The 57671-nt window shown below is 42.7% G+C and carries 46 protein-coding genes, 1 tRNA gene and 2 pseudogenes (1 of these 49 running past the window's edge); 19 read left to right on the plus strand and 30 right to left on the minus strand.

The genetic code is table 11. The features are described from left to right. Positions 1–199 precede the first annotated feature (199 nt). Positions 200–1126 (plus strand): hypothetical protein, encoded by a 927-nt coding sequence (locus JMY08_RS03780; protein WP_201590766.1) that lies wholly within the window; start codon positions 200–202, stop codon positions 1124–1126. 149 nt (positions 1127–1275) lie between these two features. Here the strand turns inward: JMY08_RS03780 and JMY08_RS03785 are convergent, their stop codons facing one another. Together JMY08_RS03785 and uvrB are read right to left on the minus strand one after the other, a co-directional pair. Next, complete coding sequence (locus tag JMY08_RS03785) at positions 1276–2328, minus strand: pyridoxal phosphate-dependent aminotransferase (RefSeq protein WP_201590780.1); 1053 nt, start codon at positions 2326–2328, stop codon at positions 1276–1278. Positions 2329–2576: 248 nt separating this feature from the next. After that, on the minus strand, positions 2577–4688 hold the full coding sequence (gene uvrB / locus JMY08_RS03790; protein WP_194618974.1) for an excinuclease ABC subunit UvrB: 2112 nt from the start codon (positions 4686–4688) through the stop codon (positions 2577–2579). 388 nt (positions 4689–5076) lie between these two features. On the opposite strand from uvrB, the gene dps reads away from it, so the two are divergent. Next, entirely contained in the window at positions 5077–5559 is a 483-nt protein-coding gene (gene dps / locus JMY08_RS03795) for a DNA starvation/stationary phase protection protein Dps (protein ID WP_010200004.1), read from the plus strand. A 106-nt stretch (positions 5560–5665) separates the two neighbouring features. On the opposite strand, the gene JMY08_RS03800 is transcribed toward dps, so the two are convergent. The 3 genes from JMY08_RS03800 to JMY08_RS03810 form a co-directional block, all read right to left on the minus strand. Next, positions 5666–6220: a DUF2059 domain-containing protein gene (locus tag JMY08_RS03800; RefSeq protein WP_201590783.1), complete on the minus strand. Its 555-nt coding sequence runs from the start codon at positions 6218–6220 to the stop codon at positions 5666–5668. A 366-nt stretch (positions 6221–6586) separates the two neighbouring features. Next, entirely contained in the window at positions 6587–7720 is a 1134-nt protein-coding gene (locus tag JMY08_RS03805) for a cation diffusion facilitator family transporter (protein WP_201590786.1), read from the minus strand. 65 nt (positions 7721–7785) lie between these two features. Next, the gene (locus tag JMY08_RS03810; RefSeq protein WP_201590789.1) at positions 7786–8340 is read right to left on the minus strand and encodes an acyl-CoA thioesterase; all 555 of its coding nucleotides are present in this window, start codon (positions 8338–8340) and stop codon (positions 7786–7788) included. A 487-nt stretch (positions 8341–8827) separates the two neighbouring features. Here JMY08_RS03810 and ampC point away from each other — a divergent pair, with 487 nt between their 5' ends. From ampC to JMY08_RS03830, 4 genes and pseudogenes are all read left to right on the plus strand, one after another. Continuing rightward, on the plus strand, positions 8828–10003 hold the full coding sequence (gene ampC / locus JMY08_RS03815; RefSeq protein WP_201590792.1) for a class C beta-lactamase: 1176 nt from the start codon (positions 8828–8830) through the stop codon (positions 10001–10003). A gap of 654 nt (positions 10004–10657) precedes the next feature. Further along, on the plus strand, positions 10658–11386 hold the full coding sequence (locus JMY08_RS03820) for a class I SAM-dependent methyltransferase (protein WP_010200012.1): 729 nt from the start codon (positions 10658–10660) through the stop codon (positions 11384–11386). A gap of 61 nt (positions 11387–11447) precedes the next feature. Continuing rightward, a pseudogene (locus JMY08_RS03825) lies at positions 11448–11819 on the plus strand (transposase); the annotation flags it as partial. A gap of 37 nt (positions 11820–11856) precedes the next feature. Next, positions 11857–12096 (plus strand): annotated as a pseudogene (locus JMY08_RS03830) (serine hydrolase); the annotation flags it as partial. Between the two features lie 84 nt (positions 12097–12180). On the opposite strand, the gene JMY08_RS03835 reads toward JMY08_RS03830, so the two are convergent. The 7 genes from JMY08_RS03835 to JMY08_RS03865 form a co-directional block, all read right to left on the minus strand. Next, a complete protein-coding gene (locus JMY08_RS03835) occupies positions 12181–13047 on the minus strand; it encodes a hypothetical protein (protein WP_201590795.1) in 867 nt (288 codons plus the stop codon). A gap of 72 nt (positions 13048–13119) precedes the next feature. Then, entirely contained in the window at positions 13120–13905 is a 786-nt protein-coding gene (gene truC / locus JMY08_RS03840) for a tRNA pseudouridine(65) synthase TruC (RefSeq protein ID WP_227679582.1), read from the minus strand. A gap of 146 nt (positions 13906–14051) precedes the next feature. Next, a complete protein-coding gene (locus JMY08_RS03845) occupies positions 14052–14462 on the minus strand; it encodes a DUF2177 family protein (protein WP_201590798.1) in 411 nt (136 codons plus the stop codon). A gap of 76 nt (positions 14463–14538) precedes the next feature. Then, positions 14539–15933: an SAM-dependent methyltransferase gene (locus JMY08_RS03850; protein ID WP_201590801.1), complete on the minus strand. Its 1395-nt coding sequence runs from the start codon at positions 15931–15933 to the stop codon at positions 14539–14541. 132 nt (positions 15934–16065) lie between these two features. Next, a complete protein-coding gene (locus JMY08_RS03855) occupies positions 16066–17124 on the minus strand; it encodes a DUF1365 domain-containing protein (protein WP_227679583.1) in 1059 nt (352 codons plus the stop codon). Between the two features lie 16 nt (positions 17125–17140). Further along, on the minus strand, positions 17141–18889 hold the full coding sequence (locus tag JMY08_RS03860; protein ID WP_201590820.1) for an NAD(P)/FAD-dependent oxidoreductase: 1749 nt from the start codon (positions 18887–18889) through the stop codon (positions 17141–17143). 67 nt (positions 18890–18956) lie between these two features. Next, positions 18957–19694: an SDR family NAD(P)-dependent oxidoreductase gene (locus JMY08_RS03865; protein ID WP_201590844.1), complete on the minus strand. Its 738-nt coding sequence runs from the start codon at positions 19692–19694 to the stop codon at positions 18957–18959. Positions 19695–20213: 519 nt separating this feature from the next. Between JMY08_RS03865 and JMY08_RS03870 the strand changes: the two genes are divergently transcribed. Together JMY08_RS03870 and JMY08_RS03875 are read left to right on the plus strand one after the other, a co-directional pair. Continuing rightward, positions 20214–21416 carry a pyridoxal phosphate-dependent aminotransferase gene (locus JMY08_RS03870; protein ID WP_201590847.1) on the plus strand — a complete coding sequence of 401 codons (1203 nt, stop codon included), beginning with the start codon at positions 20214–20216 and terminating at the stop codon, positions 21414–21416. Positions 21417–21705: 289 nt separating this feature from the next. Then, positions 21706–21781, plus strand: a tRNA-Asn gene (locus JMY08_RS03875). A 382-nt stretch (positions 21782–22163) separates the two neighbouring features. Here JMY08_RS03875 and icmH read toward each other — a convergent pair. The 4 genes from icmH to JMY08_RS13960 form a co-directional block, all read right to left on the minus strand. Continuing rightward, positions 22164–22976 (minus strand): type IVB secretion system protein IcmH/DotU, encoded by an 813-nt coding sequence (icmH, locus tag JMY08_RS03880; protein WP_201590865.1) that lies wholly within the window; start codon positions 22974–22976, stop codon positions 22164–22166. Positions 22977–23121: 145 nt separating this feature from the next. After that, positions 23122–24468: a type VI secretion system baseplate subunit TssK gene (tssK, locus tag JMY08_RS03885; protein WP_201590883.1), complete on the minus strand. Its 1347-nt coding sequence runs from the start codon at positions 24466–24468 to the stop codon at positions 23122–23124. 9 nt (positions 24469–24477) lie between these two features. Beyond that, positions 24478–25176, minus strand: coding sequence for a hypothetical protein (locus JMY08_RS03890; RefSeq protein ID WP_201590890.1), 699 nt, complete (start codon positions 25174–25176; stop codon positions 24478–24480). A 43-nt stretch (positions 25177–25219) separates the two neighbouring features. Then, on the minus strand, positions 25220–26176 hold the full coding sequence (locus tag JMY08_RS13960) for a M15 family metallopeptidase (RefSeq protein WP_227679584.1): 957 nt from the start codon (positions 26174–26176) through the stop codon (positions 25220–25222). Positions 26177–26718: 542 nt separating this feature from the next. On the opposite strand from JMY08_RS13960, the gene JMY08_RS03900 reads away from it, so the two are divergent. The 9 genes from JMY08_RS03900 to JMY08_RS03940 all read left to right on the plus strand — a co-directional run bounded on the left by JMY08_RS03900 (position 26719) and on the right by JMY08_RS03940 (position 40476). Beyond that, the gene (locus tag JMY08_RS03900) at positions 26719–28236 is read left to right on the plus strand and encodes a hypothetical protein (RefSeq protein WP_201590893.1); all 1518 of its coding nucleotides are present in this window, start codon (positions 26719–26721) and stop codon (positions 28234–28236) included. A gap of 106 nt (positions 28237–28342) precedes the next feature. Then, entirely contained in the window at positions 28343–32431 is a 4089-nt protein-coding gene (tssM, locus tag JMY08_RS03905) for a type VI secretion system membrane subunit TssM (protein ID WP_201590907.1), read from the plus strand. Beyond that, entirely contained in the window at positions 32428–33417 is a 990-nt protein-coding gene (tagF, locus tag JMY08_RS03910) for a type VI secretion system-associated protein TagF (protein WP_189580732.1), read from the plus strand. Before tssM ends, tagF begins: the two co-directional genes overlap by 4 nt. Before the next feature lie 65 nt (positions 33418–33482). After that, positions 33483–34316: an OmpA family protein gene (locus JMY08_RS03915; protein WP_201590911.1), complete on the plus strand. Its 834-nt coding sequence runs from the start codon at positions 33483–33485 to the stop codon at positions 34314–34316. A 78-nt stretch (positions 34317–34394) separates the two neighbouring features. After that, positions 34395–37088: a DUF2345 domain-containing protein gene (locus JMY08_RS03920; protein WP_201590914.1), complete on the plus strand. Its 2694-nt coding sequence runs from the start codon at positions 34395–34397 to the stop codon at positions 37086–37088. After that, on the plus strand, positions 37088–38464 hold the full coding sequence (locus JMY08_RS03925) for a hypothetical protein (protein WP_201590917.1): 1377 nt from the start codon (positions 37088–37090) through the stop codon (positions 38462–38464). The genes JMY08_RS03920 and JMY08_RS03925 overlap by 1 nt, the downstream gene beginning before the upstream one ends. Positions 38465–38473: 9 nt before the next feature. Beyond that, positions 38474–39172 (plus strand): hypothetical protein, encoded by a 699-nt coding sequence (locus JMY08_RS03930; RefSeq protein ID WP_201590920.1) that lies wholly within the window; start codon positions 38474–38476, stop codon positions 39170–39172. Positions 39173–39224: 52 nt separating this feature from the next. Continuing rightward, positions 39225–39509 (plus strand): hypothetical protein, encoded by a 285-nt coding sequence (locus JMY08_RS03935; protein WP_201590923.1) that lies wholly within the window; start codon positions 39225–39227, stop codon positions 39507–39509. A 64-nt stretch (positions 39510–39573) separates the two neighbouring features. Beyond that, positions 39574–40476: a hypothetical protein gene (locus JMY08_RS03940; protein ID WP_201590926.1), complete on the plus strand. Its 903-nt coding sequence runs from the start codon at positions 39574–39576 to the stop codon at positions 40474–40476. A 194-nt stretch (positions 40477–40670) separates the two neighbouring features. Here the strand turns inward: JMY08_RS03940 and JMY08_RS03945 are convergent, their stop codons facing one another. From JMY08_RS03945 to JMY08_RS03960, 4 genes are all read right to left on the minus strand, one after another. Then, positions 40671–41105, minus strand: coding sequence for an HIT domain-containing protein (locus JMY08_RS03945; RefSeq protein ID WP_189580711.1), 435 nt, complete (start codon positions 41103–41105; stop codon positions 40671–40673). A gap of 283 nt (positions 41106–41388) precedes the next feature. Next, on the minus strand, positions 41389–45144 hold the full coding sequence (gene mfd / locus JMY08_RS03950) for a transcription-repair coupling factor (protein ID WP_201590929.1): 3756 nt from the start codon (positions 45142–45144) through the stop codon (positions 41389–41391). A 238-nt stretch (positions 45145–45382) separates the two neighbouring features. Further along, positions 45383–45898: a ribonuclease E activity regulator RraA gene (gene rraA / locus JMY08_RS03955; protein ID WP_227679590.1), complete on the minus strand. Its 516-nt coding sequence runs from the start codon at positions 45896–45898 to the stop codon at positions 45383–45385. Positions 45899–45986: 88 nt separating this feature from the next. After that, positions 45987–46688, minus strand: a complete 702-nt coding sequence (locus tag JMY08_RS03960; RefSeq protein ID WP_201590932.1) for an NAD-dependent epimerase/dehydratase family protein — start codon at positions 46686–46688, stop codon at positions 45987–45989. Positions 46689–47155: 467 nt separating this feature from the next. On the opposite strand from JMY08_RS03960, the gene rpsT reads away from it, so the two are divergent. Together rpsT and JMY08_RS03970 are read left to right on the plus strand one after the other, a co-directional pair. Further along, positions 47156–47422, plus strand: a complete 267-nt coding sequence (gene rpsT / locus JMY08_RS03965) for a 30S ribosomal protein S20 (protein WP_010200097.1) — start codon at positions 47156–47158, stop codon at positions 47420–47422. 122 nt (positions 47423–47544) lie between these two features. After that, positions 47545–48687: an FAD binding domain-containing protein gene (locus JMY08_RS03970; RefSeq protein ID WP_194619628.1), complete on the plus strand. Its 1143-nt coding sequence runs from the start codon at positions 47545–47547 to the stop codon at positions 48685–48687. A gap of 81 nt (positions 48688–48768) precedes the next feature. On the opposite strand, the gene JMY08_RS03975 is transcribed toward JMY08_RS03970, so the two are convergent. The 10 genes from JMY08_RS03975 to JMY08_RS04020 form a co-directional block, all read right to left on the minus strand. Next, positions 48769–49605: a histidine phosphatase family protein gene (locus JMY08_RS03975; RefSeq protein WP_194619014.1), complete on the minus strand. Its 837-nt coding sequence runs from the start codon at positions 49603–49605 to the stop codon at positions 48769–48771. Positions 49606–49786: 181 nt separating this feature from the next. After that, complete coding sequence (locus JMY08_RS03980) at positions 49787–50584, minus strand: metallophosphoesterase (RefSeq protein WP_227669858.1); 798 nt, start codon at positions 50582–50584, stop codon at positions 49787–49789. Positions 50585–50808: 224 nt separating this feature from the next. Then, the gene (pyrF, locus tag JMY08_RS03985; protein ID WP_194619016.1) at positions 50809–51507 is read right to left on the minus strand and encodes an orotidine-5'-phosphate decarboxylase; all 699 of its coding nucleotides are present in this window, start codon (positions 51505–51507) and stop codon (positions 50809–50811) included. A 72-nt stretch (positions 51508–51579) separates the two neighbouring features. After that, positions 51580–51984: a lipopolysaccharide assembly protein LapA domain-containing protein gene (locus tag JMY08_RS03990; RefSeq protein ID WP_194619017.1), complete on the minus strand. Its 405-nt coding sequence runs from the start codon at positions 51982–51984 to the stop codon at positions 51580–51582. Between the two features lie 101 nt (positions 51985–52085). After that, positions 52086–52391, minus strand: a complete 306-nt coding sequence (locus tag JMY08_RS03995) for an integration host factor subunit beta (protein WP_010200120.1) — start codon at positions 52389–52391, stop codon at positions 52086–52088. A 335-nt stretch (positions 52392–52726) separates the two neighbouring features. Continuing rightward, positions 52727–54415 carry a 30S ribosomal protein S1 gene (rpsA, locus tag JMY08_RS04000; protein ID WP_189580689.1) on the minus strand — a complete coding sequence of 563 codons (1689 nt, stop codon included), beginning with the start codon at positions 54413–54415 and terminating at the stop codon, positions 52727–52729. Between the two features lie 288 nt (positions 54416–54703). After that, complete coding sequence (cmk, locus tag JMY08_RS04005) at positions 54704–55456, minus strand: (d)CMP kinase (protein ID WP_194619018.1); 753 nt, start codon at positions 55454–55456, stop codon at positions 54704–54706. Positions 55457–55949: 493 nt separating this feature from the next. Continuing rightward, on the minus strand, positions 55950–56528 hold the full coding sequence (gene tadA / locus JMY08_RS04010) for a tRNA adenosine(34) deaminase TadA (protein WP_227679585.1): 579 nt from the start codon (positions 56526–56528) through the stop codon (positions 55950–55952). Between the two features lie 15 nt (positions 56529–56543). Further along, on the minus strand, positions 56544–57281 hold the full coding sequence (locus tag JMY08_RS04015) for a uracil-DNA glycosylase (RefSeq protein WP_201590935.1): 738 nt from the start codon (positions 57279–57281) through the stop codon (positions 56544–56546). 303 nt (positions 57282–57584) lie between these two features. Continuing rightward, positions 57585–57671, minus strand: the 3' end of a protein-coding gene (locus tag JMY08_RS04020; protein WP_201590938.1) for an AAA family ATPase. The gene runs 2484 nt beyond the window's last position; the window shows 87 of its 2571 coding nt (coding positions 2485–2571); its start codon lies beyond the right edge, outside the window; it ends in the stop codon at positions 57585–57587.

Raw genomic sequence — 57671 nt, forward strand, 5'->3', positions numbered from 1 at the left:
ATCTAAAAATTATAAAGTGAATAATTCAGGAAACATTTTAGGAATCTAAACTATTAAACCTCTTTCGAATATTAGCACAGCTCAATAAGGCAGCTATAGTTAAGTCTTTATGAAATATATTTTTAAACTACTTGCAGTGCATTGATATACTGAATCAACAAAAATTCTTACTAAATTAAAGATAAAAGAAAAACAGTCTATGAACTTATCAAAGAATATTTATAAGACTGTAAGTGCATTATTAATCACTCTGTGTTTACCTGCATGTCAGGAGGATACAGAAGTTTACCAAACCTTATGCGTTGACTCAGATACTACAATTAAGAACGATATACCTGGAAAGGGTATCTTGTGGTCATTAGCTAGGGATGATATCAAACATTTGATTCCAATGCTCACCAAAGAGTCACCTCGAAACATTTACGTCATGGATACTATTACAACCTGCGAAATGACATTTGAAGATATTGAAGTAGATAAAAGCATTTGTAATGTTACCTTAAATGCTGGAGCTTACGGTTATGCAGAATGTAATAATGGCTCTAAATTCAGCTTTGGATGTTACGAAAAGGATTGTGATCAAGACTTCCTATTTCCTTTCAAAAATGAAGGAGGAGTTGATTTAGAGCCTCGTAATTTAGATTTGCGTGAACCTATTAGTGGTAAAACTCATGTTGAAAACTATAAAAAATATCTTGATACAATGAATAAGAAATCAGTCAAAAATAAACTAGCTGTAAAAGTTTATTTTGAGAATTCAAACTTAGATAAATCAAGCTATGTTATTCGATATGTAGATAAAGCATCGCCACTCAAAAACAGCATCCAAGAATATTTGAACGGCTTAACGCCAGAAGAACAAAAACTAGGATTTGAGTCAAGTAATTTTGGCAACAATAGCTCCATAGTCAAAATTGAGGACAATATCGCTAAAATTCACTTTACTGCTGATAACTTGGCCACAGATTTGCGCTCGCCCCAACAGGTTATAGACTTTAGCCATTCTATATATATGATCGCAGATCAGTTTGAAACTGTTAACGAAACAGAGATGTGTGTTAATGATACCTATAACTACCAAATGGCTTTTTTAGCTAATGAAGAGCCGATTGACTGTCCCTTCTAATTTCAGAGCTTATTTTTCTTGAACCGCCCCGAATATATCGGAGACAGATTCACTTGAGTCAGGCTGCAATGCCTGACAAAGTCAAATTCTTATAATACCGTCTTTCAAACTCAGCTAGTTTGAAACTTACCAATCTTTCAATACAGGCGCTAAACCCAACCTTTTTCACGAAATGTTTTTAGCACTTTGATAAATACTTCCATCTCATCAGGCGTGCCAAGCGTCAAGCGATTGAAGCCTGTGACAGGTGGAAACTCGCGACCAACCTTAATGCCATTGTCTCGCATTCTATCGATATAAGTTTTTAAATCACCTTTTATTTCATGAAAAATAAAGTTGGTCTGTGAGGGTAAATAGCGCAGCCCCAGATCGTCTAATACTGTTTCGATCATTTGACGTGACTGATTGGTATTACGCAAACTTAGCGCTAAAAACGCTGCATCATTTAACGTTGCAATAGCAGCAACCGCACCTGACAAATTGGTATTGTCCATAGACATAAATGCTTCGACAGTCTCAATAGCTTGCGGGTTAGAAATCGCGTAGCCCACTCGCATACCGGCTAAGGCACATAACTTTGAGAAAGTATGGATAACAACAAGATTGTCTGATAACCCTTGTTTTAACCACTCAATCCCACTCTCAAAGCTTGGATCTGACACGTACTCCAAGTAAGCTTGATCTAATAAAAAGTAATGGTTATCTGGTGCATTACTTACCCATGTTTTGAGGGCTGCCGTTGAGGTGATCGTCCCTGTTGGGTTATTAGGATTGCAAAGATAAAGCAAGCTAATACCGTCAAACTCATAGGCAGCTTTTTGTAGGTTTTTCAGATCTAAGTCATAATTGTTGGTTGTTAATGGTATTTTGACTACGTCTGCACCAATCGATTTTGCATACATCTCTGCACAATCAAACGTTGGCACCGGAATAACCATCTGGAATGCTTTACCTTCTTTTAAGGCTTTGTGTTGTAGCATTTGTATGACCGCTCGCATATTTTCAGTCGAGCCATTGCCTAATGAGATTTGGTTTTCTGCCACACCATGGATGGTGGCAATTTTGCTAATGAGCGCAGCGCGTGGATTGTCTGGATAACGAAAGCCCTCACCTAAAGACTCTATAATGGCTTGTTTGGCAGAGTCTGACATGCCTAGTGAGTTTTCATTCGCATTTAATTCTAAGAATTTGTTATTTTGCATGATGGATTATGTGCCTCAACGTCCGTTGTTATAAGTTCATATTGCTCATTGATATCATATTAAGGGGCATTTGGTATAAACACAAGTTTTGTTACAACCAAATTTTAGTTATTAATAGCAATAGATAAAAACCATCTTTTTGCAGCTCTAAAAACCATAAAAAAAGGTGAGCTGCCCTCCTTGCAACTCACCTTTTTTTCCAACATACGTATTCAACACACATCATTCAATCACGTTCAAGTTGAACACTAGATCAAATGCGCTTTTAACTCGAGCACTTTATCACGCGTTTTCGCGGCATCTTCAAACTTCAAGTCACGAGACATCTGTTTCATAAGCTTTTCAAGACGATTGATTTCTTTGGCCAGCAAATCAGGACTGCGTAAGATACTAATATCCACATCAGGCAGATTGCTCTTGATAGGAATCACTTGATTGTCATTGGCATTCTGATCGTCACCCGTATCGATTTTATCGGTGATACTGCGACGTGCCCCTTTTGGTGTGATGTTGTGCTCAAGGTTAAATGCCACTTGTTTTTCACGGCGACGGTCGGTCTCGTCTATCGCCTTTTGCATACTGTTGGTAATGCGATCAGCATAAAGAATAGCCTTACCATTGATATGACGCGCAGCACGACCAATGGTCTGAATAAGTGCACGCTCAGAACGCAAAAAGCCTTCTTTATCGGCATCAAATATCGCGACCAATGACACTTCTGGCATATCTAAACCTTCACGCAATAGATTAATGCCGACCAACACATCATGCACGCCAGTCCGCAACTCATGAATGATCTGCATACGCTCGACGGTATCGATGTCCGAATGCAAATACGCGACTTTGACATCATATTCTTTTAGATAACTGGTCAAATCCTCTGACATACGTTTGGTCAATGTGGTAATCAGTACGCGCTCATCTTTTTCTCGGCGCTTGGTAATCTCTGATAACACATCATCGACTTGCGTCAATACAGGACGAATCTCAATCTCGGGATCAATCAAACCCGTTGGACGAACGACTTGCTCAACGACTTGCTCACTATGCTCAAGCTCATATAATGCAGGCGTGGCGCTCACATAAATTGTCTTAGGCTTGATACGCTCCCACTCTTCAAACTTCATCGGGCGATTGTTCATTGCACTTGGCAGACGAAAGCCATAATTGACCAAGTTTTCTTTACGCGACCTATCACCTTTATACATTGCCCCAATCTGTGAAACGGTGACGTGCGATTCATCGAGGAACAGCAGTGCATCTTCTGGAATGTAATCAAATAACGTCGGTGGTGCTTCCCCTGATGGACGACCAGAGAGATGCTGTGAGTAGTTCTCGATACCATTACAGTAACCCAGCTGTTGAATCATCTCAAGGTCATACTGGGTACGTTCTTTGAGACGTTGCGCTTCAATCAGCTTATTGTTATCACGGAAATATTCTAGACGCGGCTCTAGCTCAGCGCGAATCGTATGACTGGCAGCTTCTAGTTTATTGCGCGGCGTCACATAGTGCGATTTTGGATAAATAGTAATACGCGGCACGCTACGTACTGTTTTGCCCGTTAAAGGATCAAACCAAGTGATTTTTTCCACTTCATTGTCAAACAAGTGCACACGTACAGCCAACTGCTCAGATTCAGCAGGATAAATATCGAGCAGCTCACCACGCAAGCGATACGTACCACGACCAAAATCTAACTCGTTACGTGTGTATTGCATTTCAACCAAACGTTTAATGGTAGCGGTACGATCTATCTGATCACCGACCACGACATGCAGTAGCATTTTTAGATAACTTTCAGGATCACCCAAACCATAGATACACGATACAGAAGCTACAATAATCGCATCACGACGCTCTAATAGAGCGCGCGTCGCTGACAGACGCATCTGATCGATATGATCATTGATGGCGCTGTCTTTTTCGATAAAGGTATCACTCGCTGCGACATAAGCTTCAGGTTGGTAATAGTCATAATAACTGACGAAGTACTCCACCGCGTTATTCGGGAAAAACGACTTAAATTCACCATACAGCTGAGCGGCAAGCGTTTTGTTGTGCGCCATGATAATCGTCGGACGCTGAGTCTCAGAGATAACCTTGGCCATGGTATAAGTCTTACCAGAACCCGTTACCCCCAATAGCAATTGCTCATTCATACCAGAATTAATACCATTGACCAGCTTTTTGATCGCTTGTGGCTGATCCCCTGCTGGTTCAAAATCGGTGACCATCTCAAAGGCACGACTCGATATTTGCGTCCCTGACGCATTAACACCACTAATTTCAGCTTCGCCTTGGAGCTGAGTGGCCAATTGGTTTAACTGACGCGATGAGCGCGGTTCGGGCATACGCATAATGGCTTTCTTCTTCTTGAGGTTTATAACAATATGGGGTCTGAATGTCCCTTTTTAAAGGACAATCATAGGCATAATACGAGGCTAATGAGCACCAGTTCTTGCCTATATTTAGGCGTATAAGACAGATATTGTATGCACCTGTTTTGGCAAAAACTCTAGGACCGTTATAAAAAACTCACACAATCTTGAATAAAATTACAAAGATTTTCATGGTTAACAAACTCCTTACACGACCACCTCATAAAGCCTAACACTGAAGGGTTCCATCACAGATTTAAGCTGTTATTATTCATAACGAATCAACAAGCACTACTAATACAAAAACCAAATAAGAAACAAGTGACATATTTAATTCAATAAAACAAAATACATAACGGAGTAAGATATGAGAGAACGTTACGCAAGTGGAATTTCCGATGAAACTGCCAAAAAAATGATTGATGTGTTAAACGCTAACTTAGCGAATGTCATTGATTTAACTTTAGATGGCAAACAATGCCATTGGAATTTACAAGGTACTGGCTTTATCGGTGTGCATCAATTATTAGATGATACGTCAGATCGTATCCTTGAAGTATCAGATACAATCGCTGAACGCATCGTAATCTTAGGTGGTCAGCCAAATGGTTTGGCCAGTCGCGTGGTAAAAGAGTCTATTTTAGACGATTACCCTACTGACATTACCGAAGTAGATCAACATGTTCGCGAGTTGACGAGCCGCTACAAGAAAGTCGCGGAAGCTTTGAGAGAAGCGATCGCTACTGCTGGTGATGCAGGCGACGAAGATACAGCTGATCTATTTACAGAAGCCAGCCGTATTATTGATAAAGATGCATGGTTCATCGGTGCAAATGCGCCAAAGAAATAATACCGTTATAAATTTAGTTGATTATCAACGTTATTATATGAAGTGAAAACAGAAAAGGTCACCTGATTGGGTGACCTTTTTTTATGCACGCATATTCTATTATTTTCTATTTCAGGGCTTTTAGTTCTTCTATCATAATGGGCAAAGCTTTCTTTAGCTCGGCTGAGACGTTCTGTGTCATAATAGCTCTGACATCTTTCGCATATTCTTGCATCATAATAGGCTGCTTTTCTATTATGCTAGCCCCTAAGTCGCTTTCGTAAAAATCGATTTGAGCGTCAACTTCTTCTTGAGTAAAATACTTTTTTACAGCACTAACATACGCTTGAATTTGTGCCTCATTGATAGTTTCAATATACTCATCATCAAATATACTACTACTATAATTAGAAAACACTTTGATTAGTTTTTGACGTTGGTCAGTACTCATGTCATCAGTCACAAGGCTAGACAACATAGAGTCATTAACTATTTTTTGTAAACTATCTTTCGAGGACATCTGTTTGATTGTTTCATTCAAATGTGTGACATTTACTAACTCTCTCACTGACTTGTCAGTAGGTACCGCAGCCTGTGCAAAGAGCGTCGGTACTGCCAGCATAGTAGCGACGCTTAAACCAAACGTCAGGGACACCAAAGTATTTTTCAAAATATATGTCATATTATCACCTTATTTTAGTATCTAGTTTTTACTGCTAATTATCATTGTTATCTTAGCCTAATTTTTCGAATTAGATCCGTATAGTTATTAGACCCGTATAATTAATAGTAACTGGAGTCTATTGAACCTTCAAATATTAGGACTGCTAATAGATAAAATCTTACCAAACTAGGCATCCATCGACGATAAAGTCTAACCTAGAATGACTAGGGTGTGTCCTCAGTTTGAAAATGGTGATGCAAATGAGATAAATTGCAGCCAACCAAGGAAAAGAGCGCAGATAGTATCAGGATATTGACCAGCTATTTGACGCAGTTTGGCAAGATTTAGCCATAGTAGTTGTTAATAGCACCGTCATCTAGACTGTCATGCAAAATCTTGTTCATTAGCCAAATAATTTTCCGGCAAAGATAACGTTTTGGCATTGGGTACAGACAGTGTCAAAATAGCTTCTTGAAAGATAGGATTGCATCGAAACAAGTTTTCAATGTCTTCAAATTTTTGCGCGATTTCTTTTTCTTTTTGATTGCCAGCGATGTCTACTGCCGCCACCATAAATATTTTCTTGGGTCCCACCCACTCTAGGTGTAAGTAAGAAACACTATCAATATCTACATGATTAAGCAGCTCGCTCAACGCATAGGAATGCATCCTATCAGACACCTTGTAGCCAATCAAAAAATCCCGATTACGGCTGATCAAAAAGATAGCGACCACGCCTAATAATAGCCCGACGACGATAGAACCTAGCGCATCCCAAAATGGCTGCCCAGTATAAGCATGCATACCCATCGCAGCCGCAGCGATAACCAAGCCAACTACAGCCGCTAAATCTTCAAAAAATACACCGCGTAAAGTGGGGTTCGACGTATCGACCACATAACCAATAGCGCTGACATTAATCGCTTCACCGTGTTTTTTACTTTGCAGGTACGCCTGCACCAACGAAAAGCCTTCTAGCACGAAGGCGACTGCTAATATAATAAAACCGATGGTATAGTCGGTCTCGCTCTCAGCCGCATTCCACTCGGTGATACCAGTATAAATGGACACAATAGAGCCTGCCATAAAGACACCAAATGCCGCAATCATCGACCAGACGTATGACTCTTTACCGTAGCCGAGCGGATGACTTTCATCAGCAGGTTTGACGGATTTTTTTTCGGCGACAATTAATAAAGTGCCGTTACCTGCATCTGCCCAAGAATGTGCTGACTCTGCGATCATAGAAGCAGAACCTGTCATAAATGCCGCTACAGTTTTGGCAATAGCAATAATGAGGTTGGCCCCGACGGCGATTAAAACCGTCGTCAATGAGGCAGAATGTTGTTCTTCTTTGTTGGTTGCTGACTTAGAAGAACCATGAAAGCCAGAACGAGAATTACTATCAGAAGTGGCGTCGTTAATGAGCGTACCAGCACCTCGAGCACGACTATTGCGGCGTACTGACTGATTAGGAGTAGGAATATTTGAATTGGTTTTTGATTGCTTCAAACTCATAATAGTCTCAGTAAAATAGCGAATATTTAACCACTAAGCTGGAAACCCTTGGCTACTGTGTCATGTTACTTAGCTTGATTGTCACGACTACTGGCTAGTTCACCAATCATATTCTCAATATCACAGCTAGGACGATGTGAGCTTTGCATACGTAGGTTCTTACGTTCTAAGCCTGCATCAAAACGACACTGCTGCATCAAATTTTTGATATCAAGTGGCGGCGCAGGAGTTGGCTTGCCATTGTCATCGATGGCGACCATCGTAAAATAGCAGCTATTGGTATGACGAACCGTACGCGCCCGCACATCTTCTGCTTCGACACGTATGCCCACTTCCATCGACGTTCTACCCACGTAGTTGACGCTCGCGGCAAAGGTCACCAGCTCACCCACATAGATTGGCTCACGGAACATCACCTGATCAACCGATAGCGTCACCACATAGTTGCCGCTATAGCGACTGGCACAGGCATAAGCGACCTGATCGAGCATTTTGAGTAAATCACCACCGTGTACATTGCCGATGAAATTTGCCATATCAGGGGTCATTAGCACCGTCATATACAGCTCATGATTTAAAGGGGCTTTTTTGGCAGTGGAGGTAGTATTGTACTGGGGCATAACATTCCTTACGGTGTTCTAAAATTTATTGGTCTTGAGCGACCAAACGGGTTTTGATCACTTGCCTTCAGTAATTTTTTATAAAGATAACCATTCTCATAGTCTATTATAATAGTTTCCATTATAGCAGTCTATTTTGAGTGGTTTGTAAATAGGTTTAAATGGTGAAATCACTGGTTCCACTGGGGTATACCTTAAAAGATCCAATCAACGGTACGGAATCGCCAAGATTGTCGGGGATTCCGTGTTCTGAGATATAGTCAAAATACCCCAAAAACGCTACGATACTGCTCATATTAATTTTTTGTCGCCTCTGTCTGCACAGGCACAGCAAGCAAGAAAAATTGATATTAGCAGTGCGTGATGTATCGATATTACTTTTCACTGACTATAATGTAAAACGGCATACCCGCACTGAAAGCAAAGCGCTATTTGCATACGCATTAAACTATTAATACATCTATTAGAATAAATGAGAAACCCTATAATGAAACAACCCTTTCAGACCCTGTTAAATCAAGTGGGACTTACCGCTTTAGTGGCAGCATCATTACTATCTGGAACCGTACAAGCAGCAGATAATAATGACCATCTAAAGAGCACAGTTGATCAACAAGCCAAATTACTAATGAATGAGCATAATATTTCAGGAATGGCTTTTGGTATTATTGTTGATGGTAAATCACATTTCTATCATTATGGTTTGGCTGATAAAAAAGCCAAAATACCTGTCTCAGAAAACACTATTTTTGAGCTAGGCTCAATCAGTAAGACGTTTGCAGCTACCTTAGCCAGTTATTCAGAATTAAATGGCACACTTGCATTAGAAGATACCGCTGATAAATATATTCCTTACCTAAAAAACAGCGCCATTGGCAACACCAAGCTGATAAACCTAGCCACCTATTCAGCTGGTGGTCTACCACTACAAGTCCCTGATGACGTCAAAAATAATAAAGAGTTGCTTCGTTATTATAAATCTTGGCAGCCTGTATTCCCTATCAACTCAAAGCGTCTGTATTCCAACGCCAGTATCGGTCTGTTTGGCTATATAGCGGCATTGAGCATGGACGCTGATTACACACAATTGATGGAAGAAAAAATACTGCCGTCACTCAATATGCCCAATACCTTTATTAATGTACCTAGTGACAAGATGTCTGATTATGCATTTGGTTATAACGCTGCTGGCGATGCTATCCGAGTCAATCCTGGCATGTTAGACGCCGAAGCCTATGGCATTAAATCCACCATTAAAGATATGACGCATTTTATGGCGGCGAATATGGGGCTAGTACCGCTGGATAAAAATATTCAGCAAGCACTAAATAATAATAGAAAGAATTACTATCAGGCGAGCACTTTTACCCAAGGGTTAGGATGGGAGATGTACCCTTATCCTACTCAGCTAAATACCTTACTCGAAGGTAATTCAATGGACGTGGTACTAAAGCATCAAGCCATTAAAACAGACAATCATCCAACGGCTGTCTTAAATAACGTCTGGGTCAACAAAACAGGTGCTACTAATGGGTTCGGTGGATATATTGCTTATATTCCTGCCAAAAAATCAGGCATTGTCATTTTGGCAAATAAAAACTATCCAAATGCAGATAGGGTCAAAGCAGCCTATACGATTTTAGAAAATGCGATGACTCGTTAATTAATCTTGAGTCACAAAGCAATCTTATAGAAAACAGTTTTTCATTAATAATCCAGTCCGTAGGTTGGGTGGAGCTTGCGACACCCAATCTAATAGATTAAGATCAACTCTACCCTATCACTCGTAGAGTATCATGCAATATCGAAGGCACTATCATCAAGGAGCGAGTTATTTCTTCACTATCAATCTTGCGGGATCGGTTGTTGGATCACTATTACATGACGATAAAAGGTCAACATAGTCATAGAGTGCCGTTAGATATGATATAGAGCACCAATTGATGTTTTTCACTAAAGTTGTTAAAATCGTGTTTAAACACCCTTATTTTATTGGTTTATTATGCGAAATATGTACGATTCAGATCAGCTCGTTACCCGAGTGAGCTCTAACAATTGCTTGCGATGAAGTATTGTTCAGAGCCTGATAAGGAGCTTTAGCTTCCTTACATTCATCGCCACATTACTTGTATGCCTCTTTTATAGGGATGGCGGCGATTATTTATGTGGCGATTAAATCAGGACCGTGGATGATAATTCATCCACGGTCCTTTTCGTTTAAGTTGTCTAGCGGCAGCTTAATAGAGCGAGCAGGGCTTCCCTTGCTCGCTTTTTTTTGCCTCGTTTTTAGGGGATCAAATTACTTTCGGAGTTTATTATGTCTCAAAATATTTACGATAATCAGGCTTTTTTCGATGGTTATGCTCAACTACCACGCTCTCAGTTTGGCTTAAAAGCTGCACCTGAATGGGAGACTGTTAAGACCCTACTTCCAGACATTTCCGGAAAACGAGTCATAGATCTCGGCTGTGGATACGGTTGGTTTTGTCGCAGTGCACGAGAATTAGGGGCTACCGAAGTTCTTGGTATCGATTTGTCCGAAAAAATGCTGGCACAGGCACAAGAGCTCACAAATGATAGTGGCATCAGCTACCAGTGCGAGGACCTCGAGCATCTTTCACTACCGAATCAGGCTATTGACTTGGTATATAGTCAAATGGCTTTACATTATCTACCTGATCTCGCTCCGCTATTTTCTGTCATCTATCAATCACTGCAACCTGACGGTTGGTTTGTCTTTACTGCCGAACACCCAATTTATACTTGTTCGGTACGCCAAGGTTGGCTCACTGATGATGAAGGTCAGCGATCATGGGCAGTCAACAACTATCAAAATGAAAGTCAGCGCGTAAGCAATTGGCTAGCTGACGGGGTGGTAAAATATCACCGGACTTTGGGCACTATATTAAACGCGCTGATGGCTGCTGGTTTCACTATTCGCCATGTTAATGAGTGGGGCCCAACAGCGCAGCAAATAGCAGAAAACCCTGCGCTTGCTGAAGAAGCGGAGCGCCCAATGATGATATTAGTGTCTGCACAAAGATAAAACGACACCAAAGCGTTTTGGTGCGACTGCCTCCATTTAGGGCTTGATATCAAGTCCTAATTACGGCACTGATACGCTTGAGATAGCAGAGACCAACCTTGAGCACTTTGATGAGGTGTGGGGTGATAAGTACCCGCATGTGGTCACCTCTTGGCGTAATAACTGGGAGGGCTTAACGGTGTTTTTCGAGTATCCTAAAGACATCAGAAAAGCGATTTATACCACCAATACGATAGAGTCGCTAAACAGCGTCATTCGTACGGCGGTGAATAAGCGTAAGGTGTTCCCATCTGTTCAGGCAGCATTCAAGGTGGTGTACTTAGCAACTCAGCAGGCATCAAAAAAGTGGTCAATGCCCATCCGTAACTGGACGTCTGCTCTTAATCGCTTTATGATTATGTTTGATGACCGCATCAGCAAGCATTTAATCTAAAGGGCAGTTACACAGAATTTGGGATACCCTCCCCTACGAAGGCAACTCGATGGACGTGGCACTAAAGCCTCAAGCCATTACAACAGACAATCATCCAACGGCTGTCTTAAACAACGTCTGGGTCAACAAAACAGGCGCTACTAATGGGTTCGGTGGCTATATCGCTTATATTCCTGCCAAAAAATCAGGCATTGTCATTCTGGCAAATAAAAACTATCCAAATGCAGATAGGGTCAAAGCAGCCTATACGATTTTAGAGAATGCGATGACTCGTTAATTAATCTTGAGTCACAAAGCAACCTTATAGAAAACAGCCTTTCATAAAAAACCCAGCTAGATGCTGGGTTTTTACATTCAGTTTTTAAGAGCACCCTTCGACCAAATAAATCGCTTCTGGTATACCGATATCTATGCTTTCTACCTCACCTTTTAATAGGTTTTTATTGTCTGCTGTCCACTCAGTCGCCTTAATCTTATAATCATTAAACTTTTGACCGCCCTTGATATGATATTCAATTTGTAGAGGCAGCTTGTCCTGTTTATTATTGAGTTCAATATTTTCGTCTTTTAGTGATTCTCCGAGTGGGCTTTCTTTTATTGCCTTGAAATTAACATTAGCAATCAAGCTATAGTAATTACCATCAACCGCATATTTATCGACCTCGTAGTCAAGCTCATCATTATGTGCTTTCATAACCGCTGTGGCTGAATCGCCAACGTTGATGTCTTTATAAAACGCTATGCTTGGATCCTGAATACTAATCAGAGCAACTTTACCATCTATGATTTGATATAGCACAGCAGCACGTTCACCGTACTCTTTATCCATATAGCTCAATTTTGGATTACTGACATAGTAGCACTGTTCGTTATCGCTCTTTGCTTTGGTCATGCCTAGGCTACTTAGCAGCTCAGGGGTAATAACCTGACCAAAGCTTAACTTCTGATACCCTGACGGGCTGACGGTTTGCTCATCAGCTATATCTGCTGCTTCGTTAGTTTGTGCTTTATCCATAGCACTCGTATCTGTAGGCGATGGATTGACAGACATCTCATCATTCTTAGCCATGTCTTTATCTACAGTATTCGTTTGTGCAGTGCCATCATTATTCGAAGATGAGGGCTGTGAGTCACAGCCTGTCATTAGTTGGACAGTACCGATTAATAAAGTAGAAATCACTGCCGTCTTAATTATTGGCAATGACGATGTTAAATGAAAAATTAACATGGCTAAACTCCATACCAGTATTTCGACTATTTTGAAATGATTTTATAAGACAGAACCTAAACTTTACGCGGCTCAAACTTCAGCGCTCTCTACCCAAGAAAACGCTTCCATGATACTCATCCATTGATCGTCTAATCCCGCTTTTAGCAATAATGGCTCACCAGTGACCGGATGGCTGAGCGCTAAAGTCTGGGCATGTAGCAGCATACGTGCGCAGTCGTACTGAGTACGAAAAAATCGATTGTGCCGTCCATCGCCGTGGCTGGTATCGCCCACTATGTGATGAAATAGATGTCTCATGTGCCGACGCAGCTGATGCTTGCGACCGGTCTCGGGGGTTAAGCGCATTAGACTATAGCGGCTAGTTTCATGCTTTTTTGACACCGCAAATGGCAGCTCAATTTGAGCCAAGCTCTGCCAATGGGTCACCGCCTCTTGAGCGGGCTTGTCCAAGTTGGCAAACTTATCGGCAATGGCATCGGGCTTAAAACTTAATGCATAATCAACGGTGCCCTGCTCTGGCATAAAGCCACGCACCACGGCTAAGTATTGCTTAGAAACCTTATGCGCAGTAAAAGCCTCGGTAAGGCTACGCGCCACAGCTGAGCTCTTGGCGAACAACAACACGCCTGATGTCGGCTTGTCTAACCGATGCACCGGAAATACATGGCAACCTACCGCATCACGGGTGAGTTGCATGGCAAAGCGGGTCTCGCCTTTATCCAGCCAGCTGCGATGCACCAATAGACCCGCCTCTTTATTAATTGCCACCAGAAATTCATCTTCATAGATAATTTCTATTGGGTTAGCGGTTTGATTGGCGGTGTCACTTTCGATATCTATGTTTTCAATGCTCATATTTTAAATACTATTATTTTAAATATGGTAATTATATATCTACTGTCTTTTATATATACCCTTTTTGTTGCCCTTTTTATTGCCCTTTGACTGGGCTAATAAATTTGGACTGTATTTCAGAGAAATAGTCAGTATATAAATGATGGTTAGCTCAACCAATGAAAACGATACGCCAGCCAAGCAACGATAGCGCTCACTGAGCCAGTTAAAATTCCGCCCCACACAAAATCTACTAACGCGGTATCTAAAGTAAACCCTTTATACAAAGCTAAGTTGGTAAAGTCATAAGTTCCATATGCCATCAGTCCTATCAGACCACCCAGTAAGAAAATATGACCAACAGACGCTCCTGCCTTGATTTGCGGATACAGAACCAATATACAGAGTGCCAATATATAAAACATATAAAACACGCCAGCGGCCATCATATTTGGCTCATCAGCCAATAGGTGACCGATACGTGACTCATAAAAAGCCCCTTTCATGGTCGTAAGCCAAACCGCATCAACGCCCAAAAATATGACAACAGCAGCCAGATAGATAAATACGTAAGCCATAATAATATCCTTTTATAAGGGTTGCTCAGCGTTAGACGCTTTTGCACCAACACGCAACCTCAGATCAAACAATGCGTTAAGCAGATACCTTGTCTGACGCTGGCAAATCAGAAAAATGCAGCGTATCGATGTTATTTGGTTTGACCGCTGTTACTTGCACCACGCCGATGGTGCGCTCCAAAAACCCGCCTTCACAGTAGCAGAAATAAAACTCCCACAAGCGGATAAAGGCTTCATCATAACCGAGTGCTTTGATTTCGTTGCGCTGCGCCATAAACGCTGTGCGCCAATCGCGCAGTGTATAAGCATAATCAAAACCATAATCATGCAATTGTTTGATAACCATATCGGTCTGCTCAGTAAACTGCGTATTGAGCTCTTGATTGGACAACAGACAACCACCTGGGAAAATATGGGTCTGGATAAAGTCGACCGAATCGATATAGTCTTGATAGTTCTGATCATTAAAGGTAATCGCTTGCAGCACCATCAGCCCTGTTGGCTTAAGCAAACTATTACACTTAGCAAAAAACGTCGGCAAGAATTCATGCCCGACCGCTTCAATCATCTCGATACTGACCAATTTGTCATACTGCCCTGTCAGCTCACGATAATCCTGCTTGAGAAGGGTGATTTTATCAGACAGTCCGGCAGCTTCGACCCGCTGCTGTGCCTCGTTATACTGCGCATCAGAAATGGTCGTTGTCGTTATATGACAGCCGTAATGCTTGGCGGCATAAATAGCGAAACCACCCCAGCCAGTACCGATTTCAATGACATGGTCGTCAGCGCTCAGTTGTAGGCGTTGACAGATAAGCGCCAGCTTATGCTGCTGGGCATCGTTCAATGTCGTATCAGGCGACTGATATACTGCCGACGAATACATCATGGTATCGTCTAAAAACCGCTCATACATATCATTGCCCAAATCATAATGCGCTAAGATATTGGATTTTGAGCCAGATTTATCATTACTACGCAGTCGGTGCTTGGCTTTTTCAAAAGTTTTGCTGACCGCAGCGAAGCGGTTTTCTAACTGGTTAAGCACGGCTAAGTTGCGCGCTGCCAACCGAATCAGGCCAGTCAGATCGTCCGTATCCCACTCACCATTGATATAACTGTCCGCTAGGGCAATCGAGCCACCAAATAGCAGCTGACGATAGACGGCACTATCATGAATCATCAAAGTCACATTTAAAGGATGGCGACCCACTGCTGAGCTGCTAATCCCTTCAGCGGCTTTGCTACCAAAGCTTTGCTCTTTAGGCGCGTGCTCATCGAATGCTTCGATCAACGTAATACTGCCGAACTGCACGTGCTTTAACGCGCGAAAGATTAACTTTCTTGCTAAATTGTTAATACGGTCATTGACTGGTCGCAATACCGCACTTTCATTGACGGTCTTATTGATACGTGCGGTAAATCTTCCTAATGTCGAAGCTGGATTTCTGTTGGTCGGTCGTGCTGACATCGTCTACTTATCCTTATTTAAAGGCCTTATGTTTGGACATTAGGCTCTTGAAGTCGCGTGGCTTAATTTTTAAAATTGATATTAACTCTGTACTGAGTTTTACATTTATACTGAATGTTAACTTTGCACTGGTCAAACACTGTTTTTTTTATTAGCCGCTTGCTGCTGTTTGCTATCGGCTAGCTTTTCATCATAATTAATATAAGGCACTTTTTTAATCGCATAGAGCTTAAAAGCATGCCAATAAATACGCGTTAACGACGTCATCTTCATCAGCGGATTTTTGCGCAAGCTATCACGCACCGTTGCCTCGGTCATTGGTACACCAGACATTTTTATCCCAGTCTTTAACACCTCTCCCCGCTCGTCGCTAATATCGATGGCAATGCGCACTTGTAAGCAGTTATCTGGCTGTTGTTTAACCTTAACTTGCCAGCGATAGAGCTGGTCGATAGGATTAAATGGCGAGACATGAAAGTCTTTGTCATGGCAGAATTCGGTATCTGTCCCATCTAATAAAAACCCATAATAGTGACGTTTATTCCATGGTGTATTAGAGACCTCAGCCAATAAATGCGTTGGCTGCTGCTGCTCATTAAAGCCCAGATAAAAATTTACGGGGCTAAAGTATATGCCGACATTGCGGCAAACGACCAAACCTAGCATGTCACCACTTGGCGCGCTACCAGCATGGGTCATAAAAGCCTGACGCAGTCTTTGCTCAAGCTTTTGATAGCTACTGACGTTAGCTAATTTATTGTTGGCTACTCTATTATTAGCTTCTTTACTGTTTTTAGCGTTTACATCGAGCGATTTTTTGGTATCATTTGAATCATTATTTTCACTTAGGCTATTTAACTCTTGCGACCTTAAGCTTTGTGATATGCCTTGTAAATAATCATCAGGATAGAACTGCTGTAATGCCTTTTTTCCTGTGGAAAATAATGGCAGTCCTTTTAAGCGCTGACGTTTACCAAAGCCTGCTGTATCAACTTTAGGGAGCGCCTGCCCTGCTGCTAACGCGCTAATATTGACACCCCAATAGCGATACGGATACACAAACTTATGCACATTTGGCAGTAGCCGACTGTGCCACGTATTCCCATGAAATAACTGGTGCGGCAAGCTGTCAGAGGTACAAGGTAACTCATGCTCTGGCATTGCGTGAGACGGATGCGCTGGGGTCGTCATAAGACTCTCTTTTATTTCACTCATTACTATGCTGCTTGGTACTATGCTGTTCGGCTTTACGTCGACCAAATAAGCCACGTTTTTTCTTTTGCATCAAGTCATTAGTGGCAGACTGTAAACGGTGAACGTAATCAACCAACTCCTGATTGGTCGTTGCCGTTACTACCTGACGCTTCGCCAGTTTACGTGACTGTTTATCCGCTTTTACTGGCAAGTCTTTATAACGAAACGGCGTGTGTGCACTATCGCTATCCGGCAAGTGACTTGGGTCGACTTCATCTTTTATAGTAACAGTATGACCGAGCGCCTGACACACACGTAGGCCACTCCGCACGCCATCTTCATGAAAACCATTGAACCAATATGCGCCGCAAAAATGTGTATGCAAACCATTGCCAGAGATGTCTGACCAGTTACTTTGAGCATCAATCATCGCTAGATCAAACACGGGGTGGCTGTAATCAATGCGTTTAACAACCTGCCTATCGTCAATATTTTCATTAGCTGCAGTTGGATTCAGTGTGACCAAATAATTATGCTTTTTGGTCAAGCGTTGCAGAATATTCATATGATAAGTGAGTACAGGTTTTGAGGCGGCCTCTACGCGCTCAGTCTTTGTAGAATCAGTCTTATCATCTATCAGATAATTCCAGCTCGCCCACGCTAGAGGTTTTTTGGGCAACACTTGGGTATCGGTATGCAGGACAGCCGTATTTTTAGTAAAGCGGAAATGACTCAACACGTCAACTTCATCCGTACTGGCATCTTTTAGAATCTTGAGCGTGGTATCTGCATGACAAGCAAAAATAACTTCATCAAACACAAAATTATCGATACGGTTATCAGCATTATCTTTGTTCTGAACCGTCAATAATACTTTATCACCATCACGAACCACAGACTGCACTGGGCAATTTACCCTTACCTTGCCGCCAGCTTTAATAAAGCGGGGAATCAATTTGTTAACATACTGCTTAGAGCCACCTTTGATGGTGAACCATTGCGGGCGGTTAACCACATCGAGCAGGCCGTGATTGTCAAAAAACTGGGCGAAAAACACCAATGGAAAGTCTTGTACTTCGTCCAGACTGGTTGACCAAATAGCAGACACCATCGGCAGTAGATAGTTATCGGTAAACAGCTGACCATAGCGTTTTTGCGCTAAATAATCGCCCAATGTTTGCGCAGTAAAGCCGCTGACATCTTGCCCCTGTGTGCGCGCCGCATCATAATCTTGACGCAGCTGCTTGATATGCTTATTAAACTGTAGGATATCTTTGATAAACTGCCAAAACTTAGGATTGAGGACATTTTTGCGCTGCGATAATAATGTGTTGAGCGTGTGACCGTTATACTCAAAATGACGCGCAGTATTTTTTACTGAAAAGCTCATATCCGTTGCTTGAAACGGCACTTGTAACTCATGAAGCAAGCGAAAAAAGTTGGGATAAGTACGCTCGTTAAAGACAATAAAGCCGGTATCTATCGCGCTGTTTTCTACTTTACTGTTCTTTGCTTTTTTGCCATCTTGTAACGTCACATCGATGGTGTTTATATGCCCACCAATATAATCATTGGCTTCAAATATCGTCACATCATGCTCTGCTATCAGATAATGAGCACAAGTCAGTCCTGACACCCCCGATCCGATAATAGCGATACGCTTTTTCACGGGCACATTAGCTGAATCTTTAAAGGCATTGGGCTGTTTTTTATTGGTTGACACTGTATTCGTACTAGCACGCTTACGACGATTGAACAGCATAAAAGCATTCCTTTCTATATTATTTTTGCTATTTTTGGATAAGCGATATTTTATAAATCTCAAAGTCTTATTTTTTATTCATTTTTTCACTGACCCGTTGCCAGACTAGATCTGGCAATGTACCTAACGCTTTTAATGGTAAGGTAAGTTTTTTGGGAAACTCAATCACATCATGCCCGCTGGCAATACCATCGCGTATCGCTTGGCTTGCCTGTTTTGGTGTCTGTATAAATGGCATAGGAAAATCGTTTTGTTTGGTCATCGGTGTCTCGACAAAGCCCGGAACCACTAAGCTCACCGATACACCCTGCGGTGCGAGACTAATTTGCAAGGTTTTCATTAAATAATGGATAGCAGCCTTTGAGCTACCATAGGCTTCGGCACGAGCAAAAGGCACATAAGCAGAGGCTGAGCCAATACCGACTAAGCGACCTTTTGAGGCAATCAGCTTTGGCAACACCCCTTCGATGGCGTGCGATAATGTGCCCATATTGACTGACATGACTTTCATAAACACACTACTGTCAAAGTTTGGCATGTCTAAATATTCACACATGCCAGCACCGCAAATCGCCACATCAATCTGTCTAATCTTGTCAAAGGCTGCAATGACTTTTTCTCGATCCATGAGATCCAAATCAATCGTCTCTGCCCCTAGTGCTTTCAGCTCAGCCAGCGCTTCATCATCACGTCCAACGGCATGGACATGGTGACCGTCTAACAGATAATCTTTGACCAGCTGCTTACCAATGCCTGAGGTCGCGCCAGTGATAAGTATGTGTTGTTTTTCGGGAGCGTTTGTCATCGTTAATATCCTTTTTAACCAGTTTTATCATATAGAGATCTTAACCGCCATGATGCATTAATCGCTCATTTTTTATGTTTATTGATAGTGAGTATTAGTAGCATTTACATTAACCAAGCATGGCGCTTATTTACCAAATCTAAATAATTATAGTATAAGGCTGCATCTCTATTGTTGTGACTTCGCAATCAATGACGCACAAGTCATGGTATCAATGTGACATATACTTGATCAAACAAAGGTTAAAACTCTCTGCAAAAGCGTCATTTTCTGTTACCGCCTCTATGAGACAGCGTAATAGCAGCATGCTACAATGCCAAAACTGGCAACCTTTATACTGAGCGCTAACGACTTATTATTCAGTAATAGCCATGTATTATTCGGCGATGCCTGATATGCATAATAAAATGATGCTAAAAACCCTTAAACCATCTTATAACGTGTCCTGATAACGCTTAAAACGTTATATAATTACCAGCAGATTTTCACCAACCCACTCCCATACAAAAAGGAGCTCTCATGAGCGAATTGCAATTGTCTGACCGTGTCAACAACATCAAACCATCTCCTACCTTAGCAATCACCAATAAAGCCAAAGAGCTAAAAGCCTCAGGCAAAGACATTATTGGTCTAGGTGCTGGCGAACCTGATTTTGATACACCAGAACATGTCAAAAAAGCAGCAATCGATGCCATCAATGACGGCTTCACCAAGTACACTGCTGTCGATGGCACCCCAGAGCTCAAAAAAGCCATCATTGAGAAGTTCAAGCGTGATAACGACATCAGCTATGAGCCAAACGAAATCTTGGTATCGGTCGGTGGTAAGCAGTCCTTCTTTAACCTTGCCCAAGCTTTTATCAATCCTGGTGATGAAGTAATCATTCCAGCACCGTACTGGGTCAGCTATCCTGACATGGTCATCATCGCAGAAGGCGTGCCAGTTATTGTTAAATGCCCAGCTGAGCAAGACTTCAAAATCACCCCAGAGCAATTAGAAGCTGCCATCACTGATAAAACCAAAATGCTGGTATTGAACAGTCCTTCTAACCCAACGGGTATGATTTATACGTTAGATGAGCTAAAAGCCATTGCTGAAGTGCTGAAAAAGCACCCACAAGTCTATGTGGCCTCTGACGACATGTACGAGCACATTCGCTGGACGGGCGATAAGTTCTACAATATCTTGAATGCTGCGCCTGAGCTTAAAGACCGCGCGATTATCCTAAATGGCGTATCAAAAGCCTATGCGATGACGGGCTGGCGTATCGGCTATGCTGGTGGCCCTGCTAAATTGATCGGTGCAATGAAAAAAGTACAATCACAATCAACCTCATGCCCAACCTCTATCAGTCAAGTCGCTGCCGAAGCCGCTATCAGTGGTGATCAAAGCGTACTAGAGCCTATGGTCGCGGCATTTGAAAAGCGTTGTGATTTGGTCGTTGATGGTCTAAACGCGATTAAAGGTATTACTTGCCTACGTCCTGATGGCGCATTTTATGTCTATCCTGACATCAAACCACTCATCAAAGCCGCTGGCCTATCGTCATGTACTGAATTCTCAGAATGGCTTTTAGAAAAAGTTGGCGTTGCAGTCGTTCCTGGCGATGCCTTCGGTCTGGGCGGTTATATGCGTATCTCTTACGCCACTGATGAAGCGACGCTAAAAGACGCCTTATCGCGTATCGAAAAAGCCGTTGCTGATTTAGACGTTGCTGAATAACGATTATAGTTAAATCTACTATAAACAGTAATAAGCATTAGAAATATGTAAATAAAAAAGACGCCCGCATAAACGATATGTGGGCGTCTTTTTTACTGTGGTTTTAACAGCTATCGGTAATGAAAAACGTCTTAAAAGCCTTCATCATCCTATTAAAAATCATTAATGTTGCTAATTATGCAAAAAAAGCTTGACGTATTTTTTATCTTTGCTAGAATACGCCCCACTTAGCAAGAACTCGTTAGAGACTTTCTAAGCTCGTTGTAAGCCATTAACACTTACAGCTTATTCTCCAATAGCTCAGTTGGTAGAGCAACGGACTGTTAATCCGTGTGTCCCTGGTTCGAGCCCAGGTTGGAGAGCCATATTTTAGTAGTAAATTTTTTGAGTCATCTTTGATTCGATTATGGCATTTGCCAAGACCCTCATCACTTTGATGGGGGTTTTTTTATGGGTGTTATTTATTGCTTTATGTTTTAGATATTACTAAAAACATTTTACTACCGACTCATGAAAACGACCGTCAGTACTTATAGTCAGTCCAATATTAAAAAGATACAGCTGGACTGGGATGAATTTTTTGCAGCCTCTGTCGGCATAGGCACAGCAAGCCAGAAAAATTCATCCCAGTTTCGCGTTATTAAACAACGTATCCATTTACTTAATATTAACTATAACTAACGGCCGTATTTTAAATTATTATCGGTAACTATCCCTCAGTAAATATCTCTCGGTAAATACAAGCAGTTACGGCAAGAAAATTGAAATATGCGCTTGTTCTTTATTTTCTTGGATGACGTTATCATAAGCTGAGAGTTGATGATCAGTGAAGCTATTGGTCAGATACCACATGGTTGTAAATATCGCGGTCAATAGCACTGCCATTACGGCAACGATGATCCATAGCGGTGTTTCACTGGTCAGTGTGTGCTTAATCTGATCAGGAATCGCCCAAAATGGTGAAAACTCGTTTTTATTACCACGCAAATGCTCAATCTCATCACCCAAACGCGAGATAAGATAGCGTATCTTTTCTGGCGCCTCTAAACGATACTTTCCTTGAAAGCCAAGTAGCATCGCATAGTGATAGACTTCTAACGCTGGCAGACGCCTCTCCCCTTGTTCACGCAGACCATCCAAGCGCTCAAAGAACTCATTGCCAGCGATTTGCGAACCAAACAAATCTAACTGTAAAGGGTTTAGCTCCCAATCGTCCTTTAACGTTTGAAACTCCGGCTCTTGCGACGTCATGATTGTCTCATCAATCAGCGCACAATAAGCATACTTGGCTTCGTGAATATCTTCTGACAAAAAGCCTTTTTTACGAGCGTTCATTTCGAACTTATCTAAAAACTCGTATATTTTTTGACGGAACTTACGCGGTTCGGTACTAAAATAATGATTACGCAATAAAAAAACCAAGTAAAAGCCATCATACATGATATCAACCAGCGACTGGCTGCTGATGCGTCTATCAAGGCCATTCGCTGATACTTTTGATGCCACCTCGCCTGAATCTAGCAATGAAGGCGCAGAACCCGTTGAATTGTTTGCTGACATGATCCTTCCTAATACTTATTATTTGAAATACAACTGAATAAAAGGGTTTCGCTAAAGGTTATCCATAAGCGAAAATTGAGTGAGCCATTTTGGATATGAACATCAATTTCTCATCAACCCTTATTCATAAAACTTCTCAGAAAAACTACTGCACGATGGCCATCAGCTCTATTTTTAAGTCATCAAAGCCGTTCGGTACATAAATACAGATAGACTCAGACTTAATCATCTCATCATACAGCTCCCCGACCGGTTCAATAGTGAAGTAGCTAAAGCCTGGTCTTACCGGTATCGCACTAGGTACTTGGGTGACATGCGAGACTGGCGACCCCGGCAGTGCTGATAGTACCCGCTTCTCTACCGCGTCTGGCGTTGCCACTTTAAAGCGTCTTGGAACGATATCAATGAGCTCATGCATCGGTAGCGATGAGCTAACAGACAGATACAGCTGTGAGCTACGAGTAATCTTGTCACTGCTCAGCTCCCCTGTGTAGTAAGACGGTTTATTTTGACGCAAAGGAATAGAGATAAAGTTGCTAGCAATCACCGTATTAAGAAGCTCACGAATGATTAAAATGATATTAATAAAAGACTCATTGGCATTGTTATGCTGATAGGAGGGCAAATCACCTACTTTATATAATGAGCTAAAGGTCGCCAATTGACTGGCAACATTCAATAACGCCTCATAAAGCCGTTCTGGATGTAGTTTGGCATTATTGTATAAATGGCTGAGCTGAGAGTATGCGGTATTCAGCGTATGTAAAAGCCAAAAAGACGCAATATCTGATGAGCGAAACTCCAACAAATCATTGTTAGATTGACGATGATGGTCATAGAGAGAGGTGGACTTGGTATTAATCATCGTCATCAAGCGATAGACTTGGTTGACCAATGCAGGATTACTGGTGATATGGACGCTAGGTACAATATAATCCTCGTCCACTTGGTAGACACCTTGGGTGGTACGCAGCAACTTAGCAACTAGTAAAGAGACAGTATCTTGACTGGGCGCTTGAGCAGAATGGCTCAGCTGCAAGCTTGGCGACAGTTGAATAACATCGATCATCGCTTCGGCAGCTTGACTGTACAGATCTTGTGCCTCGACCGTATTTCTCACATAGCGTGCTGGGTTATCGCTTTGTTCTGTCTGTATATTGCTACCGCCACTATGAACAATCTCAAGGCTCAAAAACACGAATATCTCATCGTCGTTACTGTGAGTATCAAGTGTGATGGGCTTTGGCAGCGCATCAGTACGTGGCGCTTGATAGATAGTACCGTCTGGTAGCACACCGTAGATGCTTTGGAAGCTTAATAAATTGCTCTCTAGTAATTGCTTATCAATTTGCACGTCTGCTATGCCATAAGCATAAGGGTGCATCAGTGTCATACTTAGTGCACGTTGCGAGTTATGATAGCTGTCTTGAATCTGAAAATGCTGGGGTCTTAAAAACAGCCCCTCTCCCCATAATACTCTATGTTTACTCAAGGCTATCTCCTACAGGCAGCTAACCAGCGGTTGCTGATAATATTTAAGTTTGGTGGTAAAGTCAGGCACTAACTCTGGATCGACGCCTTCTTTGATATTGATATCACAAGCGCCAACATTTAAAACCAGTGCTTGGTCAAAATCGATACTATCAAGTGGTATCAATACCTGCGAGCGTTTTTGCGTATGTCTCAGTCCAACTTTGATGGCAATAAACTGCGCATCCTGTGGAATACTTAGCTTAAGACTCGTGGCACGATTGGGAATGACGCTAACTTCTTTAGCAGCCCGCTCCTCTACCTCGGCGAATTGATTCTCTTCTTCTAAAAATCCGATATAAGCTGTGCTCGCGGTGCCTTGTTTGGCACGTCCAGCATTGGCATTAGCCGCAGGAAGGATTTGTAGGGTAATACTTTGGCGTTTTAGCTGTTCTTGTAATGCTTTTTGCTCATCATTCATTGACTCAAGCCGTTGTTGCTGCTGCTCTAGTTGCGCCTTTAGGTTTTGCAAATCTTCATTCATTGCCGTGCTTTTATGGCTAATAACGTCTTTCATGCTATCGATGACGGAGGCTTCGTTATTGTTGCCTGACTTGCCTGCCAGTACAGACGCAGTACTATCAGACTTACTAGCACCACTGAGGCTACATCCTGATAGCGTGGTCGTTAATACCCAACCAAGAGCCACTGCCGCTATAGATAATTTCATACATTTGTCCATATTATTTCTGTATTTTGCTTTGTTATTGTCGTTATTGACTGGTCAAAATCTCTGCCATTTGCGGGCGACCAAGCACGCCTTTTTTGCGCAGCTCAACATGGCCCAAATCCATCATACGCCAGTCGCCACCCCACACTAGTCCAGCCGATTTTGCTACTTTACCATATAACTTGTAGCCCTGCATCGCCCATGGATCCTTTTCAGTAATCACAATTTTACCATTTCTAATAAAGGCGCTATCGCCTGCTAGACCAAACTGATGATAGCTCTTATAAGATCCTGCCTTGGTGACATTTGGGCCTTTTTTGAGTAAGCGTGCTTGCCTTCCCGGACTACGATAGCCCTCTAACAGCACCATGTCATAACCATACTGATCACTCATCACCTTATAGACAGTCAACAGCCGTTGGACAAACTCAGAGTTCATCTTATTCCAATTACGGTCAGCATTTCTGATGTTAATGTGCCCATTGCTGATATGCGATGCCAAAATATCACCCGAGTAGCCCGTACTATGATCTTGGGTATTTAAATCAGATAGGTCAGGTTCAGGGAGCATTATAGGCCTTTGTAATGGTGACGCGTCTGTCACCACCTCTGGCCAATAGCCCTCGTCGGTTTGCGTGGCTTGATAGCTAGCAATCTCTGCTTCTAGCTCAGCGAAAAGCTCGGCGGGCGGCTCAGGTGGCGGTCGTAAACGCTCCCCGACCAGTAGTTGACTGATTTGCGAATTGGCGATATTCAATGAGTCATCTTGAGCATGATAAACCTCAAGAGAGTTATGCGTAATCAGAAAATAACACCCCGCTGTCGTCGTGAGAATGGCTAAGACAGATAAAACAGGAACGATAGGAATGCTGTGATACGAGATACGTGGCACAACTGGCAGATTGAGCGTGGGGCGTCGAAATTTGATCGCTGAGATGCCTTGCCAAACAGTGCTCACCTTGTTAAACAGTCGCTCATACAGCTGACGATCAAAAAGCATGATAATCACTGTAATGGAGACAAGCGTAAAAAGGATAACGACCAAATAAATCATAGGGAAAATAATGGCACAGTGAGGCATAAAGAAAAACAGCGGGCAAAGTATTGGAAAATACTAATGTTCAGCCATCAGCATGTCGTAGCTGGCTATTATATAGACAGATGGAATGTTTTTTTTATAAAAAACCCAACTTAATTGTATTTTTTATTAACTGGCTATATTGACTAGCGCTATAGCATGGCGATGAGCAAAAATCGAGAAGAAAAACCATTCTAAGCTATTTAACCAAGCAAAGTAATGATACATGGTAGCGAGAAATCTTCAAATACCATAAACTACCTCTAATAAAATTATGTAGATAAGGGGTATGGCAAGTGGGCGTAAAAAAGCTAATAACTTACGGGCGCTATGCTCTTGCACTTTTTTTAGTCATTTATCTGTTATTGGTTTGGATGTACTTTAAAGATAATACGCTCCAACTTACCTCTGCAAGACTTCTCTTATGGTTTGTGATTATTCCAATAACTTTGTTTGGCTTTATCATGCTTATCAGATGGCGACAAAAAAAATCAGAAGCAGAAAAACCAGAGCCAACTCAGAAAGTAAGCAAAAAAATAAAGACAACACCTATCGATTCCTATCAATTGTTTATAGATAGTAGCATCTGTCTACCCGAAGGGACTGATTGGTCTGAGATCATAGATAATGATGACGATCTCACGGTATTGAGTGAGGCGCTATCAGACTTTGACGGCTTACCAATATTAACCAAGCCGATTGAGGGTGTCATCACCGAACAAGCAGCGCTCTACGCTTACGATGATGAGCTAGATAACGAGGCATATCCTGAAGATGCGGCTGAAAGCCTAAATGAGCTAACCTTTCGTCTATGGGCATTGATTGATAATCAACTTACCGCAAGTGATGATGCACTAAGTGTACTGGCTCAGCATTTCGAGCGCATTATGCAACAAAATAACCATGAGCCAGATTCCGCTCTCAGTATCCACCCAGAATGGCAGCAACACTATATCGCAAGCGCACAGGAAGACCCTTCTGCAGATACCAACCTCCCCGTTATCTCATTGTCTACGCTGTCTGTTTATTTGTCTATTCCTGAGCTGGCTAACGCTAATTATCTGGTTGAAAGGCTAAAACAGCAATTGGCAACCTATGGCATTCCCGAGCAGCTACTCACTATTCAAACCATCATCGCTGATGAAGACCCAAATCTTCCTAATAAAAATGCTCGTCATACAGACTCTTCTCATAATAGCCATGACGGTGCTGATAGCGAGTCCTATCAGCCGCTGCAATTCATTCATGAGCAGCTTATTACCCTAACCAAAGCTGCGACCCCCGAGATTTGTCTTTTTATCACCGTCGACTCGCAGATTAATGAGCAATGGCTTGAAGCAAACTTATATGCAGACAACGCCTCCAATCTCTTGCCTACCGAAGCCGGTATATTGCTGATTTTTTATAACAAAGCCGCCAAAGACCTTCTCGATCTAGATCACAAGGTGCGTTTTTCCATGACTGAAATTGGCGAGGCGCTACCCAATGATGCCAGTAGTATGGCCGCTGAAGTACCGAAGCAGGCTTATAACAATACTCGCCAGCATTATTTAGCAAATTTAAAGACGATAAAACAGCTGTTACTGGATAATTCATTTGCTCTATTAGATCGCCATGACGACAAAACCAAGGTAGAAGAAAAAAAGTCAGCGCAGGCCATTGACAATAAAACAACAATGACAGATGCGTTAAGTGAAAATAGCATCACCCTCTTGTCAGACATTAATCCAGCAACACAACCTTACGACTTATCTATACTTATGACATTTATCGATGAATTTATAGCGCAAGGGGCGCTAGTAAATGACCACCATTTAGGGCATTATATGCCTCTGAACTCATGGTTACAGCCTTTTTTAAGTCTTGCACTGTTGGTCAGCGCCGCCAAAGACCAGCCACAGGAGTCTAACATTAAACTCCTTATTACCCAACATAAGCGCTGCTGCGTAGTATGGCTTGCGGAATCCAACCAAACACTTTAGCCACTTTTAGTTCAGTTAATATTGCTCGTTTTATCGCTTATATCAGTCATTGTTTATGATGAAATGATGACTCTCTATTATTTCAAGATCACATTAGGTAGCAGGCATGTTCTCAAGGTTTTTTCATCTCATCTACAATCCAAGAGTGTTATTGGTCTTAGCTATCATAGTCGCTCTGGTCTTACTCTATGATTATGTCGCGCTACAAACCTTCTTCGTCATTATCGGTGTCTCCATAACCTGTCTGCTACTAGCATGGTTTGGCTACTACTGGTGGAAAAAGCGTAAAAAGGCGGCCGCTGAGCTCGCAGATTTAGTAGAAGACAATAACGATGAAGGCGCTAATAGTGTCAATAGTAGTGCCGCTAAAGACGAGAATGCACAGGAAGTACAGGCCTTACGTCAGCAAATGCAAGACGCCATTAAGACCATACGTAAGTCAAAAATTGGCGATCAAACTGGCAAAGCTGCACTATACGAGTTGCCATGGTATATGGTCATTGGCAATCCGGCAGCGGGTAAAAGCTCGGCGGTACTTCACTCTGGGCTAAAATTCCCGTTTATGGAAAAAACCAACAAGCTGTCGGTACAAGGTGTCGGCGGTACTCGTAACTGTGATTGGTTTTTTTCTACCGAAGGCATACTACTCGATACCGCAGGACGCTACTCTGCCTACGAAGATGACCGCTCAGAATGGCTGTCTTTTTTAAACCTATTGAAGAAGAACCGCCCCAAAGCACCTATCAACGGTATTATTATCGCCGTTAGTATCGCTGAGCTTACCAAAAATGATCCCAGTTACGCGCTGGACTTGGCTAAAAACCTGCGTAGCCGTGTGCAAGACTTAACAGAGCAATTAGAAGTTTATGCCCCCGTTTATGTGGTCTTCACAAAAATGGATTTAGTATCAGGCTTCCGTGACTTTTTTAATGATTACGAGCAAGAAGAGCGCGGGCAAGTATGGGGCGCGACGATTCCCTATCCCGAAGACCCTGATAGCATCAATATCAGCGATGTGTTTGAAGAGCATTTTGGCGTGCTGGTCAACGGTCTAAAAGACCTTAGCACCACTAAGTTGTCTCTGCGTCACCAACGTACGGTATCTCCAAGTCTGATGACTTTTCCCATGGAATTCCAGTCACTGCGTCCGATGATTAGAACGCTGATGCACGCCTTATTCGAAGACAACCCTTTTCAGTTTAAGCCCATACTACGCGGATTTTATTTCACCAGTGCCTTACAAGAAGGGCAAGTCAGCAGTCAAATGACCTTGCAGATGGTGCAAAATTACGACCTGCAACCGCCAGCAGTGCCTTTAAGTGCTCAGCAAGAAGCTGCTGACAAGCCTTACTTCTTGCATGATTTATTTTCTAAAGTCATCTTAAAAGACAAGCATTTGGTCAAACAACATAAAAACCGCAACAAGCGTAGCCATCGCGCGCTGGCCACCCTCGCCTCTGTGGTGGTGTTATGTACAGCGGTTGGTTTATGGACTTGGTCTTATGCCAATAACAAGCAATTGACTGAACGTGTAGAGGCTGACTTACAGCAAGTCGCGCTGATGCAAAAAAATGCTAATGGTGATTTGCAGTCGCAACTTGAGTCGCTTACTATCCTGCAAAGCCGAATAGAGCAACTCGAAGGCTACGACGAGGATCGTCCGTTGTCGCTGAGCTTTGGGTTATATCAAGGAGATAAGCTCAAAGAAAAACTGCTATCTGAATACTATAATGGTGTAGGCATTATCGTGTTAGCGCCTACCAAACAAAACATTGAAAGGTTTCTGACCGACGTCAATACGAATGCGGCAGATCTAAAAGTACAGGAGGCAGCAACCTCAGCAGTCGAATCCGAAACCGTGAGTAACGACGCTTATATACAATCTGACCCTACCGACGTAGAGGATGCTTATAATGCGCTGAAAGCTTATCTGATGCTGGGCAATCATGAGCACTTAGAAACCAGCCATTTGAGCGATCAGATGACACGTTTTTGGCGCACTTGGCTTGAGTCCAACCGTGCTGATATGCCACGTGACAAGATGATTCGTCAGGCTGAGCGCATCTTAAGCTTTACGCTTGCTCATGTCGACGACCCCGCCTTTCCATTGATTCAAAATGACTTGGGGCTGGTGGATAAAACCCGTACGACGTTGTCTAAAGCCAGTAAAGGCCAGCCTGCCCGTGAGCGTGTCTATTCTGAAATTAAAATGCGCTCCTCTGCTCGCTTTCCATCGGTGACTGTCGCACAAATCACCCAAGACAGTGCCAATGAAGTACTGCTAGGCAGTTATGTGATCTCCGGCACCTTTACCAAGCAAGCATGGGAATCGTTCGTGAGTGATGAGATCGATAGAGCTGCTACCAATAGAGTGGTTGCCGACGATTGGGTACTTGCGACCAGTAGCAAAGATGATTTGACACTGACAGGCAGCCCTGAGCAAATCCGTCAATATCTGGTCAATCGCTACAAACAAGAGTACATCATTGAGTGGAAGCGCTTTTTATCACAGGTCTACATCCGTGATAGTAAAGGCTTCGACGATCATGCGCTCTTATTAAATCAGCTGTCTAACGCCACCGAATCACCGCTAAAAACACTATTTGAGACGGTAGATCGTCAGACCCAGTGGGACAATAAATCCGCAAACCAACCCGCAGCGAATGGCTCCAACTCTCGGCGCTCATTTGTCAATTGGTTCAAGCAAACGATCCTGCGTCAAAGCCCAGCTGAGCTTCGTCAAGCAGAAGCGGCGATGAATAATGGCAATAATAACGGTACTAATGAGGCGGCGGCCATCCCTGCCAGCACCGGCATGGTAGCGCAGGAGTTCTCCTCAATACACAACCTAGTCACCCCAAGAGAGGACAATCAAGACTTATCGCTATTGGACAACTATTTGGCAAGCTTAGGAGATATTAGAACGCGGTTCAATAACATAGCCCGTAGTGATGATATCGGTCCTGATGCCTTGTTATTTGCTTCGCAAACTCTCAGCACTGAAGGCTCAGAGATGACCAAGTCCTTGCAGATATTAGATGAGCAAATACTTAGCCAAGCCAACTCTGAAATAAAACAGCTGGTACGTCCATTGCTAAGTGAACCACTAACTCGCTCATTTACGATGCTCCTCACCCCGACTAAGGCTGAGATTAATAAAGTCTGGCAAGCACAAGTATACAAGCCCTTTTTGGATAACTTGGGCAATAAATATCCATTTACCGCCAATGCTAACTTGGAGGCAACCCCTGCTGAAATTGGACAGTTCTTCGGGGAAGATGGCTATGTTGCCAAGTTCGTCAACGAAACCTTATCGCCTTTTATTATCCGCCGAGGCGATCAAATCTCAAGTAAGATTTGGAATGGTGCAGGCTTAGGTCTGAATCCTAAGTTCGTCGCTGATTTTGGCAGATATTTTGTCAACTATACTGGTGGCAATGCCGGAAGCTCTTCAGGTGCGAGTAGTGGCAGTGCCAATCAAACCACATTCCAAATCATGCCTTTACCGGTTAGCGGTTTGACCGAATATACGATCGTCGTTGATGGACAGCAGCTGCGTTATCGTATGGGTACGCAAGCATGGACGACGTTTGTATGGCCAAATCCAAGTAGCCAACCAGGAGCCAGCATCAGAGCCAAAAACTACGATGGCAAGGATTACACCATATTTGAGGAAGCTGGTAGCTTTGGCGTTGAAAGACTGATCAATAGTGCTCGCCGCACTGAGCTTGGCGACAATATCTTTGAGATGGCATGGTCAGGTGATGGCATCACTATTCCGGTACGTTTTAGAATCATCAGTGGTAGCAGTAGCACAGCCAGTCAAGGGCGCTCTAACAACCCCTTTACTGGTATGAAACTCCCTAACGAGGTGATTGCCCTTGGGGTCACACGCACGGCAAGACCTGTTACGGATAACAGTGCAGCGGCTAATACCCCTAATAGCAATAATGCTCGTGAATCAACCGGTCAAAATACTGAGCAAACGAGCACAGCCCCTCCAGTAGCAGGCGTGTTGAACTTGGCTCCTAGTACAGATGTCAATACAGATGTCAATACAGATGTCAATACAGGTGTCAACACCAGTGCTACCACGAGTAACGCTCAGAACACTGAGGACAATAGTGGCAATGGCGCACAAACTGCCTCGTCTCCAACTACGGCTACCTCTGAGCCGCGGGAGCCAACGCCATGACTCCTGAATCACTACCCTTAGTTTATTTTGGCAAATTGCCAGCTCGTGGAGATTTTATCAGGGCGCGCGCTCATATCGCTGAGACCAATGCGATTGATCAATGGGTCAGTCAAGCCTTGGCGATATCAGAAAACTTATTCAGTGACGCGAGTGACTCGTTGATAGACAGCCCACCGACGAACAATATTGCTTTTTTGAACTTTAGTCACGTAGATACGGTATCTAACGAGATTATTACCGGCGTCCTGCTTCCTAGTCATGACAGTAGCCATAGAAACTATCCGCTTATCGGTTTTGGTGTGCTTCATCTCGATAAACCAAAAAGCTGGATGAACTACCTGCCCGTTAAGTCGTTAACGCTGTGGAATGAGACTTATGAAGTCCTGAGCGTGGCCAAATCTAAAACCGATAGCGCTGAGGTTATGGCAGGTCTGAACGACGGTCAGCTTACCGTCAATAAAAACGCCAGTACCCACTATTACGATTTTATCAATACCACCACATTGCACGACATCGCGATATTGATGAACATCAGTAAATCACAACTGATACAACAAATCATAGCCACAGGCTTGTTATTCTTACCGACTTATAGCAAAGGCTTTAGCGGTCTGAATAAAGCCATATACTGGACTCTGACCTCCGATAGAGAAAACGCCATACATATGGCGACTTTTTGGCATGATCTTATTAGCGGTTTTTATCAGCCACACCAGCTTTATCTGAATACGTATCTGTACCGAGTTTCAAACTGCTACCGCCTACTCCTGAGCTTTACCAAGCCGGACGGTCGCATGCTTAGCCAGCTGGCAAGTAGTGAGGACAGTCATCCCGATGATTGGGTAATCATTGCTCATAGTGACTGGACACAAAGCTATATCGATGAAGATATCGGCTTGACTCGGTTTAACAAAATATTGTTGCAAGATGACCTTTATCTGTACGATACTAGACAACTGTTTAAAAAAACTTTCTTGGCACAGTAGCTATTCGATAATTGGTCGTTAACAAGCATACTTTCAATAACAGTAAGATTAGAAAAGGTATTTTTATGCTAGCCCAAGTCTCAACCACAATACCTAAATTAACACGTCGTAAAAAAAGCTTATTATTCGCAGCTGTTACTTTGTCTATGAGTGCTGCGGTGTTTGCGGCTCATAATGACGCTCATATTAACCACAGTCCTGAAGATGTGCCTGTGGTCATTAAAGGTGTCGTGGCTACCAGCTCGGATAAGCAGCAACTCCTGGAAAAGCTAAAAGCGCAATACCCTAACAAGCCCGTCAGAGATGAGATCGAAGTGCGTTCTAACATTAGCATACCGACCAACTGGCAACAGGTAGCGACGGCTATTATCGATAGTGATATCTCTAATATCCGTCAGGGTCGTATCGACATTCATGGGACTACCATTAGCTTGCATGGCAAGGTGAGCAGCATTGAGCAAAAGCAAGCCATCCAAAACCGGATACACACGCGCCTCACCGATCTTTACCAATTAGAAAATCAATTGGTCGTCGTAGAAGGTGAGCAGCGACTTATCGATGACACCTTGGGCAACCGTATCGTCGAGTTTGAATCCGGCAGCGCCAAGTTGACCTCAATGGGTCTGGGTATTCTAGACGATATGGCTGGCGTCCTGCAGCGAGTTGGCGATAAGCCGGTGACCATCATTGGACATACCGACAATGTGGGCAACCCAAGTGCCAATCTGGTCTTATCTAACAAGCGTGCCGAAGCGGTTAAGCAATACCTCATCGGTCGTAACATTGATGCGGCCCGTCTAAGTACCGCTGGTAAAGGTGACGCTGATCCTATCGCGAGTAATGACAATGAAGAAGGACGCACTCGTAACCGCCGGATCGAATTTACCCTTGGTGAATAACGCTGCTATATACGTTGATTGTGGCAGCTAAGCACTGATGCTTATGATGCCGTCTCTGACACAAGAGGGACTACCCCTATGTTACGCTTGACCAACACCGTGCTTCCGATGCACCCTGATAGGCTGTATGCGATTGAAGGCAATAGCCAAGCCCCTTACGCCAGTGCTCGACAAGATATGGCGGCTCACCGAGCGTGGCTACAGAAACTGACTCATGCTCATGAGGAAGCGCACATCATCGCTCAGCTGAACCCGAACGGCTGTCACCAGCACGAGCAGCACGGTATTGATACCTATCTATTACACGTCTATATCCATGAGCGCCATCATCCCCCTTTCACACCGTTGACGGCTTTAATCGGTAGCCCATTAACCTTGAGCTTTGATACTCCAAACGGATTGACCTATCGTCATCTCCATATCACAGCCATTCGTCAATTGGATCATGATGGCAGTTATGGCTATTACCGTCTGCTGGCACAGCCGATTACCTATCGCTTGCATCAGCATCTACATAGTCAAATAGACACCAACTTATCTGTTCTCACTATGGTCTCAGAGCGCCTCAGCACACTAGATGTGGACGTGGTCGATGACAGCAGCAACGGTGAAAATGATACGAACTGGATACCCGCTCGCATGACTCAGTGGCAAATGAGTCACTGGTCGCATATTTGTGAGCGGCTCGCGCGTCAAGGGCTGACGGCTTATCTGCGCCATGAGAAAACGGACGATCACAGCCCGCCGAAGCTCATTATCACTTCCGCTCATCCCAGCGATAGCGATGGCGTCAGCCTAAATATTGGCGCATTACGCTATCAACAAATATTACACGACCGTGTCCATGCGCCTGTCTTGGCCATCAGTGAGCAGGTCATCACCCAACCAAACTCAGTAACGATGCAGCGTTTCAATGCAGCAAGTGTCGCACACCCAACCCAGTCAGCCGACGTTGCGACGAGCAGTAATGGGGATAAAGAAAATAATCAAACGAGTAGCCATTCACTCACATTAGACAGCCCAGCCGCCTTTGCACCAGTAACCGATACCGAAACCATAGATGAAGCAACTATTGTGGCAAACAGTCATCAAAGCAGATATAGCGTCTATCACGCCCTCGCCCATGCCACGGATTTGAGTGTTGCTGATACTTTTATGCTTGTCGATCACAGTGCGCTCAATCAACACTACCGTGCTACCCATATCGTTCATTTGGCTCGTAATAGTCTGGCACATGTGACTGGACTCACCATAAGCCGCCGCCATCATCAGCGCCATGCTTCCAGTTTAGAAGCTGGCATTCATCTCACTCAGCTGCGCCTTATTACCGCTGATACTCCATGGGTCGGTCCTCTATACAGCAGACAGGCTCTACCGCCGATGACAGGCATTACGGACAGTCAAAGCGATACAGACAGTCGCAATCATATGACCCCGACCAAAAGCTACTTACTGGATAGTCCAGCCCAACCTATCAATCGCCTTGAGGCACAAGCTGGCGCTAACTATGGCACACACTTCACCCATCGAGCGGACGACCAAACCCTGATGCAGTCTATCGGGGATAGCGAGCATCTGATTAATATGGGTAGCTTATTATCATCAAGTCGCCCTAGTCTGTTCGCCACGGACAACGAACAAGCAATTGAAAGCGGCTATCGCAACACGGACAACGGTTTATCAGAATGGGTCACTGATCACCGTACAGAAAAAGCTTACTCTCAGCTAAAAGTAGACAGTGCTGGGATATCCGCCAGTCTAAAAATGGGGGTTATCAATCCATCAGAAACCACCAAACGTCAAGGCATCAATGCGGCTACCAATGCCCAAATCAATATAAAATCAGGCGAAGCGCTCGTTCTCTCCACCCAAGCACAAACCCACGCTCAATCTGGACAGCATAACTATCAGCAGCATACCCCGACTCTGACCCAAACTGGTCTAGGTGGTCAGCATCTAGCGGAACGCTTAACGCAACTGGCAACAGGACTAGGCAGAAACGTCAAAGACCATGCCAATATTAAGACTCAGTTAGAGAGTATCGCCAAGGAACAAGACACTAAAACCCATCAGCAAACACCTTACACGCTAATCGACAGCGCAGCAGACACAAGTTATGTCAGCGAAGATACGCTGATTCACAGAAGCATGGGCGAAATGATCAATACCACTCAGCAAGATATGAGTATCAGTAGTGGCGATAGTCATAATCAAGTCAGTAGTGAGTCGTTAAACATAATAGCCGATGGTCAGTTTAGTATGACCAATGCAAAAGAGAATATCACCCTCTCCGCCCATACAGGCAAACTGGAAGCGACTGCTAAGCAAGATGTAAACATCGCCTCCTCCACCAAAGAGGTTGAAATAGTCGCAGCGAATAAGATTACGCTGACGGCTGGTGGTGCGAGTATTACACTTGATGGCACAGATATTACAATTACGGCTAAGCAGTTTACGGAGAAAGGCGGTAAGCATAGTAAGGCTGGTGGTGGTAGCGATGGGTTGAGTTTGGCGGGGTTGCCTAGCATAATTCCTGAGAAAAAGACGCTGATGGATGGTGTTTATAGTTTGGCGTATCAGTTTTTGGATGACGATGATGAGCCTTATATTAATACGTCTTACACTGCTATTAATAAACAGACGGGCGAAGAGTTCAAAGGTGTCACTAATGAAGACGGATGGTCAGAGCGCTTTCACTCTAATAGCGAAGATGAGATTGAGGTTCATCTAGAGCTTGGTTGGCAGGATGATGAATTAAAAGGTGCAGAATAATGAGTCAAAAATCTAATGGTAATACTGGTCCTTCTGATCCTTTTAAAGTTCTTAGGATCAGCCGTCGTGAGTTTACGGTTCATTTTAGACAGCCAACCGACATGGCTGGACGTTATGGCTTTGACTATCCGCGAGATGCTGACAGATATCCAATAGAAGAGGTAACAGAACCCACAACAGGTAAACGTACTCACAAAGCATTATTTAGAGGTAATCTTTCTAATTTTAAAGATATTTACCTCAAAAATGCTATGTACTCACCATTTTTACATAAATACAATTACTTACCTGCATGGTTGGCTATCTTTCCTTATACCACTAACAGTGTTTATAGAGGAGGCTCATCCATGCATAAAGATGGAGTAAAACTAGATATTGAGCTTCAACAACTAATTGGAGACACCTCTAAACTATCAGCCAGTAAATATACGAAGCTAGAGTTTGTATCTTCAAACCCAAGTAAGCTTACTGTTTCGCCTTCAAGCATGTCAATTAAAGACTTTATCAGTCGAGGACATAAAACTACCGTAGTGGATAGGGCTAATAAGAAAGCTCGGAAGGATTATATTCTCAAAAGAGCGATATTGATTAAGGGAGTAAAAAACCAGCCACTTAGCAAGCATGAAAGTATCACTGTTTACGCTATTTCTGCTAACTCGAAAGACTTAGTAGGAGAGTTGATGGTTCATAAAAATAGCCAGACATACAAAGCCGATTTAGTATTGGTGCCTACTAAAACATCTACAGGTATAAACAAAAAAGCCTCAGAATCTATAGAGTGGTATTTGAAATACAAATCATTCAACCAAGCACTCATAAGAGCAGAGATTAAAACTGAAGAGCCATTCGATTTGAACAAATTTAATACCAACACTGATATAGAGTCTTATATAAAGCGTGCAAAGAAGAATAGTCATACTCCTAAATCAGCAAGTGATGGAATTATTACTGCATATGATAAATATGGGCTGGGAAAACATAAAGATAAGAGTGGTAATACTTTATCCATTAATCAAAAAGGGCATAAAAAGACTTACATTTTTTTATTAGATTTTGATATAACAGGCTTAAATGGTCGAGCACCTCCAGATTATTCTACTGGGAAATTTTCATTTGGCAACGTTGTTTTAATTTTCAAATCAGGTCTAAGCAATTATGAGACTTTAGTTCATGAAATAGCCCATAGCCTGGGAGTACCCCACATATTTGAGCCTAGCTTTGCTAACCAATATAAATTCTATCAAGGGTTTAGTGATAAAGTGATGGATTATACTTGGCAACTTGGTACTGGAAATGATAATCCAAATTCACGTATTTCATTTGCAAGGTATCAGTGGTATCTAATGCAAAAAGATCCCAGTATATACAAGCTATAAGAGGTCTATATGAAAACAATAAAGCTCGCACTTACTCTAGTAATTACTGCATTATTTGCTGCCTGTGACGCCACCTCTTCTGACTCACTCACTCTAGATTCAGGTAAAGCAGTCAAATCGACTATACAACTGGATGAAAAGAGCAGCGCTGAGAGCGTATTATCCTCTAATATGGAACCCCAGATCCAAGAGGATTTCAATACAACAGACTGGGCTCCGCTTATTACCAGAACACCGGCAAAACAAGCTCATGAACCATTTTTCCTACCTGACGAAAACGTAAAAAAGATTAGAGATTTCTTTAACAAAAACCAAAATAGAAAACAAATAAAAAACAGACAATTTGAGGAGACTGCATATGGTTTTTTTAGTGTCATTCAGTATTATGATGACACTATCTTAGATTACTCGTTGGACAAAGTGAATAATAAATATTTTGTCAAGATGTCTAACTTAAGAGGTAACTATCAACCACATGAACCGTTTAATAACACCCATAAAGATGCCGTATATAAAATGTTAAATATAAGCGGGGCAGATAACCCTGAAATATTTTTTCAACAGCTCATAAGTAGCCCTAAGATTACCAAATATAAAGGATGTACTGTACAACAAAAACAATCGAAGTATGCGATGGTGGATTTGACATCATGTGAGTTTGACAATAGAACAGATTTGTCTTTGTATAACCCTAAATCTAAACCTTAGAATAAGGCAAATCATACCAAAATAGCTACGCCAGTCATGTAGCAGTTTGATGGTGAAAAAGGATAAAAATATAAAATTCTATTATTCAAGCAATCAAGACATGTTTGGTATTATGTTTAAAAAAATTTTCATTACTCTAATCTGCTTTAGCTTTCTTTTCTTAGCTACTGCTTGCCAAGCAGAAAAAGAGGCTGTTATGCCTGATAAACCCATTGAAATTTCATTAAACATGACTGCTAAAGAGTTATACGACACAAACCCTGAGTATAAAGCTTTTCAAGAAGCGGACGCTCAGCCTATGGGCGTTACTTTCCAAGGTTACGACTTTCCAATATAAAGAGCCTACTGTCATTATTAAATATCCTAATGGTGAGTTAAGTATTGACGGTGTTATGTCAGTCTTGGCTTACGACGATGACGAACAAGCAAATTACAAACTCTCAAAAATCAATCTTGGCTTTTTATTCAACCATAAAGTAAGCGGTATATCAGACGAAAACGCTTATAAAAAAATGATGTCTTTCTTTAAACAGCTACAAGATAAAGGTTGGACTTATGCTAAAAGTTTAAGTGAACCTCGTTTAAGCCCTAAAGACAGCTTTGCATTTGCCACAAAAGAAGGTGGAAGTGACTTTAATCTTGATTACACCTACCCTTTGAACTTTGAGCAATGGATGCAGCTCAGTGATTTACAAATATGGCAACTGCGACATGGTACAGATGTATTTATGAATATTAGAATAAATAGGCAAAGTGACCCTGAAACAGGCAACCATCATTACCTGATTAGCTTAGATGTTTTCGATGAGTTGGAATTAATAAAACAAATAATCCCTAATAACTATGATGAATCTTTGCCTAAAGAATATAGTAAGCTTTATGGTGGACTTCCTGAAGCTAGACTTTTTTTCGAGACTAAAGCTATCAAAATGGGATTGAAGATTCAGCAAAACCAACCTGACTATACTTTACCACTAGTACTTAAACAAACAGGCATAGATACTAGTGAGTTTGTCTCTATCGACCCTTACAAAATAACTTATGAAGAGTTTATTAAGCGTCAAGAGGCTGGAGAAGACATGACGCCCTATTATGAAAATAAAACCAAGCCTAATAAACCCGAAATCACCAGTCAAGCGAAAGGCCGCTGCCTAGCTGGTCAGCCCTGCCCTAAATCAGGCTACTGGCATACGTTTGCTAATGCAGACAGCCGAGCCTACTTTAAGCAAGGCGATATCATGCCGGATTACCCTAATAACCAATGGGGTGAAGTCATTTGGCAGTTTGATAGTGAAAAAGGGTAGTTTTTAATATTTCGTTCTAAACCACCTTTGGGTGGTTTTTTATATTTATTACTTTCCACTCAAGCTCAAACCCACGCGCAATCTGGACAACACAATCACCAACAGCACACCCCGACTCTGACTCAAACTGCATTGGGTGGTCTAACCCCTTTCGTTTGATCTCTCAGTATACTTTTGGAGACTCTACCTAAGTTTTACTGCATTTGCCAATCAAACGGCATTTGATGATGACCACGTAACGCCATCATTAGCGTCTGTTGCATCTGCGCCAATACTTCGTTGGTATACGGTATAGCAGGGACACCCCATACTGGATTTGGCCATTGCATGTCGTTCTGATAGCGAACGATATGATGGAAATGTAGCTGCGGTACTTGATTGCCCAGTGCTGCCACGTTCATTTTGTCGGCTTGAAAGGTCTTGGCCAGTTGGCTTGATAACCAGCTCGACTCACGTAAAAACTGCACTTGGTCTGCCTCAGACAGCTCATATAACTCTTTGATGCCTGATACTCGTGGCACCAATATCAACCAAGGAAACTGGCAATCATTAATTAGACGACAAGTCGATAAAGGGAAATCCCCCACTAAGAAACTATCAGCAGCAAGTTTATGATGAAGTTGGAACATAATGACGGTTCTCTTGTTATGACGCTTGAATAAAAGGAAATGAATTAAAAACTTAATGGGTTATAGCCAGTTCAATATGAAAAAGATACGACAAATAAAGCATCCAGCTGGGATGACTTTTAGGGTGAATCGACTGTATAAAGATAATAGGCTAAATATAGAATGTCGCTATTTTATCAGTTATCCAGTTGATAAAATAGCACCATGACTGATTGCCTTGGAATGTTCGTTTGGCGTAGCATAGTTGACGCCTGTACCTGCTAAGCCGTTGCTTAGAACAAAGCTAAACAGGCTCTGTCACCATATGCTCACTAAAGTAGCGTAATAGCTCTTGGATCACAGTGACGCGCTGCTGCGGTGTTGCCAGTTTATCGACATCTTGGTAACGAATACCAGAGGCACCATTCATACGATAGCGCTGTCCATTGCTCTGAATCAATTTAATAATCGCTAACGCATCAACGGGTGTATCAGGCGCAAACTCTAAGGTCATACTGCTGCTATTGGCATCAATCTTATTAATCTTTAGTGGCTCGGCTTGTATACGCAGTCCGTGAATGGCAAAAAGCTGCTTGGTTTGATCGGGTAATATGCCAAAACGGTCAATCATTTCGGTACGGATATCAGTGAGCGCTTCTTTATCATCGGCATTACTGATACGTTTATAAAACAACAAACGCTGATGCACATCGTGCAAATACTCTTCTGGTATCAATGCCGAGCTATGCAGATTAATTTCGCTAGTCAGTGACAATGGCGTACTCAAATCGGGCTCTTTACCCGCTTTAATCGCTTTTGTCGCGCGTTCCAGCATGTCCATATATAAACTGAAGCCAATCGCTTGCATATTGCCACTTTGCTGCTTACCAAGTATCTCGCCAGCCCCGCGAATCTCTAAGTCTTCACTTGCCAGCATAAAACCTGCACCCAGCGTATTGGCGCGTTCAATAGCATGTAAGCGTCGCTTGGCATCACCTTTGAGACCCTTAATAGACGGCACAAGTAAGTAACAATACGCTTGATGATGGCTACGACCTACACGACCACGCAGCTGATGCAATTGCGCCAAGCCAAACTTGTCAGCGCGCTCAATGATAATGGTATTGGCATTCGGCACATCAATACCGGTTTCGATAATGGTCGAGCATATCAGGACGTTGAATTTTTTATGATAATACTGCTGCATTACTTGTTCAAGTTGGCGCTCTTGCATTTGACCATGAGCGACCCCTACTCGCGCCTCTGGTACTAGCTCGCGAATGGTCTCAGCCATACGCTCGATACTGGCAACATCGTTATGAAGCAAATACACCTGACCACCGCGCAGTAACTCGCGCAAGATAGCCTCTTTCATTAATGCTTCTGTTTTTTGCATGACAAAGGTTTTAATCGCCAGACGACGAGCAGGTGGCGTAGCAATAATCGACATATCACGCATACCGGAGAGCGCCATATTAAGCGTTCTAGGGATTGGGGTCGCTGTCATCGACATACTATCTACATCGGTCTGAATCGCCTTAATACGCTCCTTATGACGCACACCGAATCGATGCTCTTCATCGACAATCATCAGGCCCAAATTAGAAAACTTCACATCCGGTTGTAATAACTTATGAGTGCCGATAACAATATCAACTTTACCAGCCGTCAAGTCAGCCAATACCGTATCTTGATGCTTTTTACCGCCAAAGCGCGACAGCGTTTCGACTCGTACCGGCCAATCAGCAAAGCGATCGCGAAAATTGTCTTCATGCTGACCTGCCAGCAAAGTCGTCGGTACCAATACCGCTACTTGATAGCCAGCACTAACCGCAATGAACGCAGCGCGCATAGCGACTTCAGTTTTACCAAAACCTACATCACCGCATATGAGGCGATCCATTGGTTGGTTTTGCCTCATGTCCTCCATAACGGCATGGATAGCATTGGCTTGATCGGGTGTTTCTTCAAAAGCAAATTGACTGGCAAACAGCTCATACTGTGATGAGTCGATTTTAAAATGAATGCCGACTTTAGCTTCACGCCGTGCTTGCATATTGAGCAGTTCAGCAGCAACATCATGAATTTGCTCCAAAGCTTTTTGCTTGGCTTTGTCCCATTTGCCGCTGCCGATTTTATGCAATGGCGCAAGTGCAGGATCACCGCCACTATAACGGCTGATCATTTGTAGATTGGCGACTGGCACATAAATACTGGCATCATCAGCGTATTTCAAATGAATAAACTCTTGCTCGCCATCACCCACATCTAGTGTAATCAGACCATTATAGCGACCGATACCGTGCTCGATATGCACCACAGGGCTGCCTTCGGTTATCTCGGTGACACTCTTAACCAAAAACTCTTCTGACACACCGCTTTGACGACGGCGACGCGTTTGCAGTACTTGCCGACCAAATAATTGCGTCTCACTAATCAGCACTAAACGCTCAGGGACATAAACGCCGCGTTCAATGGGTGCAACCGTGAGACCAACCTGTGGTAGCTTTTTATCATTGAGTCCAGTAGTTTTATCAGCTGCTAAAAACGCTTCAAAGCTATCATAAGCTTTGATGTCTATTTTACCTTTAAACAGCTCAATCAGAATCTCACGGCGACCTGCTGTTTCGGCAACGATTAATACTGGTGTCGCCGTTTGCGCTTGTAGCGCTAAAAATTCTAATAACTCCGTGAGAGGTTCAGCTTTTTGATGATTCACTGATAATTGCGGTGGCTCTAGCGCGCTTAACGTCACCAAGCCTTGCTGTTTATTTGCCGCAAGTGGCAGTTGTGGCTGTGAATCTGACTGTTGTTCAACCTCTAACAATGAAGCATCTTCTAATAACGCATCATCGCTGTCAATCGCAGCGACATCGGTCATGGTAGCCAATTCATTACGGGCACTGAGAATCACGCGTGGATAGTGGTTGAGGTGCTCGTTTAAAGTATTTGATAATAAATACAACAATTCAGGGGCGACAATAGGCTTGTCAATATCATGACGACGCTCTTCATAACGGCGCTGAATCTGTGACCAGTAATCTGCTTGCTTTTCGTTAATTAGCTCATCTGTTACAAATAGGGCATCGCTTGGTAAATAGGCAAATAAGCTACTCTCCGCCTCCCAATCCTTTAAATCAAAAAATAATGGTTGGTAGTATTCTAATCCGCTACTGGCGATACCTGCCATCACATCTTTATGCAGCTCAAACTTACGACTACTGGCACTAGGGAACATGGCAGCAAAGTTGGTGCGGAAAGTCTCACGCCCTTCATCGAGTGGGAACTCTTTCGCCGGTAGGATTTGAAATTGCTGGATAGGCTTTGAGATATCTGGCAGTTTATGCAGTAGCGACAATGACTCTTTGCCCATGCTACTATCATTGCCACTCATCATCGTTTTAAGGTCATCGACAGTCAACGTCCGCTGGGTCTGCGGATTAAAGAAGCGAATGGTCTCAATTTCATCGTCAAACAGATCTAGACGTAGCGGAAACGGCTGACCCATCGCAAAGATATCAATGATGCTACCGCGTACGGCAAATTCGCCCGGCTCAAAGACATTCTCAACTGCACGGTAACCTGCCTTTGCCAATAGACCACGTTGAGTGTTGATATCAAATCGATCACCCACACTCAAATCAAAATGCTGCCCTATCAGCCAGCTTGGCGGTGCGACCCGATGCATCAAAGCTTGAACCGAGATGAGCAGCACCCCTGTCGTTGGCATATCGGTTAATAGATTGATACGCTCACTGACAATATCTTGATGCGGGGACAGCTCATCATAAGTCAATGTCTCCCAATCGGGGAACACATAAGCATCGACCCCGCAAAATGCCAATTCCGTCTCTATCTGATTGAGCTGGTTTTGGTCACGGGTTACCACAACCTTCAAACGGTCAGCAACATTCCATAGCGGCGTTTGTACCAGACTTGCCAGCCACAAACTGCTGACGGCCCCATGCACAGGTACCAGCCAACGCCGCTGGGCATTCTGGATAGGAAACAACTGCTGGTTAATCGGATCAAAGGCGTCAGTCAAAGCAGTGATAGGCATAAAGGATAGGATCAATGTTAAGAGTCAGAAAGCTATTATACGAATATTTCAGCAATTACCAAAATTTATGCCGTAACGGTTTGTCACTTAGCATTTTTATTAAAAACCCAACAACTAAATAGTTGATAAAAATCATATTCGTACATAAAGACAGGATGATTAAATGTAAAAACCTCAACGGTTAAGCTGAGGTTTTTGAGTTATATTCATTAAGCTGTTTTTGAATTATAAGCTGTTTTTAAATTAATGGCTTGTCGCTAGCGATAATGCCATTATTGTCTGCGTAGACAAACATGCCAGAATTTAGCATTAAATCACCAAAGCTAATTTCAATGTCCGTCTGGCCTTCATCGCGGCGATTCGACTTGCGCGGGATACAACCAAGCGCCATGACACCGATATTCATTGCTGCCATATCATCGACATCACGAACACAGCCGTACACCACGACCCCTGCCCAGTCATTATCAATCGCTGACTGCGCAATCATATCGCCTAACAGCGCGCAACGCATTGAGCCACCGCCGTCGACCACCAATACTTTGCCATTACCGTCTTGGTCTTTACCATCGCTGTTCAGTAATGACTTTACACGGCTATTGTCTTCAAAGCATTTCACCGTCACGATTTCACCGCAAAATCTGTCTTTGCCACCAAAACGATGAAACGACTTGCCTTCGATATTAGGCAAACATACCTGAGACTCAGGATTGGCATCCAATAAATCACAGGTCACAAAGTTCTCTTTATTCATCGCGGTTGATTCTGGCATCGTGTCTGACATGATCAAGCTCCCTAACTACTTATGATTGATTTTAACTTTTTTTGATATACTACTTAGGCTATTTTTTCACTCTGGTCATCGCCAGCATCTGCTTATTTTCGATAATATTAGTATGCTTAATTAGCGGTTCCGTACGGTATTTACTACGCTGATAAATATCATTGGCGCTCATCGCCATTGCACTAGCGACGCGCTTGGCAGAAATGGGATGCAACGATAAAGACTCTGACAATAACGGTGAGATAAGTTTAAAGGCTTTTTGACCAAGGCTTTCAAGCGGACGTCCCTTGTGTTTACCAAGTAACAATGATGGGCGAAAAATCACTAGCTGCGCAAAATCTAATGCGCTAATTGACTGTTCAGTTTCAGCCTTTACTCGATTGTACAAAAACCGACTGTCGATATCGGCATTCATTGAAGACAATAAAAAGAAATTTTCAACGCCTTTATCGTGGCATAGTTTGGCAAAGTTCATATTATAATCATGATCGACTTTTCGAAACGCTTCGTCACTGCCAGCCTGCTTTTTTGTGGTACCGAGGCAACTAAAGGCATCTGTCGTTCGGTCAACACCCACACTGACAAATATTTCGCTTAGATTGTCGAAGTCATTGACCTGATAAAAGCGCATACTGGCATTGATGTAGCGTGGCGGATGCCGTGCAATCACAATCAACGTGTCGTAAAGCTCACTCAATTGTTTGACAAGGTGTTCCCCCACCAATCCTGTCGCGCCAATCATAATTGCTTTTCGCTGCATACCTTATCCATTTATATAATGTTAGAAAATCCATGATTATGAGAAGACATATCCGTAAAGACAGATTGCTCCTCTATCATACCTAAATTAACAGATAACTGAGCTCATTAAGCACAGTTTATTGTAAGAGATTTTGTCAGTGATAGGTATGACTTGGCAGCTGACTTTACTCTTAATAGCCTAATAAAGTAAAATATTAGCAAATAGTTTAACTACTTTGAGCATTAACCATCAAATATATTGTTCTAAGCGCAATAATTTGCTAAGATAACCGGCTTTACACGTCAACGCTGTTTAATTATTCCAAACAGTTCTGACGCTTGCGATGATCTATTGATATTAGATACCCTATTAATATCAGACATCGACATCATGTTTGGCGAGAGGCTGCTCGTCACCGATGATTGTTAAACCCATTATTGCAATCAACATTCATATTTTTATCTGTCTTTATCAAGGAGATACGCGTGGCTAATACTGCACAAGCTCGTAAACGCGCCCGTCAAAACACCAAACGTCGTCAGAACTCTGCGTCACAACGCTCTATGGTTCGTACTTACTTAAAACGTGTTGATGCGGCAATCGCAGCTAAAGATTATGACGCGGCTACCGAAGCTTACAAAAAAGCGGTACCGGTTCTTGATCGTATGGCTGACAAAGGTATTATTCATAAGAATAAAGCTGCTCGTCGTAAGAGCCGCCTAAACAAAACAATCAAAGGCCTTCAAGCTTAAGATTTGTTCTGTTTAGACCGTAAGCATAAAAAAACCTTGTCACTGGTTCTAATACTGGGGCAAGGTTTTTTTATGCTATTCTTATTTGTATATGGATATTTAGGAGAGGCTCAGTGGAATCAATGACTAAGCGTGCAATCGTGATCGGTGGTTCTTTAGCTGGGCTGTTTTCAGGGACACTATTACGTTCTATTGGCTGGCAAGTAGATATTTACGAGCGTTCTGCTCATGATTTGGATAGCAGAGGCGGTGGTGTTGTTTTGCAAGCTGATGTCGTGACTGCTCTTAAAAAGGCGGGAATTGCGACAGATAAGCTAGGCGTCGATGCTCTTGAGCGCTATTATCTGCAAAAAAATGGCTCAATTGAAAAAATGGCCATGCGTCAGACGCTCACCTCTTGGAATATTCTTTATCGCTCGATGCGAAGACACTTTCCAGATAAGCATTATCATCAAGGTAAAGTATTAGCGCAGGTACAATCAAAAGGTGCTAAAGTAACAGCTGTTTTTGTTGATGGCTCTTGTGAAACTGGAGATTTATTGATTGGTGCTGACGGGCCAAATTCAACTGTACGCCAACAGCTTTTGCCCACTTATGAGCCTCAATATGCAGGTTACGTGGCTTATAGAGGTTTGATCGACGAAGCTGACTTAGCGCCAGAAGTGGCTAAGATATTTACTGAACGGTTTGTATTTTATGATTTTCCAAACTCGCATATTTTGGCCTACGTCATTCCTGGTGAAAACGAATCGCTGGTTCCAGGAAAACGCCGATTTAACTGGGTTTGGTACGTTAACTATGATGAGAAAACGGAGTTAGCTCATATACTTACCGACAAAAACAGTAAATGTAGAACGCATTCTGTGCCGCCAGGAATGATGTCGCCTGCTGTTGATCGAGCAATGCGAAGCTACGCAGATCTTGTACTCGCTGACCCCTTCAAAAAATTAGTAGCCGCGACTAAAGAGCCTTTTGTACAGTCGATTTTAGACTTAACAGTGCCGCAGATGGCTTTCGATAGAATGGCACTGATAGGAGATGCCGCTTTTATTCCTCGGCCTCATACAGCAGCGGGTACGGCAAAAGCAGCAGCAAACGCTATTTCGTTGGTAGAGGCACTCGTTGACCATAGTCATAACGTTCCTAAAGCCTTACAGGCATGGGAGAGTAACCAGCTATCGCATGGCATGCAATTATGGAAACATGGTCGCAGTGTGGGTGATCGTTCTCAGTTTTCTTATGGTAAAAGCCGAACAGAGGGATAAAAAATAAAATTCGACTGATTTTCCATTTTTGAGATGAATGGGTCAAGTTTGTGCTTAATAAGCATAAAACCCCTTTGAAAATTAAGTCCACTTCACTTTTGGTGGCAGCAATAATTTGCTAGGATGAAAGCCGGCAGCACGGTAACCTTCTAACAAAGTACTAACAGGACGAATATAAACCTCACCACGCCAGACAAAATAAGCATTCGCCTGATCAAAAGGCTTGTCATCGAACCACAAAAACACCCCTTCCATCATCTTAGGCCAATCATTCCAATCGATTTCGGTCACATCAAGCATTACCGCCAAAAAAGCTGATAACAAAGTATCATGACTAACAGCGAGCATCAAATGCCCATGCTGCGGCTGATGTTGATAAAAGAGCGATAAAATATCAAGACCACCTTGATAGGCATTTTTAGTACCTTCGAGGTTTCCTTGCAAAAAACGATTAATAAAGTTAAGCACACCAATTTCTTTGAATACGACATTGGCAATCTCAGGTTCAGTAACCAGACTGCCCGGCTCCACTAGCAATGATTGATGAGCAATATGACGCTGTAACCCCGCCCCTTCTTGCATCAATTGTGCCGTGTCAATGCAGCGCCCAATCGGACTTGAGATGCTATCGACATCGAGCGAATACGGCAGGTGTCCTGCTAGCCAACGTCCCCAAGACTTAGCCAATATGCGACCTTTAGGCGTGAGCGGCAACTGATAACTGGCAAAACCGTTACCATCAGAACGCTCGCGTAGAGAGTGCCTAGTAAATAAAATCAGTCGCTTATTATCAGGTAATAAGCTGACCGAAGAGATCATACTGTCAGGTAAGTGTGACGGCGCAGGCGCACTTGGCGTGTGACTCGCAAGCTTATCTGCGGATAGTTTTGACTGGGTACTAATAGGATATTTGCTCATGCTAGCAAGCCTAGCAGATTTTTTATCAGGAATGAACAAAATATAAATCCAGTTGCAATATAAGCAGCGATAATGAACGGACTTTTAAGACCAATTATGAATGATGAATGATGAATGATAGGCTATTTCAGAATGCGCTAAGCCACTGCTAGCGATCCAACGTATTTACACGAAAAACGGCTCAACCAATATCAATGACTTTATCCCAAGCAAAGGCTAATGCTGTACTACTCACCTCGTTTGGATAAGCGCGTGGATTGACAATCACTCGGGTATTACCAATACGATAGTCAAATGCTTCGTGCGTATGTCCATGCACCCACAGCGTAGGCGCCCAAGTTTCATGCATCCAGCCAGATAAATCACTGACGAACGCTGCATTACTGGGTAGGCTGGCATACTTCTCAGACACTGATAATGCACTGATGCTATGATGACTCATCACTATCGTTTTTTTGCCCAGTGTTTTCGCGGTTATCAAGGCTTGTTGTAACCATTGACGCTGCTCAGCATGCAATTGCATAGACAGCTCAGGTGAGAATAGCTGATCACCAGCATATATTTGCGTATAGTCCCGCATAAAGCGTTTAGCAGCGACCATAGTGTCCTCATTCGCTTGGTACTGATAATCAGTCCATAGCGTACACCCTAAGATGCGTACTTCTCCGATATCAATATGCTGACACTGGAGCACGCGCATGCCTTTGGCTGAGGTTTCATCGTAATTATCCCATGTTGCCAATTTCTGATCGAAATTTAGCACATCTTCTTTGAAATACTCATGATTTCCCGCGATGGTAATAAGCGGTACCTGTAAACGTGCAGCTTGCTCTTGTAGCCACGGCATGCCGCTATCACTATTAGCGGTGTCACCAGCGACCAATACAATGTCTGCATCGGTCTTAGGAATATGCCCCATCGGATGCAATTGCCGGGCATAGCTGTCAATGTGTAAGTCACTTAATATCTGTAATTTCATATTATCCAACATCATTTAGTGGCGTTATTATTAAAAATCTAATTAGCGATAAACGCTCATGATAGTAATATTCATATTTAGTTAGATGAACATTTTTGATATGGCCATTATATTTTAGAAAGGTTGTAAGCATAAATTTAAGTAGTGTAGCAGCTTTTCCTTGTCCATCAAAAAGTAAAAAGACAGCCATTTAGGCTGTCTTTTTACTTGATATCTATTCAAACTTAAATACTTTGAAGTATCTTCTGTAGTTTAGCAGTAGGATTTTGCGCTTGAGTAATAGAGCGTCCAATGACCAGATAATCAGAACCCTCCATCAATGCTTGACTCGGCGTACAAATACGCTTTTGATCATCCGCGCTGTCATCAGCGAGTCGGATGCCAGGCGTGATCAGCTTAAAGTCTTTACCGCATAAAGCCTTAAGCACTTTTGCTTCTTGGGCAGAACACACCACACCATCTAGACCAGCTTGCTTGGTCAATTGTGCTAGGCGGCTGACTTGCGCATCTAAACCGTCCGTGATGCCCGTTTGCATCAATGCTTGATTGTCCATAGAAGTCAGCACAGTGACGGCAATCAACAAGGTCTCAAAATTACCGTCTAACAGGCGTTGTTTGGCCAATGACATCGCCTCTAAGCCCGCGCTTGCATGGACATTAACCATCCATACGCCAAGCTCAGCTGCCGCCAATACTGCTTGAGCCGTGGTATTAGGAATATCATGAAACTTTAAGTCCAAGAACACCTCAAAGTCACGCTGATGCAATGCCTTGACGATATCAGGGCCACAACGAGTAAACAGCTCTTTACCCACTTTTAATCGACATAACGTTGGGTCTAATTGATCAGCTAGCGCCAAGGATGCATCTAAAGTCATGTTATCTAAAGCAACGATGACTGGAGAGTTAGTTATATTATTCATGGTTTTGCCATATATCAGAGTTATAAAAGCATTGTATTTTTAAAATTAGCCGCGCCGCCATTATCAAGCCGCTTAGTCTCGCTTATGCTTAATCAAAGTAGAGCCTTCATCTATATTAACTGCTGTATCTTGAGTCTGGGTCGCCGCTGTCCCGTAGACCGCATCTTCTACTGTTGGTGCATTTGCTTGACGATCAATAACGACATTGGCTTGGGTCAATTGCTCTTGCAAATGATTGTTGGCCTTGTTAAGGCGCGAGATTTCCCACTTATTTTGTAAGACGCGGAAGATAAGCAATGCTAGCAAAATACCGATAATTATACCGAGTATTAAACAGAGTATCAGCAGCAGCCCCAAATTCATCGTCGGTGCTTGTGAGAACAGCAAGTTTACGCCAACCTCAGTATTATTTGCTAATACCAAGCCAAGCGAATAAGCAAAGCTTAAAAACAGTAATACAAACAGTAAAAAGCGCATGAAAGATACCTCAGTTTTGAATGGAGCTAACAGTTTAAAGATAGCATTCTAGAGTGCATCATCAATTAACACATCTATTACCAGTACTAACATAGCCACTACTAGTTATTTGCTACTTTATCATTTACGGCTTCACGTAGTGCTTTACCCGGCTTAAAATGCGGAATAGCTTTGGCAGGTACAGGCACGCTTTCCCCTGTTTTTGGGTTGCGCCCCATACGAGCGCGGCGATGATGTAGACAAAAACTACCAAACCCACGAACCTCTACCCGACCATCATTGGCTAAAGTATGGGTCATCAAATTTAATATTTCACGTACTGCATCATCTACAACTGTGTCAGTTATATTTTCACAATTCGCACTCAAATTACTAATAAATTCGGATTTGTTAATCGCTTGCTGCATTATGACGCTTGCCCTGTTGATTAATGGATAAAATGATTGTGAGTCAAAATTTGGTTTTTACGATGACTATTTATAGCATTATACTGAATTAACTTAGAAACATCTAAAGTCACAACTGCTTCTATAAGCCGATATTATTTATATAAAACTAAATCCGACTGATATATTGTTACTCAATGTTGCAAATGATAGCGGATATTAGGATAAATGGAAATAAGAGTTTGTCTGTTTGAGCAAAAACTTCCATTACTGACCACGTTATACAAATTTAATCATAAAAAAAAGCGACCGGAGTCGCTTTTTTTACATTACTTTTATATCAATAGCTTAGCAACTTACTGCATTTGTTCTTTGATCAAGTCACCAATTGTTTTTGGCTGTGCATCAGTTCCTGGAGCAGCAGTCGTGCTAGTGCTACCAAGATCTTTAATCGCTTGACGCTCTTCAGCTTCGTCTTTCGCTTTGATAGACAAGTTGATGTTGCGTGTTTTACGATCAACACTGATGATTTTAGCTTCAACATCATCACCAACTGTTAGATGCTTAGTCGCATCTTCAACGCGGTCACGTTGGATCTCAGAGGCACGTAGATAAGCTTCTACTTCGTCAGCAAGTTCGATAGTAGCACCTTTAGCGTCTACTTCTTTCACTTTACCATTAACGATAGCACCGCGGTCATTGTTGACTAGGTATTCGTTGAATGGATCAGAGCTTAGCTGCTTAACGCCTAGGCTGATACGGTTAGCTTCTGCATCTACAGACAATACCATTGCTTCAACGGTGTCGCCTTTATTGTAGTTACGGATAGCATCTTCGCCAGTTTCGTTCCAAGAGATATCAGATAGATGAACCAGACCATCAATACCACCATCTAAACCGATAAAGATACCGAAGTCAGTGATTGATTTGATCGTACCAGTGATTTTATCACCGCGCTCATGTTTCTTATCAAACTCATCCCATGGATTGGCTAGAGTCTGTTTGATACCTAGGCTGATACGACGACGTTCTTCATCGATATCAAGAATCATTACTTCAACTTCATCGCCCACTTGAACTACTTTTGATGGGTGGATGTTTTTGTTGGTATGATCCATTTCTGACACGTGCACTAGACCTTCGATGCCTTCAGAAATCTCAGCAAAACAACCATAATCAGTTAGGTTAGTAACGCGTGCTTTAACAACGCTACCCACTGGGTATGTGCCGCCAACGTTATCCCAAGGATCAGTACCAAGTTGTTTTAGACCTAGGCTAACGCGATTGCGCTCACGGTCAAACTTCAATACTTTAACTTTTAGGTCTTGACCAACTTCAACCACCTCAGATGGGTGCTTGATACGGCGCCATGCCATGTCAGTGATGTGCAATAGACCATCGATACCACCTAGGTCAACGAATGCACCGTAATCAGTAAGGTTCTTAACGATACCTTCGATCTCGATACCTTCTTCAAGCTTGTTCAATAGCTCTTCGCGCTCAGCTGAGTTTTCAGCTTCCATAACTGCACGACGGCTAACCACAACGTTGTTGCGTTTTTGATCAAGTTTGATGACTTTGAATTCTAGCTCTTTGCCTTCAAGATGCGTGGTATCACGGATAGGACGTACATCTACCAATGAACCTGGCAAAAACGCGCGTACTGAACCGATATCTACGGTAAAGCCGCCTTTAACTTTGCTAGAAATAATACCTTTAACGATCTCATCATTGTCAGAGATTTTCTCAAGGAAATTCCAAGTCTCAACGCGTTTGGCTTTTTCGCGTGACAGTAAGGTTTGACCCATACCGTTATCAACCGCTTCAACCACAACATCGACACTATCGCCAACTTCAACTTCAAGTTCGCCTTCTTCGCTTAAAAACTCTTCACGAGCGACGATACCTTCAGACTTAAGACCAGTATCTACTGTAATCCAATCACTATCGATGGCTACAACAGTACCTGTGATAACCGAGCCACGCTCGATATCAAGACCTGTTTCTTCGATGCTCGCTTCAAATAGTTCAGCAAATGATTCCATTATGTCTACCTTTGTATAGCCGTATCCTGTCCAGCACAGTACGGATCAAATTTATGACTATATAAAACGGAATACTGGTTTTATATCCTACATAGTCATATAAAAAAACGTTTGTTGCTAATAAGCGCATTATTCATAAACACAATGTTTATAGAGCTCATTAGCAACAACTGTCTTGTGTTATTAAAACGACAACGTTGTTCTAATCACTGCTTATCCGACATACTATAATTTTATACTAAAATCAAAGATATAGGAAACTATTTAGTGCTCAATATGTTGTTTCTATTAGCTATTAAAGCAGACACCCTGATTCTGGCAGTGTTTTTTTATCTGCTCATAAACCGCATTTGCATCTAGCATCGAGCTATCCAATACTAAGGCATCGTCTGCTGGCTTTGATGGTGCTGTCGTACGATTTTCATCACGATCATCACGGGCTTTAATCGTCGTTAATATTTCCTCAAAATCTGCTACTTGTCCCGCTTCCATTAGCTGTGTGACACGGCGCTTGGCACGTGCTTCCGCGCTGGCAGTCAAAAATACTTTAACGTCAGCATCTGGGAACACCACTGTACCCATATCGCGACCATCAGCCACTAGGCCTGAACGGGTTGCCATGTCTTGTTGTAGCGTTAGCAAGGCATTACGAACCTTTGGATAGACAGCCACTTGTGAGGCGTAACCACCAATCGTTTCGTTACGTACTTGCTCACCCACTGCTTCGCCATTAACGATGATATCGACACGGCCTGACTTATTATTAGGCACAAAAGCAATGTCCAAGCTTTGTGTCAGATGCAATACAGCCATCTCATCAATCGCTTTGCTAGCATCGGCAGTAATCAATCCTGCTTCAAACGCCTTTAGACCAACGATGCGATATAAAGCGCCTGAATCTAACAGCTGATAACCCAATGCTTGTGCCAGACGCCAAGTTACCGTGCCTTTGCCTGCGCCACTTGGACCGTCAATACAAATAACAGGATAACGCACTGGCTGCGCTTGGCTATTATCATTAGTAGGTGTAGAGACGGTCATAGGACTCACTTATCACTTAATAGTAGGCACTGCTTATATGGCTGCTTTTATATTAAAAAGCATATTAGCTAGAATGCTACTTATGCAACAGTAACAACGCAATATTTACTTAATTATCAACTGTTTGTTAGACCACTAACTTATTAGCAATCAAATAGGGCGATATTATAGCAAAAAAACCACGCTATCACTAGCCACAAGACTGATATCTTGTTGAATGTCTGTTTTAGGGTCTGCTGAACATTCAAATGTGGCACTGGCAGTGGCTATTTTTTAGACAATACGCAGTGAAATTTTTGACGCCTAGTCATTCTAGGTTAGACAATTTCGCCATGTATTGGCAAAAATAGCCCTGCCCTGAAAGGCTGATGCTAAAATCACCCCAAACGTTGTTGTAAACCTAGCTAAGGTCTCGACATTATCGTCGGTTTACGCCTAGTTTGGGAAGATTTTAGCGATCAGCAGTCCTAATATTTTATATGTTCAACAGACCCTAATTGTTAATGACAGTGTTTTTACTTTTTTTGGCGGCGCGGCGACGTTCACGAAAAAAATGCTTTAGCATCTGACTACTATGCTCACGGCATAAACCTTCATCAACTTGAATACTATGATTATAAAAAGGCTGCATGGCTAAGTTCATTTGACTACCAACCATGCCCGCTCGAGGTTCGCTCGCCGCATAGACCAGTCTATCCACACGGCCATGAATGAGTGCGCCAACACACATCGTACAGGGCTCTAAAGTTACGTACAAAGTTGTCTGTAATGGCAGGCGGTAGTTTTTTAAACGCGCGCACGCATCCCTTAGCGCAACTATCTCAGCATGAGCAGTCGCGTCATGGCGTCCAATTGGCTCATTGAAGCCTTGCCCGATGATCTGCTGATTGTGTACCAACACTGCGCCTACTGGCACTTCTCCGAGTGCAGCCCCTTGTTTAGCCAGTAGCAATGCTTTTTGCATCCATTTAACGTCTTGCAGCGACCAAAATGTACTGTTTGCAAGTGACATTTCTACTTCAATAGCGGCCAATTGGCTAGGTATTAACGGATGAGAGTGTAAATTTATCATTAGATTATTTGTTATCTATTGTGGTAATTGCCAGTCAATTGGTGTTTGTCCATACTGTACCAAGTAATCATTGGTTTTAGAAAATGGCTTGGAACCAAAAAATCCACCACGATTGGCAGCCAGCGGTGAAGGATGCACAGCCGTTAAGATTAAATGTTTTTCAGTATCGATATACTTGCCTTTTTTCTGCGCTTTACTGCCCCACAATATAAATATCGTGTGCTCCGTTTGTTCATTGACCACATCAATCACGGCATCGGTAAACTGCTCCCAACCTTTATTTTGATGACTATTCGGCTCACCTTCTCGCACCGTTAATGAGCTGTTCAAGAGTAAAACTCCTTGCTGCGCCCAATACGTTAAATCACCATGCGCTGAGTAACTAGTACCGATATCATTGGCCATTTCTTTGAGTAAGTTATTAAGTGACGGCGGCTTGGGAATCGCTTTGGGCACAGAAAAAGATAGCCCCATTGCCTGACCTGGACGATGATAAGGGTCTTGTCCTAAGATAACGACTTTAACCTTCGATAAAGGGGTTAGGTTAAAGGCATTGAACATCAGCGGTGCAGGTGGATAAACACTTTCCTCTGATTGGTACGCTTCCTTCAAAAAAGCTCGTAGGTTATCCATATTTTCAGAGGTCAATTCATCTGCTAGTGCCGTTTTCCAATCTGCTGGTAGACGGACATTGTCTAAAATCGCTTGCCTTTGCTCTGGGGTCTTCGTCGGCTGTTCGTCAAACAGTTCCATGGTACATCCTTATTATATTTGTTATGAATAATTACTTCGTAACTATAGTTAAAATATCCTAGAAACGCGATGGTATTGCTGATATTAATTTTTTGTAACCTCTGTCTGCGCAAGCACAGCAAGAAAGAAAAATTGGTATCAGCAGTGCGTGATGGTTTGATATTACTTTTCACTGACTATAGCGTGGTTTAAAAGTTGATGGTAACAAAAAATGATGTGAGGTTTGTTGATAAATTATAGCAACAAAAAAACGGCTACCACAGAGATATGGTAGCCGTTTTTATAAAGCTAATGTAAAACCGTTTAGCTGGCCAATGATTCAGAGTCTGAGCGCGGCTCATGGGTCTCAACGACTGTTAAGATAATCCGACTATTCGCTGAACCTTTATC

The organism is Psychrobacter sp. Pi2-51, assembly GCF_904846665.1.
Lineage (GTDB): Bacteria > Pseudomonadota > Gammaproteobacteria > Pseudomonadales > Moraxellaceae > Psychrobacter > Psychrobacter glaciei.

What these genes read in the sequence shown, in the direction of transcription:
- JMY08_RS03780 (WP_201590766.1), top strand. Translation starts at nt 200, where the DNA reads ATGAACTTATCAAAGAATATTTATAAGACTGTAAGTGCATTATTAATC.
- JMY08_RS03785 (WP_201590780.1), bottom strand. Translation starts at nt 2,328, where the DNA reads ATGCAAAATAACAAATTCTTAGAATTAAATGCGAATGAAAACTCACTA.
- uvrB (WP_194618974.1), bottom strand. Translation starts at nt 4,688, where the DNA reads ATGCGTATGCCCGAACCGCGCTCATCGCGTCAGTTAAACCAATTGGCC.
- dps (WP_010200004.1), top strand. Translation starts at nt 5,077, where the DNA reads ATGAGAGAACGTTACGCAAGTGGAATTTCCGATGAAACTGCCAAAAAA.
- JMY08_RS03800 (WP_201590783.1), bottom strand. Translation starts at nt 6,220, where the DNA reads ATGACATATATTTTGAAAAATACTTTGGTGTCCCTGACGTTTGGTTTA.
- JMY08_RS03805 (WP_201590786.1), bottom strand. Translation starts at nt 7,720, where the DNA reads ATGAGTTTGAAGCAATCAAAAACCAATTCAAATATTCCTACTCCTAAT.
- JMY08_RS03810 (WP_201590789.1), bottom strand. Translation starts at nt 8,340, where the DNA reads ATGCCCCAGTACAATACTACCTCCACTGCCAAAAAAGCCCCTTTAAAT.
- ampC (WP_201590792.1), top strand. Translation starts at nt 8,828, where the DNA reads ATGAAACAACCCTTTCAGACCCTGTTAAATCAAGTGGGACTTACCGCT.
- JMY08_RS03820 (WP_010200012.1), top strand. Translation starts at nt 10,658, where the DNA reads ATGTCTCAAAATATTTACGATAATCAGGCTTTTTTCGATGGTTATGCT.
- JMY08_RS03835 (WP_201590795.1), bottom strand. Translation starts at nt 13,047, where the DNA reads ATGTTAATTTTTCATTTAACATCGTCATTGCCAATAATTAAGACGGCA.
- truC (WP_227679582.1), bottom strand. Translation starts at nt 13,905, where the DNA reads ATGAGCATTGAAAACATAGATATCGAAAGTGACACCGCCAATCAAACC.
- JMY08_RS03845 (WP_201590798.1), bottom strand. Translation starts at nt 14,462, where the DNA reads ATGGCTTACGTATTTATCTATCTGGCTGCTGTTGTCATATTTTTGGGC.
- JMY08_RS03850 (WP_201590801.1), bottom strand. Translation starts at nt 15,933, where the DNA reads ATGTCAGCACGACCGACCAACAGAAATCCAGCTTCGACATTAGGAAGA.
- JMY08_RS03855 (WP_227679583.1), bottom strand. Translation starts at nt 17,124, where the DNA reads ATGACGACCCCAGCGCATCCGTCTCACGCAATGCCAGAGCATGAGTTA.
- JMY08_RS03860 (WP_201590820.1), bottom strand. Translation starts at nt 18,889, where the DNA reads ATGCTGTTCAATCGTCGTAAGCGTGCTAGTACGAATACAGTGTCAACC.
- JMY08_RS03865 (WP_201590844.1), bottom strand. Translation starts at nt 19,694, where the DNA reads ATGACAAACGCTCCCGAAAAACAACACATACTTATCACTGGCGCGACC.
- JMY08_RS03870 (WP_201590847.1), top strand. Translation starts at nt 20,214, where the DNA reads ATGAGCGAATTGCAATTGTCTGACCGTGTCAACAACATCAAACCATCT.
- icmH (WP_201590865.1), bottom strand. Translation starts at nt 22,976, where the DNA reads ATGTCAGCAAACAATTCAACGGGTTCTGCGCCTTCATTGCTAGATTCA.
- JMY08_RS03890 (WP_201590890.1), bottom strand. Translation starts at nt 25,176, where the DNA reads ATGAAATTATCTATAGCGGCAGTGGCTCTTGGTTGGGTATTAACGACC.
- JMY08_RS13960 (WP_227679584.1), bottom strand. Translation starts at nt 26,176, where the DNA reads ATGCTTTTTGATCGTCAGCTGTATGAGCGACTGTTTAACAAGGTGAGC.
- JMY08_RS03900 (WP_201590893.1), top strand. Translation starts at nt 26,719, where the DNA reads ATGCTTATCAGATGGCGACAAAAAAAATCAGAAGCAGAAAAACCAGAG.
- tssM (WP_201590907.1), top strand. Translation starts at nt 28,343, where the DNA reads ATGTTCTCAAGGTTTTTTCATCTCATCTACAATCCAAGAGTGTTATTG.
- tagF (WP_189580732.1), top strand. Translation starts at nt 32,428, where the DNA reads ATGACTCCTGAATCACTACCCTTAGTTTATTTTGGCAAATTGCCAGCT.
- JMY08_RS03915 (WP_201590911.1), top strand. Translation starts at nt 33,483, where the DNA reads ATGCTAGCCCAAGTCTCAACCACAATACCTAAATTAACACGTCGTAAA.
- JMY08_RS03920 (WP_201590914.1), top strand. Translation starts at nt 34,395, where the DNA reads ATGTTACGCTTGACCAACACCGTGCTTCCGATGCACCCTGATAGGCTG.
- JMY08_RS03925 (WP_201590917.1), top strand. Translation starts at nt 37,088, where the DNA reads ATGAGTCAAAAATCTAATGGTAATACTGGTCCTTCTGATCCTTTTAAA.
- JMY08_RS03930 (WP_201590920.1), top strand. Translation starts at nt 38,474, where the DNA reads ATGAAAACAATAAAGCTCGCACTTACTCTAGTAATTACTGCATTATTT.
- JMY08_RS03945 (WP_189580711.1), bottom strand. Translation starts at nt 41,105, where the DNA reads ATGTTCCAACTTCATCATAAACTTGCTGCTGATAGTTTCTTAGTGGGG.
- mfd (WP_201590929.1), bottom strand. Translation starts at nt 45,144, where the DNA reads ATGCCTATCACTGCTTTGACTGACGCCTTTGATCCGATTAACCAGCAG.
- rraA (WP_227679590.1), bottom strand. Translation starts at nt 45,898, where the DNA reads ATGAATAAAGAGAACTTTGTGACCTGTGATTTATTGGATGCCAATCCT.
- JMY08_RS03960 (WP_201590932.1), bottom strand. Translation starts at nt 46,688, where the DNA reads ATGCAGCGAAAAGCAATTATGATTGGCGCGACAGGATTGGTGGGGGAA.
- JMY08_RS03970 (WP_194619628.1), top strand. Translation starts at nt 47,545, where the DNA reads ATGACTAAGCGTGCAATCGTGATCGGTGGTTCTTTAGCTGGGCTGTTT.
- JMY08_RS03975 (WP_194619014.1), bottom strand. Translation starts at nt 49,605, where the DNA reads ATGAGCAAATATCCTATTAGTACCCAGTCAAAACTATCCGCAGATAAG.
- JMY08_RS03980 (WP_227669858.1), bottom strand. Translation starts at nt 50,584, where the DNA reads ATGAAATTACAGATATTAAGTGACTTACACATTGACAGCTATGCCCGG.
- pyrF (WP_194619016.1), bottom strand. Translation starts at nt 51,507, where the DNA reads ATGAATAATATAACTAACTCTCCAGTCATCGTTGCTTTAGATAACATG.
- JMY08_RS03990 (WP_194619017.1), bottom strand. Translation starts at nt 51,984, where the DNA reads ATGCGCTTTTTACTGTTTGTATTACTGTTTTTAAGCTTTGCTTATTCG.
- JMY08_RS03995 (WP_010200120.1), bottom strand. Translation starts at nt 52,391, where the DNA reads ATGCAGCAAGCGATTAACAAATCCGAATTTATTAGTAATTTGAGTGCG.
- rpsA (WP_189580689.1), bottom strand. Translation starts at nt 54,415, where the DNA reads ATGGAATCATTTGCTGAACTATTTGAAGCGAGCATCGAAGAAACAGGT.
- cmk (WP_194619018.1), bottom strand. Translation starts at nt 55,456, where the DNA reads ATGACCGTCTCTACACCTACTAATGATAATAGCCAAGCGCAGCCAGTG.
- tadA (WP_227679585.1), bottom strand. Translation starts at nt 56,528, where the DNA reads ATGATAAATTTACACTCTCATCCGTTAATACCTAGCCAATTGGCCGCT.
- JMY08_RS04015 (WP_201590935.1), bottom strand. Translation starts at nt 57,281, where the DNA reads ATGGAACTGTTTGACGAACAGCCGACGAAGACCCCAGAGCAAAGGCAA.